Raw genomic sequence first — 51,201 nt, 5'->3', positions numbered from 1 at the left:
CGCCAATGCCCCGGCGGGGGCGGGCGTCCCGTTCGAGACGCCCGCCCCGTTCCGCACGTCGTACGAGGTGCTCACTTCGCACCCAGCGCGTCGATCAGGACCTGCTCCGGCACGGCGCCCGCGGCGAAGCGGCCGTCGTCGGTGATCAGGGCGGTGCCGACGTTCGTGCCGATCACGTGGCCCGAGCCGAACGCCCCGGTGACCGGCTTGCCGAGCCGGTCGAGCAGCGCCTTGGGGTCGGCCTGCCTGCCCCCGTGGCCCTTGCCCTGCTGCGGCGTGAGCGCATCCGCCCGGAACTTGCCGGTGATCACGGTGTCCCAGCCGTCGCCGACCAGCTTGAAGTCTTCGATGGCCTTGTCCCGCTCCGGCGACTGCGGCGTCTGCTCGACGACCTTGGCCCCCTGCGGCGGGGTGAACTGGAACTCGCTCGCCGGCTGCGCGGCGAACTCGATGTCGCTGAAGCCGACCTCCAGCGCCGGGTTCGCGGTCCCGTAGGCCAGCACCGACAGCCGCAGCGGAACCCGCTTTTCGGCGTCCACCGCGATGCGGACCTCCCGCAGCAGGGTGCGTTCCGACGGCTTCGGGGTCAGCACCAGCTCGTAGGCGGCCCGCCCCGCGACCCGGGCGGTGCCGTCCACGGTGACCGTGCTGCTTTCGCGGACCTGCGCCAGCAGCTGGGTGGCGATGGCCGCCGGATCGCTCGGGACGTTCGGTGCCGCTTTCCCCGCCTCGGGGTGCCGCAGGGCCTCCGGCGGCACGGTGATCCTGGTCGCGGTGTTGTCCTTCGAGGTGTACAGCCAGACCGTGTCGCCATTGCGGACCACCGTGGTGTCCGAGTTGCCCTGCTCCAGCGACAGCTTGTCGTTGCCGTTGCCGTCGTTGTAGACGCGGGCGGCGTCGATGTTCAGGCTGGTCCCCCCGGGCAGCGTGGACATCGGCAGGCCCAGGTTGTTGTCGACCTTCACGGTGCCGTCGAGCGCGGGCGTCCGGGTGCTGAGCACCGACTGCACCAGGTCCTCGGCGCTGACCGCGGGCAGCCGGGGCGCCGGGTCCGCGGTGGCGGGCATCGCCAGCCAGGCCAGCCCGGCGATGCCGAGCGCCGAGCCGGTGACGGCGGCGGTGAGGGCCTTCGTCTTCGGTTGCATCGATCTCTCCCTGTTTCCGGCGAGCACCAGTGTGCTCTGTCCCCGCCGAAGACGCTCCCGCATGCGACCTGAGATCGGACTGAGATGCTGAGAAAGCCCTGAGATCAGGTTCGTTTCCGGCGCAGGTGACGGCCCTGCGCAGGCGGAGACGGACGGCCGGGGATTCGACTTGGCCGGGGCGGGCGGGGCAGGCTGGACGCCGTGAAGCCTCGGGTGCTGGTGGTGGACGACGAGCCGGGTGTGCGCAAGGCGCTGGACCGAGGGCTGCGGTCGGAGGGGATGGACGTGGTCACGGCGGCGGACGGCCCCGGCGGGCTGCGGCTGGCCCAGACCGGATCGTTCGACGTGGTGCTGCTGGACATCATGCTGCCCGGCCTGTCCGGCTACCGCGTGCTGCAGCAGCTGCGCGCGGAGGGGATCGGCACACCGGTGCTGCTCATTTCGGCGAAGGACGGCGAGATCGACCAGGCCGACGGGCTCGACCTCGGGGCCGACGGGTACCTGGTGAAGCCCTTCTCGTTCGTGGTGCTGGTGGCGCAGGTGCGGGCGGTGCTGCGTCGCGCGGCGAGCGAAAGCCTGCGTGGTCCGGTGCGCGTCGGCGGGCTGGTGGTCGACCGCGCCACCCGTGAGGTGCGCTGGCACGACGCCCCGGTCGCGCTCAGCCCCCGCGAGTTCGGGCTGCTGGAGGTGCTGGTGGGCCGCGCGGGCACCGTCGTGACCAAGGACGAACTGCTGCGCGCCGTGTGGGGCGACGAGCAGGCCGCCACCCGCAACGTGGTGGAGGTCTACATCGGCTACGTACGCCGGAAACTGGAAGCGGTGGGCGCGGGTGCGCTGGTCCGCACCGTGCGCGGACACGGTTACCTCGCCTCGGACACCCAGCTCGACGAGGTTCTGTCCCGGTGAGGACCCGCTGGCCGATGTGGCTGCGGATCACCGTGCCCGCGGCCGTGGTCACCCTGATCGTCCTGCTCGGACTGGCCGTGGTGGCCGGGCGCGGGCTCGGGCCGCTGCGGCTGCAGACCGTGGACGACGAGTTGCGCGCCGCGCTCGTCCCGGCCGCCGACGCGGTCGGCGCGGGGCGGCCGCCCGCCGAGGCCGACGGGATCACGCTGCGAGTGCTCGACACCGCGGGCAGACCGGTGGACGGGGGCGCCCCGGTGTCCCGGCTCGACCCGTCCGCCCTGCGCGCGCTGAAGGCGGGGGAACCGGTGAGCACGGGGCAGCCGGTCACGCTGCGCTGGCTCGGGGTGATGGTGCCGACGCCCGACGGCACACCCCGCCTGGTGGTCGCGGGCACCGGCCTGGCCGGTCTCGGCGCCTCGGTCCGCGAGGGATCGCACTGGCTGCTGGCCGCGGCGTTGGTCGGCGCGGTGTTCGCCGCCGCCGCGACCTGGCTGGTGGTGCGCCTCGCGCTGCGTCCGGTGGCCCGGATGCGCCGGTCCGTGCGTGCCCTGCCTCAGGGGGAACGGCTGCCTGTGCCGGAGGCGAACGACGAGCTGCGGGCGCTCGCCGAGGAGTTCAACGCGCTGCTCGCACGCCAGGCCGAGGCCAGCGCCCGGTTGCGGCGGTTCACCGGCGACGCCGCGCACGAACTGCGCTCGCCGGTGGCCTCGATCCGGGTGCAGGCCGAGGTCGCCGTCGCCAATCCCGATCCGGAACTCTCACAGGAGACCCTCGCCGACATCCTCGCCGAGGCCGAACGGCTGTCCGCGCTGCTGGACGGCCTGCTCGCGCTGGCGCGCTCGGACGCCGGGGAGCTGCCGCCCGCGGAACCCGTCGAGCTGGTGACGGAGGCCCGCGCCGCGGTGCACCGGCTGCCCCCGGGTTCGCCCGCGGCGAGGGTCGGCGGTGTGGTCGGCTCGGCCTGGGCGCACGCCGCGCACGCCGAGGTCGAGCTGGTGTTGAACAACCTGCTCCGCAACGCCTGCCGGTACGCGCAGTCGCAGATCGTGGTCTCGGTGCTGGCCGGGCGTTCGACCGTGCGGGTCGTGGTGGACGACGACGGGCCCGGTATCCCCCCGGAGCACCGCGACCGCGTGTTCGACCGGTTCTACCGGGTCGAACACGACCGGTCGCGGGCCTCCGGAGGCACCGGGCTGGGCCTGGCGATGGTGGCCGAGACGGTGCGGCGGCGCGGTGGCCGGGTCACGGTGGGCGAGTCGCCCGAGGGTGGTGCCCGCTTCCAGGTGACCTGGCGGCGGGCCGGTAACGTCTCCGTCTCATGAGCGCGCGTGTGATCGTCGGGGCGGCCATCGTGCGGGGCGGCGCCCTGCTCGCACAGCAGCGCGCCTACCCGCCCGACGTGGCCGGCCTGTGGGAACTGCCCGGCGGGCGGGTCGAGACCGGGGAGACCGAGCCCGAGGCGCTGCGCCGCGAATGCGTGGAGGAACTCGGCGTCGAGGTGCTCGTCGGGGACCGGGTCGGGGTGGACGTGCCCCTGCGGGCCAACCTCGTGCTCAGGGTGTACGCCGCCGAACTCGCCGATCCCGCGGCGGAGCCGAAACCCTTGGAACACAAGGGTTTACGCTGGATCAGGCCGGACGCGCTCGACCGGGTCCGCTGGCTGCCCGCCGACCTCGAACTGCTCCCGCACCTGCGGTCCCTGCTCGCCGCCTGACCGCTCAGGCGGCGCCGATCAGCCGCAGCGCCGACTGCAGCCGGTGCTCGCCGCGCTGGGCGGCGCGGCTCGCCCCCGCCTTGCGGATCCGCTCCAGTTCGGCCGGATCGGTCAGCAGTTCCCTGGTCCGCTCCCGGACCGGGCGCAGCGTCTCGATCACCGCGTCCGCGGTCGCCTCCTTCAGCGCGCCGTAGCTCGCGTGCTGCCCGGCCGCTTCCTGCGGGGTCGTGCCGGTGCAGGCGGCGAGGATCTCCAGCAGGTTCGACACGCCGGGACGCTCCTCGGGCTCGTACGCGGGGGTCGACTGCGTGTCGGTGACCGCGCGGCGGATCTTGCGGCGGATCAGGTCCGGCTCGTCGAGGACGAACACCACCCCCACCGCGTCGCGGTTCGACTTCGACATCTTGCGGCTCGGATCGGCCAGGTCGCGCACCCGCGCGCCGGTGATCGGCAGCACCGCGCGAGGCACGGTGAACACCTCGCCGTAGGTGCTGTTGAAGCGCCGCGCCAGCACCCGTGCCAGCTCCACGTGCTGGCTCTGGTCCTCACCGACCGGCACCTCCGAGGCGCCCTGCAGCAAGATGTCGGCGGCCATCAGCACCGGATAGGTGAGCAGGCTCAGCCGCACCCCGGCCTGCCCGGCCGCCTTCTCCTTGAACTGGATCATCCGGGCCGCCTCGCCGTAGCTGCACGTGCATTCCAGGATCCAGGTGAGCGCGCCGAGTTCGCGGGCCAGATCGGACTGGACGAACACGTGCTCCGGCGGGATCCCCGCGGCCACCAGCACGGCCAGCATCTCGGTGGCGCGGGAGCGCAGCCCCGCCGGGTTGTGCGTGGTGGTCATCGCGTGCAGATCGGAGATGAAGTACAGATCCTCGGGACCACCGTCGGTAACCCAGCGGGAGATCGCCCCGAGGTAGTTGCCGAGCTGGGCGTGACCGGACGGGGTGATGCCGGACAACCGGATGGAGGTCATGAACTGCTCCCTTGGGATCGCGGTCGCCCTCCGGGAGCCTTGTGACACAACAAAGGCCGCCCATCGGGCGGCCTGGGGGTTTCGGTGTGTCAGCGCACAGCCTTCCGGGACCGCCGTTGGGGCGGCCACCACAGACCGGGGTAGCTGTGCATGCGGCCAGCCTAGCGTGCGCGGTGGCGAGGCGGAAAGCGGTCGGGCGAAAAGGGTGGTTCGCCCGGGAAGCGCACGGCCATTGCGGTGAACGCGCGGGCGAACGTGTCCGTGAACCGCTGTCGGCTCGGCACGGCGGGGTTACCGTCGAGGTATGTACGTCGTCTTGCTCACCTACACCGCCCCGCTGGTAGAAGTCGACTACCACCTTCCCGACCACGCGAAGTGGCTGGAAAAGCACTTCGCCAGCGGCGAATTCCTCACCGCGGGCCGCCGGAACCCCCGCACGGGCGGCGTGATCATCACGCGGCCGATGGACCGGGCCAAGCTGGACGCCGTGCTGGCCTCCGATCCCTTCGCCCTGCACCATCTGGCGACCTACGAGGTGATCGAGTTCTCGGCGACGAGGACCGCGCCGGAGCTGCGGCTGCTCAACGAGGCGATCGCCCACACCAGCTGAGGCCGGGTCGGCCCGCGCCGACCCTGGCCGAAGGGCTGCCGTGAAGGGTCCCTTCACAGTCATATCGACCGTGAAGGGACCCTTCACGGCCACCTGCGGCCCCCTCCTCGCGGCAAAGGCACAGGGCGCGCGGCCGCACGTGGCACTGGTCACAGGGAGTCGGCGGGTATCCTGGGCTGGACCGCCCATGGCCAGAGTCGGCCCGCGGTCTTCCCTTTTGCCTTTTGAGTGTTCAGGAGCCCTCGCGTGCCCGCAGCAACCGCCGAGAAGATCCGCACGGATCTCCGCAACGTCGCCATCGTGGCACACGTGGACCACGGTAAGACCACCCTGGTCGACGCCATGCTCCGCCAGTCCGGCGCCTTCGCCGAACGGGCCGAGGTGGTGGACCGGGTGATGGACTCCGGCGAGCTCGAGCGCGAAAAGGGCATCACCATCCTCGCCAAGAACACGGCCATCCGGCGCCAGACCGACGACGGTCCGGTCGTCATCAACGTGATCGACACCCCGGGTCACGCCGACTTCGGCGGTGAGGTCGAACGCGGCCTGTCCATGGTCGACGGCGTGGTCCTGCTGGTCGACGCGAGCGAAGGCCCGCTGCCGCAGACGCGCTTCGTGCTGCGCAAGACCCTCGAGGCCGGCCTGCCGGTGGTGCTCGTGGTGAACAAGGTCGACCGGCCGGACGCGCGCATCTCCGAGGTCGTGGAGGAGACCCACGACCTCCTGCTGGACCTCGCGGGCGACATCGAGGACGCCGATCTCGACGCGGTGCTCGACCTGCCGGTGGTGTACGCCTCGGCGCGCGCGGGCCGGGCGAGCCTGGAGCAGCCCGCCGACGGCGCCCTGCCCGACAGCGAGAACCTCGACCCGCTGTTCGAGACCCTGCTGCGGCACGTGCCGCCGCCCAAGGCCGACGTCGACGGCCCGCTGCGCGCGCTGGTGACCAACCTCGACGCCTCGAACTTCCTCGGCCGGATCGCGCTCATCCGCATCCACTCCGGCAAGCTCCGCAAGGGCCAGACCGTGGCCTGGCTGCGGGAGGACGGCTCCACGCAGTCGGTCCGCATCTCGGAGCTGCTGGTCACCGAGGCCCTCGAGCGCATCCCCGCCCAGGAGGCCTCGGCGGGCGAGCTGGTCGCCATCGCGGGCATCCCGGACATCACCATCGGTGACACCCTGGCCGACCTGGAGAACCCCGAGGCGCTGCCGCGGATCACCGTGGACGAGCCGGCGATCTCGATGACCATCGGTGTCAACACCTCGCCGCTGGCGGGCCGCAACGGCGGCGACAAGGTCACCGCCCGCCTGGTGAAGGCCCGCCTGGACGCCGAGCTGATCGGTAACGTCAGCATCCGCGTGCTGCCCACCGAGCGTCCCGACACCTGGGAGGTGCAGGGCCGTGGCGAGCTGGCGCTGGCCATCCTGGTGGAGCAGATGCGGCGGGAGGGCTTCGAGCTGACCGTCGGCAAGCCGCAGGTGGTCACCAAGACCATCGACGGCAAGCTGCACGAGCCGTTCGAGCGGCTGACCATCGACGCGCCCGAGGAGCACCTCGGCGGCATCACGCAGCTGATGGCCGCCCGCAAGGGCCGGATGGAGCACATGGGCGGCAACGGCACCGGCCGGATCCGGCTCGAATACGTGCTGCCCGCGCGCGGCCTGATCGGCTTCCGCACCGACTTCCTCACCGAGACCCGTGGTACCGGCATCGCGAACCACGTGTTCGAGGGCTACTTCCCGTGGGCGGGCGAGATCCGCACCCGGCACAGCGGCTCGCTGGTCGCCGACCGCCCGGGTCCGATCACCGCCTACGCGATGATCCAGCTGGCCGACCGCGGTACCTTCTTCGTGGAGCCGGGCGCCGAGGTGTACGAGGGCATGGTGGTCGGGGAGAACCCGCGCGCCGAGGACCTCGACATCAACATCACCAAGGAGAAGAAGCTCACCAACATGCGCTCCTCCACCGGTGACGAGCTGGAGCGCCTGGCCCGCCCGCGCAAGCTCGGCCTGGAGGAGGCGCTGGAGTTCTGCTCCGCCGACGAATGCGTCGAGGTGGCGCCGGACGTGGTCCGCGTGCGCAAGGTGACGCTCGACATCGCCACCCGTGCGAAGGAGCGCTCGCGCGCCAAGAGCCGCGACCAGAACAGCTGACGCACGCCCGGACGCCGGGGGTCGCACTTTCACGGGAAGTGCGGCCCCCGGCTTCGTTTTCGTACGGAACCGGGCATGGTCCGGATACGTCCACCTGACGGCGGTACCCGAGGCGGTGCGGGACCGTCACGGCCGGTCTGGCACTCTCGGTACCGCCGATCGGCCGACGGCATCATGGGCTGGAGCGCCAGGGGAGGCAGCGTGCGGACAGGCAAAGCGGCGGCACTGATCCTGGTGCTCGTGGCCGTGCTCGCCGCCTGCACCTCCACCCCGCCGCCGCCGGTGGTCACCTCGCCGGTGGCCCAGTCCGCCACCACGCCCACCGCGATCACCCCGTCGCAGATCGTGATCGGCGTGGACGACATCGCGGGCGGTTACAACCCGCACAACCTCGCCGACCAGTCCACCATCACCACGACGCTGGCGCAGCTGCTGCTGCCGTCGGTGTTCCGGCAGTCCGACGACGGGCAGTACAAGCTGGACACCACGCTGATGCGTTCGGCGGAAGTGACCTCGCAGGATCCGTTCACGGTGACCTACGAGATCCGCCAGGACGCGTCCTGGTCGGACGGCGCGCCGATCGCGGTCGAGGACTTCGCCTATCTCGCCGACGCGATGCGCAACCAGACCGGGGTGGCGGAGCCCGCCGGGTACCGGCTGATCTCGCAGATCCAGCCGGGCGAGGGCGGCAAGCGGGTCCAGGTGGTGTTCAGCAAGCCCTACCGGGGCTGGCAGACGTTGTTCTCGGACCTGTTGCCGCAGCACTTGCTGAAGGACGCGCCGGGCGGCTGGCAAGGGGCACTGCAGAGCGGTTTCCCGGCCTACGGCGGCCCGTTCTCCATCAAACAGCTCGACACCGCGCGCGGCGAGATCATCCTCGAACGCAACGAGCGGTACTGGGACAAGCCCGCCGCGGTGGACCAACTCGTGCTGCGTCGCGCCGACAAGCCGGGCCTGGCGGCCGCGTTGCACAGCGGCAACGACCAGTTCGTGATGTCCCGCATGGATTCGACGGGACTGAAGTTGCTGCAGGACCTCGGCGACCTCGTCACCTTGCACACGGTGCCGGGCCCGCGCGTCGCGCAGGTCCTGCTGCGGCCTGCGGGCGGCCCGCTGACCAACGACGGCGTGCGCGCCGGGGTGGCGGCGCTGATCGACCGGAACAAGCTGATCGACAAGGGCACGGCGGGCGGGCCGTCGGCCGGGCTCCGTGCGGACGCCCAGGTGCTGCCGCCCTCGGCGCAGGGCTACGCGGTGACCATTCCCCCCAGCATCGCCTCGGCCAACCCCGGCGAGGCGGAGCGGTTGCTGAAGGCCGCGGGTTACACCAAGGACGCGGGAACCTGGCGCAAGGACGGCAAGGCGCTTTCCCTCGTGATCGCCGCACCCGGACAGCAGGAGCCCTACGCCACCATCGCCAAGGAACTGGCCGCCGAGCTCGTCGCGCAGGGTGTCCAGGTCAGCACGATCAATCCGGCGCCGAGGGATCTGTATTCGGGCCAGCTGGCCATGCCGGTGACCAGATCCGGGCAGAACGTGCCGGACGGGTCGGGAAACGTCGGGGTCGACATCGCGGTGATCCCGATGCCCGTCAACGGTGATCCGGCGACGGTGCTCGCCTCGACGTTCGGTTGCCGTTCCGGCCAGCAGGACGGCACCTCGTCGACCACGCCGGTGGTTCCGGCCAATCCCGCGGCGTTCTGCGACACCTCCCTGCAGCCTGCCATCGACGCGGCCCTCGCCGGGACGAAACCGTTGCCCGAAGCGCTTTCCGAGTTGGAACCGAAGCTGTGGGCCACCCATGTCGTGCTGCCGCTGTTCCAGGCGGCCGACACCCTGGCGGTCGGCTCCGGCATCTCCGGTCTGACGCCGGGACCCGCGATGGTTGGGCCATTTGGGTCAGCCGTAAACTGGACACGTGGCGGGAAGTAACCAACGTATGTCCACACGTTAGCTGGAAGTCACCCTTTGGTCACAATCCTTCCAAGGGTCGTGACTGCGCGTGCCCGCCCTTTCTAGCGTTCTCCGGCAGTGCGCCGGAACGGTGCGTCTGGTGTGACATAAGCTCCGGCCCAACGCCGGAGTGGTGTGGGCTTTGGCCCAGTGCTAGGAGGGCACACGTAAATGAGGAGACTGAAGGCAGCCTCGGCCGTCACCATGGCCGCGGTTGCAGCGCTCGCGCTGAGCGCCTGCGGTGGAGGCAGCGGCAGCAACGGCACCAACAGCGGTACGGACCAGAACGGTTCGAGCAACGATGTCAAGAGCATGGCGGTCGGCAAGGCGGAAAACGCCAGCGCGGGCACCTTCAAGCTCGGTGACGCGCCGGCCTGGGACGGCCCGGTGACCGTCGGCATCGACGACGCTTACTCGGCGTACAACAACCAGACGCCGGACACCAACACGTCGTACAACTACTACGTCATCACCTCGGTCCTCGCCGGTTCCGACGTGCTGGACGGCAACAACAAGGTCCTGCTGAACAACGACGTGCTGGACTCCTGGAACGTGACCTCCACGAGCCCGTACACCGTCACCTACAAGATCAAGCCGGGCGTCAAGTGGTCCGACGGTGCCGCGTGGAACTGCAAGGACTTCTACCTGGGCTGGCTGTCCGGCAGCGGCAAGGTCAAGGACTTCAACGCCGCCTCCACCACCGGCTACAGCCTCATCAACGACGCGAAGTGCGTGGATGACCAGACCTTCGTCACCACCTACTCGCAGCCGTACGTGGACTACAAGGGCCTGTTCGACAGCGCCCAGCTGCTTCCGGCGCACATCCTCGAGCAGCAGACCGGTATCCCGGACATCACGAAGGTCACGCCGACCACTGACCCGGCCATCCTGAAGAAGGCCGGCGACTTCTGGACGAACCAGTGGAAGGGCTTCAAGAAGGAGCTCATGCCGGCGTCCGGCCCGTACATGATCACCGCGTTCGACCAGAACCAGGGTGCGGTCACCCTGGAGAAGAACCCGAACTGGATCGGCGCCAAGGGCGGCCCGAAGAAGATCGTCGTCCGGTCGTTCTCCGACACCAAGGCGATGGCCACCGCGCTGCAGAACGGTGAAATCCAGGTCGCGGCCTCGACCCAGCCGGACGCCACCGCGGCGACCACGATGAAGGGCCTGGCTTCTCAGGGCGTGATCTACGGCTCCGCGCCGCAGCTCACCTACGAGCACCTGGACATGAACTACAAGAACGACATCCTGAAGGACCTGCCCGCGCGCAAGGCGTTCTTCCAGGCGATCAACCGCCAGGAGATCGCGGACAAGCTCCTCAAGGAAGTCCAGTCCGACGTCAAGCCGATGGGCAGCCTGATCTTCCAGGCCAACGACAACGGCTACCAGGACCTGTACGGCTCCAAGGCCGGCCTGGGTGCCGCCGAGGCGAAGAAGACCCTCGAGGCCGACGGCTGGACCCTGGGTTCGGACGGCATCTACCAGAAGAACGGCAAGCGGTTCTCGGTCACGATCTCGCACAACAACAACCCGCGTCGTGACCAGACCGTCGAGCTGGTCATCTCGCAGGCCAAGGCCGCGGGTATCGAGGTCAAGAACGACAACGACCCGACCTTCCTCAGCGGTGGCCGCGTCAGCACGGGTAACTGGGACATCGCGCTGTTCGCTTGGTCGCAGGCTCCGTTCAAGTCGCAGTCGCAGCCGCTCTACGAGACCGCCAACAAGGCGACCGGTGCGGGCAACCAGAACTGGCAGAACCTGAGCGACCCGAAGGTCGACCAGGCTTTCGCGCAGGCCGTGGTGGCCACCGACGAGGCGACCGCGATCAAGCACTACCAGGAAGCCGACGCGGCGCTCGCCGACGACTACGCCTCGCTGCCGCTGTTCTCGCTCCCGTCGATGTGGGCCTTCCAGGGCATCGACAAGGTGTACATGCAGTCGTACAACGGTGCGCTGTGGAACGCCGGTGAGTGGGCGAAGCGCGGTTGATCTTCGGCACTGACTGAATCACCTGGTGGGATCCGGAGGCCGGTCACGAATCCGGCCTCCGGATTTCCTCCGGAAGTAGCTGTCGACCGTTGGGCGACCCCCACTACGGTGGACACCGGGGCACGGCTGCATACTTCCGGCCAGGCCCGGATGAGGAGCATGCTCGTTGAACCTGGTTATCTACATCTTCCGCAGGCTGGCGATTTCGATCCCAGTCCTGTTCGTCGGGACCTTCCTGGTCTACCTGATGGTGGCCGCCGCAGGGGACCCGCTGGCCGAGCTGAGAGGCCGGCCCAACATCGACCCCTTGGCGGTCGCGCAGACCGAAAAGCAACTCGGTCTGGATCTGCCGCTCATTCCGCGTTACTTCCACTGGCTCGGCAACTTCCTGACCGGTGACTGGGGTGTCTCGGTCGCCCAGGGCAACGCCATGCAGCCGGTGTTCCCGAAGGTCATGGGTGCCTTCGACGTCACCGTGAAACTGGTGGTGGGAGCCGAGCTCCTGGCGCTGGTCGTGGGTGTGGCGGTCGGGGTGCTGGCCGCGGTCAAGCAGTACTCGATCCTCGACTACCTGGCGACCACGCTGGCGTTCTTCCTGTTCTCCATGCCGATCTTCTGCGTCGCGGTGATCCTCAAGACCTACGCGATCGAGATCAACGGCTGGGTGCGTGATCTCGGCCTGACCGACTGGCTGGGCAACCCGTGGTTGCGCACGACGAGCCCGGAGAACCTGACCTCCACCGGTTTCGGCGATTTCGTCGCCAAGTACAGCGGGGCCTACCTGCTGCCGACGTTGTCCATCATGGCGATCAGCTTCGCCGCCTACAGCCGTTTCCAGCGCGCCTCGATGCTCGAGACGCTGAACATGGACTACGTGCGCACCGCCCGCGCGAAGGGGCTCTCCTCCTCGCGGGTGATCTTCCGCCACGCGTTCCGCAACGCGCTGATCCCGGTGGCCACGTTGTTCTCGGTGAACTTCGGCCAGGTGCTCACCGGCGCGATCATCACCGAGACCGTGTTCAACTGGCACGGCATGGGCACGCTGCTGGTGCAGGCGGTGGCCCACAACGACCCCAACACCCTGATGGGCTGGCTGGTCGTGGTCGCCGTGATGGTGGTGGCCGCGAACCTGATCGCTGACCTGCTCTACGGCATCATGGACCCGAGGATTCGCGTTGGCTGACATCAATTCCCTGGTTGCCAGCGAGGCGGCTTCGACCGCCGAACGCGAAGGCATCCTGCCCCCGGAAGCGCTGCCCGAACCGGTCAGCCAGGGCAAGCTGGTGCTGCGGAAGTTCCTGCGGCACAAGCTCGCCATGATCAGCACCGTGGTGCTGCTGCTGATCGTCCTGATCGCGGTGATCATGCCGATGTTCTGGACGCACAAGTACGAGGATGCGAGCTTCCCGTCCTTCGCACCGCCGAGTGCGGAATTCCCGCTGGGCACCACCCAGGTCGGCAAGGACATGGTGTCGCAGATCCTGCGCGGCACCCAGTTCTCGATGCTGATCGCGATCGTGGTTTCGGTCGTGGCCACCTTCATCGGGGTGTTCTTCGGCTCGGTGGCCGGGTACCTGCGCGGTTTCGCCGATTCGGCGCTGTCGCGGCTGACCGACCTGTTCCTGATCATCCCGCAGATCGCGGCCGCCGCGATCCTGGCGAAGGTGTTCGGGCACGGCAACTGGTACGTGGTCGCCATCGTGCTGGCCCTGTTCGCCTGGATGCCGATCGCCCGCATCACCCGCGCCGAGGCGCTGGCGCTCTCGCAGCGCGAGTTCGTCGAGGCGGCGCGGGCGGCGGGCGCGGGCACGGGCCGGATCATCTTCCGGCACCTCGTGCCCAACATGGTCGGCAGCATCACGGTGAACGCGACGCTCGCGGTGGCGCAGGCGGTGCTGGTCGAGGCCGCGCTGTCGTTCATCGGTCTGGGCGTGCAGCCGCCGGACACCTCGCTGGGCCGCATCATCCTGGAGAACTACGCCCAGGTGCAGAACCGGCCGTGGCTGTTCTTCGGCCCGTTCGTCGTGCTGGTGCTGATCTCGCTGTCGATCAACTTCATCGGTGACGGCCTGCGTGACGCCTTCGACCCGCGTCAGCGCCGGATGAAGGCCTGACCCACCCCGCAGCACCCGGTGCCCCCGCCTCGTCCCGAGGCGGGGGCACTTTTCTGCGCTTGGGCCGCATGGCCGTGAAGGGTCCCTTCACGGCCAAATCGACTGTGAAGGGACCCTTCACGGCAGCCTCGACCGGGGTGACGGACCCGACTATGCGGGGCCCCTCACAGCACCAGCCCCGAGCCCAGGCAAACAAAAACAGGGCCGTGAGGGGGTGTCCCTCACGGCCCCGTGGGAGCGGCGGGTGGTGGGTCAGTCCGCGACGGGGGCGAGCTTGCCTGCCTCCCAGGCGGCCCGCCGTTCGGCCTGCAGCACCGGGTCGGCGACGGGGGCCGCGGACAGCAGGCGCTTGGTGTACTCCTCCTGCGGCGAGTGCAGCACCTGCTCACGGGTGCCGACCTCGATCAGCTTCCCGCGCTGCATCACCGCGACGCGGTCGGCGAGCAGGTCCACCACGGCCAGGTCGTGGCTGATGAACAGGCACGCGAAACCGAGGGTCTGCTGCAGCCCGAGGAACAGGTCCAGCACACGGGCCTGCACCGACACGTCCAGCGCCGAGGTCGGCTCGTCCGCGATGAGCAGCTGCGGGTCGAGGGAGAGGGCGCGGGCGATCGCGACCCGCTGCCGCTGCCCACCGGAAAGCTCGTGCGGGTACCGGTTGCGGTAGTGGCCCGAAAGCTCGACCTTGTCCAGTAGCGAGGCGACGCGGTCGTTGAGCGACTTGCCGGAGAACATCTTGTGCAGCACCATCGGCTCGGCGATCGACTCACCGATGGTCATCTTCGGGTCCAGGGTGGACGCCGGGTCCTGGAACACGATGGAGAAGTACCGGCGCAGCGGCCGCAGTTCCTTTGTGGACAGCGAGGTGATGTCGCGGCCCGCCACCGAAACGGTGCCCTCGGTGGGCTTGAGCAGCCGGATCGCACAGCGGCCGACGGTGGACTTGCCGGAGCCGGATTCCCCGACCAGGCCGAGGATCTCGCCCTTGTCGATGTGCAGGGACACCCCGTCGACGGCCCGGTTGCGGGCCTGGCCGCGCTTGCCGGGGTACTCCAGGACCAGGTCCTTGATCTCCAGCGCGGGTGCGTCGGTCTTGATCTGGGCCGCCAGTTCGGCGTCGGTGAGGCGGATCTCCTCGGCGATCTTCGCCGCTTCCTCCTCGCTCACCTCGAGCGGGCTGTCCTCCACCACCAGCCGGCGGCCCGGCGGGCGCTGGCCCAGCACCGGCACCGCGGCCAGCAGCCGCCGCGTGTAGTCCTCCTTCGGCGAGGCGAACAGCTCGCGCACCGGCGCCTGCTCGACGATCTCGCCCTGGTACATCACCACGACCCGGTCCGCGAGGTCGGCGACCACGCCCATGTCGTGGGTGATCAGCACGATCGCGGTGTTGAGGGTGTCGCGCAGCTTGCGCAGCAGGCCGAGGATCTCCGCCTGCACGGTCACGTCGAGCGCGGTGGTCGGCTCGTCGGCGATGATCACCTTGGGGTCGCAGGCGATCGCCATGGCGATGACCACGCGCTGCCGCAGGCCACCGGAAAGCTGGTGCGGGTACTGCTTGAACCGTTCCTCCGGGTTGGGAATGCCCACCATGTCGAGGAGTTCGACCGCCCGCTTGTCGGCGGCTTCCTTCGAGATGTCCTGGTGCGCGCGCAGCGATTCACGGAGCTGCCAGCCGATGGTGTAGACCGGGTTCAGCGCGGTCATCGGCTCCTGGAAGATCATCGCGATGTCGTTGCCGCGGACCTTCCGCATCTCCTTGTCCTTGAGCCCGACCAGCTCGCGGTCCTCCAGGCGGAGGTCGCCGGAGATCTCGCTCGTCTTGGGCAGCAGGCCGAGCACCGACATGGAGGTCACGGACTTGCCAGAGCCGGACTCGCCGACGACGGCGACGATCTCGCCGGGATTCACCTCGAACCCGATGCCCTTGACCGCCTCGACGATGCCGTCGTCGGTGGGGAAGGAGATCTTGAGGTCGGAAATGGACAGTACGGATCCCGAGCCGGTCAGTCCAGCCGTCGTCGCTTCAGTGCTCACCAGTGGCCCTTCGTGGGGGAAACGGGCGTCGCCACGTGTTCAGTGGGACTTCCGGCGAGGATATCCGAGGTCAGGGTGACGATGGTGTGGGCAGGGCAATTAATCTCTCTTCGTGATCCGACGGTTGTTGCTGGTCCACGCCCATCCCGATGACGAGAGCATCACCACGGGCGGCACCATGGCGCGCTATTCCGCCGAAGGGGCCGAGGTGGTTCTGGTGACCTGCACCCTCGGCGAGGAAGGCGAGATCATCCCGCCCGGGCTGGCGGAACTCGGCGCGTGGGCGGGTGACCAGCTCGGCGGTTACCGGGCCGGCGAGCTGACCGTGGCCTGCCGGGCACTCGGTGTGACCGCGCAGCGTTTTCTCGGCGGGATCGGCCGGTGGCGGGATTCCGGGATGGCGGGCACCCCGTCGGCGGACCACGCGAGGGCGTTTTCCGCCGGCCCCCTGGGGGAACAGGCCCGGCAGTTGCGCGAGATCGTCGACGAGTTCGGGCCGCAGGTGGTGGTGACGTACAACTCCTTCGGTGGCTACGGCCACCCGGACCACATCCGCGCCCACGACGTGACGATGGCGGCCGTCACGGGCGCCCAGTCGGTGCGCCGGGTCTTCCACATCGCCGCGGGTGGCGGTGCGGTGCTGCCGCCGGAGGCACCGGAGACCGAGATCACCACCGAGATCGACATCCGCGCCACGCTCGGCGCGAAGATCGCCGCGCTGCGCGCGCACGAGACCCAGGTCACGGTGGATCCGCCGCGGTTCGCCCTGTCCAATGGAGTGGCGCAGCCGATCGGCGAAGCCGAGTACTACACCCTGGTGCACGGGCCGGCCGAGGGCGCCGAAACGGACCTGTTCGGAGGCCTGTGATGACCGAGGGGAGCCCCGCGGCGCGGCGTGGTCTGCTGGTGGTGCTGCTGCTCGACACGGTGTTGCTGGCCATTCTGGAACTGTTCTTCCTGCCGCTGCGCCTTGACGGAACACTGCTGCCGAAGCTGGGTTCCATTCCGTTGCCGTTGACCGCGCTGGTGGCCGCGGTCACCACGCCGCTGCTGGTCCGGTGGACCGCGCGGCTGGTGCATCCCCGCGCGGCGTTCGCGCCGCTGGTGGCGTGGGTGCTGACGGTGCTGGTGCTGGGCCTGTTCGGCCCCGGTGGCGACCTGGTGCTGATCCAGGACTGGCGGGCGCTGCTGCTGATCGCGGGAGGCGCACTGCCGTCGGCGATGGCACTCGGGGGCGCACTGGCCGTGCCGGGAAGGAGATCCGGTGAGCGAACCGATCACTGACGAGCACGTCGTCAAGGCGCTGCGGCCGTTCGTGCGCGCCGCGCGCCCGGTGCTGGAAGCGATGCGGACACCGGGCAGGCTGGAGGAACTGGCCGGGATGCGGGTGCCGGGCAGCGCCGCCTGGGCGGCGATGGGTCCTGCCGAGCGCGCCGACTGGTGGATCAACCGCGTGGGGAGGCTGACCGCACTGGTCACCGCGATCCCGGGGCTCGGCGGCGCACTCGCCGACCGCCTGCCGGTGCAGGACGCGGTGGGCGCGGCGGCGCAGGGGCTGCTGCTGTGCGCCATCGCGGGCGAGCATGGGGTGGACGACGTCGGCGACCGGGTCCGGCTGATCGCGTGGGTCCTGTTCGAGCGGCGGATCGACCCGGCACTGGCCCGTGGCGAGGGCATCGCCGACCCGCCGGGAGACAGCGAAGAGGCGCAGACGGCGAAGCTCACCGGCGAGGACTTCGGCGAAGCCGGGAAGGGCGACCGCAAGATCACGCTGAAGGCGTGCGCCGGTGCGCTGTGGCGGATGGGCCGCGCGCTGCGCGGGATCGGCGACGAACTGGAGAAACGCCCGCGAGGACGCTTCTACCATCGCGCGGTCGGGATGCTCCCGGTGGTCGGCATGGCGGGCGACTACCTGGCCGAGCGCTCCGCGCTCAAGCGCGTCGCCCAGCGGGCCGACGGTTTCCTGCGGGACATCCACACCCGGCCGGACGCGTGAGTGCGCGGGGTGGACCGCGGTTCTCGTCTTCCACCGGACTTCCGGGGAATCCGCCGGTAGCTTTGCCGTGTGCAGCGATCAAACCTGGCTGGACCGCAAGCCCTGACCGGGCACGGAGAACCTCGGGGTTGGATGCGCGCCGGAGGGGATCTTCGTACCGGCTTCGCCGCCTGGCGGTTGTGGGGACACCTCGGGTGGCACGACCTCAAGAGCCGGTACCGGCGTTCCTTGCTGGGACCGTTGTGGATGACGGCGACGATGGGGCTGACCACGGTCAGCCTCGGTCTCCTGTTCAGCTTGCTCTGGCACGACCCGGTATCCACCTTCGTTCCCTACATCGGAACCGGGTTGATCGTCTGGTCCTTCATCAGCGGCTGCCTGATCGAGGGGATGGACAGCTTCGTCGCCAGTGACGAACTCATCAAACAAACCTCCGCCCCGCTGACGGTCTACGTCCTCCGGACCGTGTGGCGGAACACGCTGAGCCTGGCGCACAACCTGATCGTCTATGTGATCCTGCTGGTTCTGTTCTTCGGCGCACTCCATCGACCCGGTTACACCATGACCGGCCTGCCCTGCCCCGCCGACGGAACAATCGTCTGCCATCCGGGCCTCGGCTGGAACACGCTCTTGGCGATTCCCGGTTTCCTCGTGCTGGCCGCCGCGGGAATCGCGGCGTCGCTCGCCTTGGGCATCGTCGCCACCCGGTTTCGCGACGCGCCTCAGGTGGTCGCGGCCTTGGTCCAGTTGCTGTTCGTCACGATCCCGATCACCTGGCCGCTGGACGTGCTGGCCCAGAACGCCCCCGGCAAGGTGTGGATGGTCGAACTCAACCCGCTTTTCCATTTCGTGCAGGTCGTGCGCCAGCCGTTGATCGGGCAACGACTCGACTGGTGGAGTTGGCCGGTCGTCGGCGTACTGACCGCGGCCGCCTGGGCGACCGCACTGTTGTTGCTCCGCCGCTACCGCGCCCGAGTCTCCTACTGGATCTAGGTGTAGTGCCTCTCGGCTCAGTGCTGCCAGAACCTGAAGGCGTAGCTGCCGATGTAAGCGGCCCTCTCCGAACCGCCCAGGGAGTCGAACACCCAGCGCGAAGCCTCGGCGAAGGCGGACTGGAGCGGGTCCAGGGCGAACAGCAGCGCGAACAGGGCCAGCGGTGCCCATGGCCGGATCTTCGCGGCCGTCTCGCGGATCTGCGGTGACAGGTAGGGCTCGATCGCGCCGAACCCGTCGAGCCCGGGGACGGGGAGGATGTTGAGCACGAACGCCAGGATCTGCAGGAACGCGAGGTAGGACAGACCGGCGGCGAGGCCCTCGGGCATCGTGATGTTCGCGACGGAGAGGGTGAGCACGAGGCCGAAGGCCAGGTTGCTGAGCGGCCCGGCGAGGGAGACCCACGTGGCACTCGACCGGGACCGCAGCGCCCACCGGTTGATCCACACCGCCCCGCCCGGCAGCGGGATGCCCCCGATGGCCAGGAAGATCAGCGGCAGCACGAGGGACAGCACGGGATCCGTGTAGTGGCGGACGTCCATGTTCAGGTAGCCCTTCTGGACCACCGAGTGATCGCCGCCCTTGTACGCGAGGAAGGCGTGGCCGAACTCGTGGAGAGTGAGCGAGAGCGCCCAGCCCGCGGCGACCAGGATGAAGATCCCGGCCACCAGCCTCGGGTCGCGGTGCGTGGTCGCGAGCGAGTACACATCGCCGAACGCGGCGAGTGCACCGCCGAGTACGGTGAGTGCGAGGATGCCGTAGAAGACGGGGCTGGGGCGGACCGCTGATCTTTGCACGCCCCCAGTTTGTCCTATCCGCCTCCGGGCCAGGTCGGCGTGTCCCCTTGCGCGAGCGGCGCAGGGGTCCCCCGAACTCGGTACTCCGCTTGACCTGGCCGCATGACACAGGTGTAATCACATTGCTGTCATTCGACGCGGCAAGGGGGCGTCGGATGGGGCTTCAACACCGCCAGCCTGGGGAGTGCGTGGAAGCAGAGGAGGCGGAAGTGCGGTTGGAAGCAGATGGAAGGGAATGGGGGCAGGTCGTGGATTGGGGAACGAGCCCGGGTAGTGAACTGGGCGAGTTCGCCGAGCTTTTCGATCCCGCCGAGCCACCGGAATGGCAGGACCGCGCGCTGTGCGCGCAGACCGATCCGGAGGCGTTCTTCCCGGAGAAGGGCGGTTCGACCCGCGAGGCGAAGCGGATCTGCCAGGGTTGTGAAGTGAAGGGCGAGTGCCTCGAGTACGCCCTGGCGCACGACGAACGCTTCGGCATCTGGGGAGGACTGTCCGAACGGGAGCGTCGCAAGCTCAAAAAGCGCGCCGTATAGCGGAGTTCTGTCCGCAAGGCGGCGATGGCAGGGGTACCGTCGGTACCGTCCGTTCCGTTAGGCTCCAGCGACCTCGTGAATACGAGGCCGCGACAGCGCTGACGGGAGATGTCTTGCCAGACAACGAAGAGGCACCGGCCGGTCCGTCCGTCTTCACCGCTTTCGGGCCTCCGGTAAGCCTTTTCGTCGTGCTCGCCGGAATTGGGCTGGCCGTCAACGGGAGCAGGCTCGGACTGGATCTCTCGGGCGGGCAACTGCTGCCGGTCGGCGCGCTCGGCGAGTTGTGGCGAAGCTATCTCGACGGCTGGCATCCGGTCGGAGGAGGCACTGCGAGTGCCGCCCCGACCTCACTGGCCGTGCTCGGAATTCTCGGCGCGATTTTCGTGCCACTGGGCGGGCCGCCCGCACTGGTCGCGTTCCTGTTGCTCGGTGACGCACCGTTGGCCGGGCTGTCGGCGTACGCCGCCACCCGCCGCCTGCCGCTGTCGCGGTGGACAAGGGCGGCGGTCGCGGCGGCCTACGCCCTGCTGCCCGCGGCGACCGCTTCGGTGGCCCAGGGCAGGCTCGACGTGGTCGCGGTGCACATCCTGCTGCCCCTGGTGATCTCCGGCATCGCGGGCCTGCTCGCCGACCCGGGCAGGCGGTGGCTCCACACCTCCTCCTGGGTCGCGGTCGGCATCGCGCTGCTGGGCGCCTTCTCCCCGCTGGCACAGGGGCTGGCGATCCTCGGCCTGCTCGCCGGGTTCGTGGCGCTGCCGCCGGTGGGCGGGCTGCGCAAGCGGGTCGCCTCGGTCGGCATCGCGGTCCTGCTGCCGCTCGTGTTGCTCATCCCGTGGCCCGCCGTGGTGGTCAACGCCCCGGCCCTGGTGTTGCACGGGCCGGGCGGCCCGGCCACCGCCCCGGCCTCGGCCGGGCTGATCGGCCTCGATCCCGGCGGCCCGGGTGGCTGGCCCTCCGGACTCGCCGTGCTGCTCGCCACGGTGCTCGCGGTCGCGCTCCGGCCGCGGGCGCTGTGGAGCGGTGGGCTGAGTGTGGTCGTGCTCGGCGTTGCCGGGCTCGGTGTGGTGCTGCTGGTCCCGGTGACCCCGTTGGAGGGCGGAACGGCCGCCACCGGGTTCACCGGCGTCCCCCTGCTCGTGATCGGTGCCGGGCTGCTGTGGATCGTGCTGCGGGCCCTGCAGGAGCAGGCCCCCGCGCCCGTGTCACGGCTGTCACTGCCCGTGCTCGCCCGGGCCGCGGCGGTCGCGGTGCTGCTCGCGCTCGGAGTCGCCGCGGTCGTCTCGGGCCGTGGCGGCCCCCTGCACAAGGGGCGGGACAGCCTCGTGGACGCCCAGGCGGACGAACTGGCCCGGACCGGGCGCTCGGTGCTCGCCGTAGGGGCGGCCACCGAGCCCGCCCGGCAGACCGCCGGTCGGCTGCCGCGGTTCGGCGACGACCAGTTCGCGCTGACCGCGGCCACTCCCGCCAGGCTGCAGAGCTGGAAGGCGGTGCTGCGGCAGCCTTCGCCCGGTGTCACCCCGGCGGCGCTGTCGGCGGCCGCCGCGTCCGGGGTGCTGTTCGTGGTGCTGCCCGAGGGGCAGAGCGCATCCCCCGTGGTGGCGCTCGCCCCGGAGCTCGCGGTCGCGGCGGAACCCACCGCCGACGGGCGGGCCGTGCTGCGGCTGCTGCCCCCGGCGGGTCAGGTCGTGCTCGTCCCGCCCGGCGTGGCCAAACAGTCCGTCTCGTCCTCGGCGCCCTCGGCGACCCAGGGGGTCACCCCGGTCGACGCCGGGCTGCCGGACGTGCACGTGCGGGTCTCCGACGGAGGGGACGGCAGGCTGCTGGTCCTGGCCGCGGAACTGGAGCCGGGCTGGCGCGCCACCGTGGACGGCAAGGCCGCACCGCTCGTGCCGGCCTGGGGGCACCAGGTGGCGGTGGCGGTGCCCGCCTCGCCCTCGGAGGTCAGCATCACGCGCCCGGCCACCCTGCGCGAGGTGCTGCTGCTGATCGAGGTCGCGGCGTTGCTGTTCGCGGCGCTGACCGCGGTACCCGCCTCTACTCGCCCTCGATGATGTCGGGCTCCACGCCGAGATAGCCGGCGACCTGTTCGACCAGCACGTCGTGGACGAGGTCGGCGAGTTCGGCCGGGTCCTTGGCGCGGGCCTCCAGCGGGCGCCGGTACAGCACGATCCTGGCCCGGGTGGGCAGGCCGGTGCGGTCGACCCCGGCCGGGACCAGCCGGGACAGCGGTACCGAACCGTCGTTCAGCACCCCTTCGGCCTGCACCGCGTGGCCCCGCACGTCGGGCACGTCGTCCACCGCGACGTCGAGCTTGGTCAGCTGGTCGCGCCAGCGCGCCTCGATCGGTTCGAGCGCGTCCAGCACCAGCTGGTCGAACTTCTCCGCCCGGCTCGACGCGGCGGGCAGCGATGCCGGGTAGAGCGGTCCGCGCAGCCCACGCCCGTGGCGGTCGCGGCGGATGCGCCGCTGTTGTCGGGAACTGCGAGCGGTAGACACAAGGGGAAGATTACGCTGCCGGGGCCGCCGGTCCACCCACCCCGCGGCCCGGCAGCCGGTTACGCCGGCGCCGTCCACGAGCCGCGAACCCGAGTCACGTTCACCCGACTCGGTGCGCCTTCACCACGTTGCCGGACGGAGGCGCTATCGTCCCTGTTCGTGTCGAGCGTACGAAAGTGTTCGCGGACGGGCTGTCTGCAGCCTGCAGTCGCCACGCTGACCTACGCCTACAGCGATTCGACCGCGGTGGTCGGTCCCCTCGCGACGGCGTCCGAGCCGCATTCCTATGACCTGTGCGAGGAGCACGCGCTCCGGCTGACCGCCCCCAAGGGCTGGGAGGTCGTCCGGCACGAAGGCTCCTTCGCCGCCCCGGACCGCTCCGACGACGAGCTCACCGCGCTCGCCGAAGCGGTGCGCGAAGCCGGGCGCCCGGACCGTTCACCGCCCCCGCCCGAGCCGGACGGCCCCTCCGGCCGCCGTGGTCATCTCCGCGTGCTGCCGGATCCGATCCCCTGACTTCCCCCGGTAGGCTTTCCGGCATCCGCAGCCGTCGAGGAAAGTCGGGGAGAAGGCACGTGTCAGACCTGTCGGGCATCGTGAAGGCCTATGACATCCGCGGGGTGGTCGGTGAGCAGCTGGACGCGGCCCTCGTTCGCGACTTCGGTGCCGCCTTCGCGCTCTTGATCAAGGCCGATTCGTCCACGGTGGTGATCGGGCACGACATGCGCGAGTCCTCCCCGGAGCTGGCGGAAGCCTTCGCCGAGGGGGTCACCTCCCAGGGGCTCGACGTCATCTCCATCGGCCTGGCCAGCACCGACCAGCTGTACTTCGCCTCCGGTTCGCTCAATCTCCCCGGCGCGATGTTCACCGCAAGCCACAACCCGGCCAAGTACAACGGCATCAAGCTGTGCCGGGCCGGGGCGGCCCCGGTCGGGCAGGAGTCCGGGCTGCGCGAAATCCGCTCGACCGTCGAGGAGGGCGTGCCCGCCTTCGGCGGGCGGCCGGGCACCGTGACGCGGCGTGACGTGCTCGCCGACTATGCGGCCTACCTGCGAGACCTCGTGGACCTGTCGGACATCCGGCCGTTGAAGATCGTGGTCGACGCGGGCAACGGCATGGGCGGGCACACCGTGCCCACCGTGTTCGCCGGGCTGCCGATCGACCTGGTGCCGATGTACTTCGAGCTGGACGGCAGCTTCCCCAACCACGAGGCCAATCCGCTCGACCCGAAGAACCTGGTGGACCTGCAGGCGAAGGTGGTCGAGGTGGGCGCCGACGCGGGCCTGGCCTTCGACGGCGACGCCGACCGCTGCTTCGTGGTCGACGAGAACGGCGAGCCGGTTTCCCCGAGCGCGATCACCGCGCTGGTCGCCACCCGCGAGCTGGCCAAGGAGCCGGGCGCGACGATCATCCACAACCTGATCACCTCGAAGGCCGTGCCCGAGATCGTCACCGAGCGCGGCGGCAAGCCGGTGCGCACCCGCGTCGGGCACTCGTTCATCAAGCAGGAGATGGCTCGCACCGGCGCGATCTTCGGTGGCGAGCACTCGGCCCACTACTACTTCCGCGACTTCTGGCGTGCCGACACCGGCATGCTGGCCGCCCTGCACGTGCTGGCCGCGCTCGGCGAGCAGGACGGACCGCTGTCGGCGCTCACCGCCGAGTTCCGGCGGTACGCCGCCTCCGGCGAGGTCAACTCGACGGTGTCCGACCAGCTCGGCCGCCAGCGGGCGGTCAGGGAAGCGTTCGGCGGCCGTCCGGGCGTGACCATCGACGAACTCGACGGGCTCACCGTGCAGTTGCCGGACGGGTCGTGGTTCAACCTGCGCCCGTCCAACACCGAGCCGCTGCTCCGGCTCAACGTCGAGGCCCCGACCCCGGACGAGGTCCGTGCGCTCACCGACGAAGTGCTCGCGATCGTTCGTGGTTGAGCCAGGACCAGCGTGGTAAGGAGAATTCATGGCTTTGACGCTCGACGCCCAGTTGCTGGAGATCCTGGCCTGCCCGTCACCGGATCACGCCCCGCTGCGGCCCGGCACCCCGGCCGACCCCGAGGCCGACGCGCTGACCTGCACCTCGTGCGGCCGGAGCTACCCGGTGCGGGACGGGATCCCCGTGCTGCTGCTGGACGAGGCGACCGAACCCCACGAGCATGACGCCGATGCCGATGGTGCTTGACGACACCCTGCTCGACGACCCCGCGAGGCTGGCGGAGGCCGATCGCGCGGGCCTGCTCCGGGCCGCCGCGATGGCGGGCGCCCAGGTGCGGTCGACCCAGGAACTCGCCGCCGAACTCGAGCTGGCGGACCGGCTGGACCTGGGGCGGCCGCGCGCGCTGGTCCTCATCGTGCGGCCCGGGGTCGGCCGCGCGCTGACCAGGTTGCTGGCCGCGTTGCTGGCCCCGTCCTGCCCGGTGCCGGTGGTGATCACCGACGCGGTGCCCAGCTGGATCGGGGCGCTGGACGTGGTGTTCGCGCACACCGACGATCCGGGGGACCGGGAGCTCGCGGCCGGGATCGAGCGGGCCTCGCGCTACGGCGCGACCGTCGTGCTGTCCGGTCCGCAGGAGGGGCCCGTGGCCGCCTCGATCGCCGGGAAGGGCCTGCTGCTCGCACCCCGCATACCGGTGCCGCCGGAGCTGACCTTCTCCCGCGGCCTGGCCGCGGGCCTGCTCGCCGCGAACGCCCTCGGCCTGCTGGTGGCCGACGTGCGGGCGTTGGCCGACCAGCTCGACGCCGAGGCCGAACGCGGCCACCTCGGCCGTGACTCCTTCGCCAACCCCGCCAAGGCGCTGGCCCTGCGCCTGGCCGACCGCGTGCCGATGCTGTGGGGGCTGGACCAGGCCGCGGTGGCGGTGGCGGAGCACGCCGCGTACGCGCTCGGTGCGCATGCGGGCGTGGTCTGCGACGCCGCCGGCTACCGCCAGGCGCTGGCCCGGCCGGCACTGCGCCGCGCGGCCATGGCGGGCACCGCCGAGCAGGACATCTTCGCCGATCCGGACTTCGAAGCGGCCGGGCCGAAACCGAGGGTGCTGCTGCTGGCGGTGCACTCCGGCCCCACCGCGGACGCCGTCCGGTACGAGGCCTCACATACGCTTCCCGGGGCGGGAGTGATCGCCCCCGCCGACGAGATTCCCGGCGATGAACCTGTTCGCGCCGGGGTGCTCGCGCTACGGTTCGAGCTGGCCGCGGTCTACCTCGGGCTCGCGGCGGGAAGTATGGGAGGAACCGGCTACTACGCGCCAGCTACCGCGTAATGACCGGCTGACCAGGAAACCGGCCCGGGCGCATCCGGGGTGCCAAGGAGTTGAGAACACAGTGGAGCTGCTCCGCAATGCCGTTCGGCCCTATGCGTGGGGGTCCAGAACGACGATCCCGGAGTTGCTGGGACGCGCCGTGCCCGCACCGCACCCCGAGGCGGAGCTGTGGATGGGTGCCCATCCCGGCGATCCGTCCCGCATCATCACCGCCGCAGGCGAGGAGCGCAGCCTGCTGGAACTGATCGAGTCCGACCCGGTGGGCCAGCTCGGACCGGAGTGCTCCCGGCGCTGGGACAACCGCCTGCCGTTCCTGCTGAAGATCCTCGCGGTGGAAGAGCCGCTTTCGATGCAGGCGCATCCTTCGGCCGAGCAGTCGGCGGAGGGCTACGCCCGCGAAGAGGCGGCCGGTATCCCGCGGGACGCGCCGAACCGCAACTACCCGGATCCGACGGCCAAACCCGAGCTGGTGTGCGCCCTCACCGAGTTCCACGCGCTCGCCGGGTTCCGCACCCCGGACCGCACGATCAAGCTGCTGCGCGCGGTCGAGACCCCGGGGCTGGCCAAGTACACCGAGCTGCTCGCCGCGCAGCCGGATGCCGACGGCATGCGGGCGCTGTTCACCACCTGGATCACGCTGCCGCAGGCCACCCTGGACGAACTGCTGCCCGAGGTGCTGGACGCGTGCGTGCTGCACGTGAAGGACCACGGCGAGTTCGACGCCGAATGCCGCACGGTCCTGGAGCTGGGCGAGACGCATCCGCGGGACGCGGGGGTGCTGGCCGCGCTGCTGCTCAACCGGCTCACCCTCAGCGCGGGCGAGGCGATCTACCTCCCCGCCGGGAACCTGCACCTGTACCTGCACGGCACCGCGGTGGAGATCCTGGCCAACTCGGACAACATCCTGCGCTGCGGCCTGACCCCGAAGCACGTCGACGTGCCGGAACTGCTCCGGGTGGTCGACTTCACCTGCTGTGACATGCCGGTTCTCGCGGGCGAGCCAAGCGAGTGCGGCGCGGTGTACCACACCGGTGCCCCGGAGTTCGAGCTGTCGCGCTGTGACTGGGCCGTGGGGGACCGGGGCGAGGTGAAGGTGCCTTCGGCCCGGCCGCAGATCCTGCTGTGCACCGCGGGCCGGGTGTCCGTCCGGTCCGAGGACGGTCGCGAACTGGAACTGCGGCGCGGTGAGTCGATGTGGCTCGCCGCCGCCGACCCGGCCGTGCAGGTCCGTCCGGCCGGCGACGGCCGGACCCAGCTCTTCCGGGCCACCTCCGGTCATTGAGCCGCGCCGGCGACCACACGGAGCGGTCCGGCGGGACCGCAAAGTGTGTTCTCTCCGTGTAGTGATCTTGGGCAGTCTTCCTACCACCGGGTGATACCCGCCCGGGTGAAGAAGTCCGAGGACACTACAAGGAGAAGACGGACGTGACGTCATATCCCGCGGCCCCGGTCCAACCGACGCCGGCCAAGCCGGTTCGGCCCGGAACGTTGGCGGCCGCGTTGGGGGCTGCCGTCGTCGCAGGCCTGCTCGCCGTCGCCGACGGCATCGTGATGCTGGTCGGGGCCCGCGACATCGCACTGGACATCGCCGCCAAGGCGATCGCCCAGGTGACGGGGCAGTCGGTCGAGGCGGCCAGGGCCGGACTCAACGGGGAGCCGGGCCTGCTGGACGACGTGGTCGACACCCTCCACACCCGGGCTTACGTGCTTGTCGTGTCCGGCGCGGCCCTGGTGCTGTTCGGCCTGCTGATGCGCGGGGCGGCGGTCTGGGCCCGCGTGCTGGTCACGCTGTCGGCCCTGGCTGCCGTGGGGATGGCCCTGCGCGTGGTCACCGACGACGGGACCGGCCTGCTGCGGGGCCTGGCCGGGGTGGCGCTCGCGGTCGGCGTGGTGGCGATCGTGCTCGCCTGGCTTCCCGCCAACGGCCGGTACGCCAAGGAAGTCAAGGCGTCCAAGACGCCCGAGGCGTCCAAGGCGAGCTGACACCGGGACCCGGCTTCTCCCAGGGGGGTGGAGAAGGCGGGAACCTCCGGTGAATCCGGAGCCGGCTTCCCCGCTGGGGGTGGGGAAGCCGGCTACTTCGCGTTCTGAGCCAGTGCGGCGTAACCGGCGCGCAGGTCGGCGTGGTGGCCGTGGCGCCGGAGATGGACGGCGAGGCGGTCCATCAGGGCCCGGGCCTTGTCCGGCCATCCCGCGGCGATGGCACCGACCGCGGTGAGCAGGTTGGTGCGCTCGGTGGCGAACCACGCCTCCGGATCGGCCACGAGCCTGGCCACCACCTCCCGGGGCAGCGGTTGCGGGGGCACCTCCCCGGCCGGTGACGGCCAGCCGTCGCGGTCTCCCAGGCACTGGGCGGCCGTGTCGGCGAGGCCGATCGCGGCGTCGGTGAGCCTTTCGATGGAGGCGATGCGGTCCTCCCGGGAATCGAGGACGGCCCCGAGTTCGTCGGCGAACACGCGCACCATGTCGTGCAGCCGGTAGCGGGACTCGCCCGTGGCGTCCGCGCCGTGGGGGGCCAGCAGTCCGGCCTCCACCAGTTCCTCGATCAGGGTTTCCGCTTCGGGCACGTTGATCAGGGCGGTGACCGCCCAGGCCGGCTGGTCGGTGAGGCGGCAGCGGGTGATCGCGCGCAGGGCGCGCCGCGCTCCGGGTGAGAGCGCCTGGTAGCTGAGGTCGATACTGCCGCGCAACTGGAGGTCGCTGATCGCCAGCTCGTCGAGCCGCCGCAGCCGGTCTTCCAGCCGGTCGGCGAGCACCGAGAGCGCCAGGTGGGGCCGCAGCGCCAGCCGGATCCCCGCGATGCGCAGCGCCAGCGGGAGGTTTCCGCAGGCCGCGGCGATGCGGGCGGCCGCGGTCCGCTCACCCGCCACCCGCTCGGCGCCCGCGATCCGGCCGAGAAGCTCGCCCGCTTCGGCGTCGCTCAGCGGGCCGAGCTGAGTGCGGCGCGCCCCCTCCAGCGCACTGAGGCGCCGCCTGCTGGTGACCAGCACGGCACAGCCCGGGGTCCCGGGCAGCAGGGAGCGCACCTGCGCGGCGTCGGTCGCGTCGTCGAGGACGACGAGCACCCGGCGATCGGTGAGCAGGCCGCGGTAAGCGGCCGCCCTGGCGTGCACGTCGTCGGGAAGAGCCGAACCGCCGACCCCCAGCGCACGCAGCACGTCCCCGAGTACGGCGGCGGTGTCGCGGGGTGCGGCCGAACCGTTGAGCGTGATGAACAGCTGCCCGTCCGGAAACGCCTTCCGCAGCCGGTGCGCCACCCGCACCGCCAGTGTCGACTTGCCGACCCCCGGCTGGCCGGACAGCACGGTCAGCGGCATGCCGGGGCCGGTCAGCAGCCGGGCCAGCTCGCCGGACTCCTCCTCGCGCCCGGCGAAGTCGGGGAGATCGGGTGGGAGCTGGCAGATCGGCCATGGCATCAGGGCGGGGTGTTCGGGGTGTTCGCGGGCTTCCTCGCCGCGGAGCACGGTGGCATGGGCACGGCGCAGCACCGCGCCCGGTTCCACCCCCAGTTCGTCGATCAGAGTGGTGCGCGTGCGGGTGTACACCGCGAGCGCGTCGGCCTGCCTGCCGGACCGCTGGAGGGCGATCATCAGCTGGGCGGCGGTTCGCTCGCGGAGCGGGTTCTCGGCCAGCAGTGCCTCCAGTTCGCCCGCCACCTCCGCGTGGCGCCCGATGGCCAGTTCCGACTCCAGGCAGTCGTCCAGCACGGCGAGGCGTTCGGCCTCCAGCCTGCTCGCCTCGCCGCCCAGCTGGGGCAGGTCCAGATCGGTGAGCGGATGTCCGCGCCACTGGGCCAGCGCCCGCCGCAGGTGCTTGACCGCCCGCTCCGGGTCCCTGGCCTTCGCCGCCCTCCTGCCCTCCTCGGCCTCGGCGCGGAACACCAGCAGGTCGAGGTCGCGCGGATCGATCCGCAGCCGGTAGCCGTGCTGCGTGTGGTCGATCCGGGCGCCGTCGAGGCGCTCCCGCAACCGCGAGACGTAGGTGTGCAGGTTCGAGGTGTACGACTTCGGCGGCACCCCGGTCCACATCGCGTCGACGAGTTGCGCGACCGGCACGTCCTGGTTGGCGCGGAACAGCAGCATCGCCAGCAGGGAGCGCTGCCGCTCACCGCGGAGGCGGATGCTGTCACCTTCGATCCTGAGCGGCCCCAGCACGCCGAATCGCACCATTTGCAGCCTTCTTCTGTCCGGGAGGAGAAAAGGAAGACTAGGACGGCTATCGGACCCGTTTGGTTGCTGTGGCCTCGATCACTCTGCTGCGGATGTGCTCGTACACCACGCTCGTGCGCACGTCGGCGACCTCCGGCCGCTGGGTGAGCCGGTCGATGACGAAGGCGTAGAGGCTGTCGTTGTCCGGAACCGCGACGTGCACCAGGAAGTCCTCGCCACCGGAGACCACGAACACGCCGACGGTCTCCGGCAGCAGCGTCACCCACTCCCGGAAGGCCTCGATCACCGGCCGGGACGGCGGCCGGATGCGCACCGCGATCAGGGCCTGCACGGGGCGGCCGATCTCGGCGAGATCGAGGTCGAGCAGGAAGCCGCGGATGACGCCGCGTTCCCGCATCGAGCGCACGCGTTCCAGCGAGGTCGACGGGGAGACGCCCGTCGCGGCGGCCAGTTCGCGATTGGTCCGCCGTGCGTCGCGCTGCAGTTCCCGCAGGAGCGCCTGATCTAGTTCGTCCAACTCGGCCATAGCCGCCCTTTCGCCGAACAAAATTCGGAGCAGATGGAAACTTCTCCGATCTATGCCTAGCTTCTCGTGCTATGAGCACAGCACATCAGGACATTCTGGCGCTTCTGGCGGAGGACGTTCAGGGGGGAGTGACCACCCGGAGCGCACGGGTGAAGTGGGTGATCGTCGCCGACCAGTCGCTCGGCCCCGGCCTGGTCGCCAACGCCACGGCCTGCCTCGGGGCCGCGGTCGGTGCCGCGCTTCCCGGTCTCCTCGGCGGCGAGGTGGTCGACGGTTCCGGGCAGTCGCACGCCGGGCTGCCGTGGTGCGGCTGCCCCATTCTGGGCGCGGACGCCGAAAAGGTGCGGGCCCTGCACGACAAGGCCGTGACCCGGGAGGGGATCTTCGTCGCCGGGATGTCGAAGCACGCGCAGGCCAGCCGGTCCTACGAGGAGTACGCCGAAACACTCGGTTCGACTCCTGCCGAAGAACTCAGCTACTACGCGATCAGCCTGGTCGGCCCCCGGAACAAGATCGACAAACTGGTGGGAGGCCTCCCGCTGCTACGCTGACCGGCTCCCTCCCCGTAGGCTGCAAACCGACAAATCGGGATAGCCCAAGGGAGTTCAGCGTGTCGGCAAGCGGTGGAACCAAAGCGATCCTCGCGGCGCTGGGCGCCAACGCCGGTATCGCCGTCGCGAAGTTGGTCGGCTTCCTGTTCACCGGATCGTCCTCGATGCTCGCCGAGTCCGTGCACTCGCTGGCCGACACCTCCAACCAGGGCCTGCTGCTCCTCGGCGGCAGGACGTCCCGGCGCGCGGCGACCAAGGTCCACCAGTTCGGCTTCGGCCGCGATCGGTACTTCTACTCGTTCGTCGTGGCGCTCATGCTGTTCACCCTCGGTTCGGCGTTCGCGCTGTACGAGGGCATCCACAAGGTCGAGCACCCGGAGCCGCTGAGCACCCCGCTGGTCGCGGTGCTCATCCTGGTGGTGGCGATCGGCTTGGAGGGCTACAGCTTCTTCACCGCCATGGGCGAGTCCCGCGAGCTCAAGGGCGAGGCGTCGTGGTGGGGTTTCATCCGCCAGTCGCGCACCCCGGAGCTGCCGGTCGTGCTGCTGGAGGACACCGGCGCCCTGGTCGGCCTGGTGTTCGCGCTCCTCGGCGTGGGCTTGTCGGTGCTCACCGGCGACCCGGTCTGGGACGGCATCGGCACCATCATGATCGGCGTCCTGCTCGGGATCATCGCGATCATCCTGATCGTGGAGATGAAGAGCCTGCTGATCGGCGAGGGCGCCACCGAGCAGGAGCTCGCCGCGATCGTCGCCGAACTGACCGGCGGCGGCGTCGAGCGGGTGATCCACATCCGGACTCAGTACCTGGGGCCGGAGGAGATGCTCGTCGCAGCGAAGCTCGCGCTGCGCCCGAACCTCGAACTCGCGGAGATCGCCCGTGCCATCGACGAGGCCGAGGCGCGGGTGCGGGCCAAGGTGCCCGCCGCACGGCTGATCTACCTGGAACCCGACCTGGATCGCCAGCTGGTCTGATGGGGCGGGTTCGGGCCCGCTTCGGGGCCGGGCCCCGGCTGGTGGTCCCCGAAGAGCGGCACCTGCTCGCCGAAGGGCCGCGATGCGCGGCCGGGGAATTCCAGCCCCGCCGCCATCGCCACCGCCCGGTCCCATTCCGGATCGGCCTCGTAGTCGTTGTGCCCCAGCACCCCCGGCACCCAGCGCCGGGTCTCCGGCGGGATCCGCAGTGGATCGGGCAGCCAGTGGTCGCCGCCGAGCACGAGCGCGCCGCTCGGGCTCTGCTCGGCGGCGTCGAGCGGCCCGACCCCGCCGTCGGGCAGGTAGCCGAAGCCGAGCAGCCTGCCCGCCGCGATCTTGTGCCGCCAACTGGTCACGCCACCGCCGAAGATGTCCGTGCCGCGGGCCAGTGCGCGCCACCGGCCGTCCAGCCCGCCGAACAGGGCCGCCAGCGACTGGTGGGGCAGCACGGCGGGGAAGGCGCGCTGGTAACCCCACTGCAGCGGTGAACCGACCGTGAGCAGGCCGACCCGTTCCCGGTCGGCCGGGGACAGGCCGTGCACCAACCGGGCCGTGGCGATCAGGGCGAGCAGGCTGCCCACGTTGTGCCCGCACAGCACGACGCGGGTGTTGCGCTCGGCGAGGTGCTCCTTCGCACGCGCCGCGAGTTCGGGCACCACTTTGAGCGCGTAGCACGGCGGGACCGCCGGATGCGCCGCCCGGGGCCAGAAGCAGACCAGATCGGCGAGGGCACCGAGGTGGCGGTTGCGCCCGGGTTTCGTGGCCGCCGTGTACACCACGCGCAGCAGGCCCGCCGCCATCGTGCCGAGCGCGAACACCCCGGCCGCGGACAGCGGGTCGAGCCAGTGCGGGACGGTGTGCAGCACGAACCGGGCGACGAGCAGCGCGGCCGCCCCCAGCGACATGCCCGCCACCACACCGACCGCGAGGTGGTGCAGATGCCGCCGTTCCCAGGAGGACCGGGCCCAGGCCGCGGCGGCGCGCTTGTGCTCGGCCGGGTTGTCCTGCAGCAGGCGCACGATGTCCGGCACCCCTCGCCGCCGTCGCCGCCACGGCACCGCGATCGCGAACCCGAGCAGGCCGAGCGCCAGTGCGAGCACCAGGCCCGCCCCCCACAGCATGGTCACCGGGCGGTAGCTGTCGGGCAGGCGCAGCGAGGACGCGCCGGACAGGCGGCGCAGCGCGATCGCCAGCCCCGCGCCGAACCCGCCGCCGAGCAGCACCGCCAGCGCCAGCGCGGGGGCGGCGGCCCAGCCGCCCAACCATGGCCGCAACCGGCGGGGCAGGGTGCGCCAGGTGCGGCGCGCGAACAGCGCGGCGGGCACGAGCAGGAGCGAGAACAGCACGGAGACCGCCAGCAGGGCGGCACCGATCGCCTGCACCGTCGCGTCCGAACCGGCGGGCAGGCGGGGTTTGAGCGCGAGCACCGACAGGCCCACCAGCCAGGCGAACCCGAGCAGGCCGTGGCGGGCCCCCTTCGGCACTTCTCGAACGCCGGTAGCCGCGGTGAGCAGCGCCGTCAGCACCAGCGCGAGCGCACAGACCCACAGGCCCAGCCGAGGCGGGTCCTCCGGGGGGCGCAGCGGGCCGCCCAGGGCCAGCAGCGCGACCGTGGCCAGCGCCGCCACCGTGTGCAGGCACCGCAGCACCGGCGAATCGGCCCCGCCGCGCACCGCGTCCCCGGGCAGCGTGTCGCTGTGGGGTGCGACGTCGGCCGAAGTCACCGTCCAGTTGCTGCCCGAGATCCGGTACAGCACGAAGATCACCAGCAGCAGCGGCGCCAGGCCCGCGGCCACGCGCAGCACCGGCGGCTCGCGCAACTTTTCCGGTACCACCGGCAGGCAGTGCGACCCGGGTGCCAGGCACTGCGAGGCGAACAGGTCGAGCGCGATCACCGCGAGCTGCCCGACCAGCAGCATGGTGAGCAGCAGTGCCGCCATCCGCAGCAGGCCCCGGCACGCCCCGCCCAGCGCGGCCGCGAACCGGCTGCCCTCGGGGACCGGGGGCAGCATCCAGTGCGCCACGTTCGCCAGCGAGAAGGGGAACAGCAGCGCCCAGGCCGCCTTCGCCGCCCCGCCCGAGGTCATCCCGCTCCACAGGTACCCTTCGAGGGTGCGCGGCACGGAGCGGCCCAGCGCGCGCAGAACCGGGCCCGGCGCCGGACGGCGCAGCCGGTCGGACGGGCGGATCACCCGGCCGATCCCGTCCCCCGCGACCTCGACCGTGCTGACCGTGTCCAGCAGGGACTCCCCGGTCGTCCCGGTGATGCCCGGCACGCGCAACTCGACGACTCGGGTCTCGGGGCCGGGGATCGGCACGGGGACGCCTCCTCATTTCGCGGTTGTTCGCTGCGGAACGGACAACGGTACTGTTCAGGTGTCGCCGATTCATGGAGGAAATGCCTGATGACCCCCGAAAGCGTTGCCAAGCGGCACGACACTCGTAACGGTGTGGAGTTCGCCGTGGCCGATCTCGAGCTGGCCGACTTCGGCCGCAAGGAGATCCGGCTGGCGGAGCACGAAATGCCGGGGCTGATGGCGTTGCGGCGGGAGTACGCGGAGGTGTACCCCCTGCGGGGGGCGCGCGTGTCGGGCTCGCTGCACATGACGGTGCAGACGGCGGTGCTGATCGAGACCCTCGTCGCCCTCGGTGCCGAGGTCCGGTGGGCGTCCTGCAACATCTTCTCCACCCAGGACCACGCCGCGGCCGCGGTCGTGGTGGGGCCGCACGGGACGGCCGAGGCGCCGGGCGGCGTGCCGGTGTTCGCGTGGAAGGGCGAGTCGCTCGAGGAGTACTGGTGGTGCACCGAGCGGGCGCTGACCTGGGAAGGTGAGGGCCCGAACATGATCCTCGACGACGGTGGCGACGCGACCATGCTGGTGCACCGGGGCACGCAGTACGAGAAGGCCGGCGTGGTGCCCACCCCCGAGGACGACGACTCGGAGGAGTGGAAGGTCTTCCTCGAGCTGCTGCGCGAGTCGCTGGCGGCCTCGCCGGGCAAGTGGACCGCGATCGGCGAGGGCATCCGCGGTGTCACCGAGGAGACCACGACCGGTGTGCTGCGGCTGTACCAGCTCGCGGCCGCGGGCGAGCTGCTGTTCCCGGCCATCAACGTCAACGACGCGGTGACGAAGTCGAAGTTCGACAACCGGTACGGCATCCGGCACTCGCTGATCGACGGCATCAACCGGGGCACCGATGTGCTCATCGGCGGCAAGGTCGCGGTCGTCTGCGGCTACGGCGATGTCGGTAAGGGTGCGGCGGAATCGCTGTCCGGGCAAGGGGCCCGGGTGATCGTGACGGAGATCGACCCCATCTGCGCCCTGCAGGCGACGATGGACGGCTACCAGGTCAAGACGCTGGAATCGGCGCTGCCGGAGGCCGACATCGTGATCACCACGACCGGCAACAAGGACGTGGTGCTGGTCGAGCACATGGCGCGGATGAAGCACCAGACGATCGTGGGCAACATCGGTCACTTCGACAACGAGATCGACATGGCCGGGCTGACCCGCTACCCGGGCATCCGGCGGGTGAACATCAAGCCCCAGGTGGACGAGTGGGTCTTCCCGGACGGGCACTCGATCCTGGTGCTGTCCGAGGGCAGGCTGCTGAACCTGGGCAACGCGACCGGGCACCCGAGCTTCGTGATGTCGAACAGCTTCTCCAACCAGGTGATCGCGCAGATCGAGCTGTTCACCAAGCACGAGGAGTACGACAAGGAGGTCTACCGCCTGCCCAAGAAGCTGGACGAGAAGGTCGCCCGCATCCACCTGCAGGCGCTGGGCGGCGAGCTGACCAAGCTGACCAAGGAGCAGGCCGAGTACATCGACGTCGACGTCGAAGGCCCCTTCAAGCCCGACCACTACCGCTACTGACACCACGCCCCCGGCGCCCGGCCCGCCCGCGATCGCCGCGGGCGGGCCCGTAACCTGTGGGGCCGTGGGTCGACTGGTGGTCATCGAAGGGCTGGACGGGGCTGGCAAGCGCACCCTGTCCGAGGGGCTGACGAAGGCGTTGCACGCGCAGGGTGCGAGCGTCGCGACGCTGGCCTTTCCCCGCTACGGCCGCAGTGTGTACGCGGATCTGGTGCGCGAGGCGCTGCATCGCGGTCACGGTGACCTCGCCGACTCGGTCTACGGCATGGCGATGCTCTACGCCCTCGACCGGCGGGGCGCCCTGGGCGAGATCACGGGCGCCCTCGAACGGCACGACGTGTTGCTGCTCGACCGCTACGTGGCGTCCAACGCCGCCTACGGCGCCGCCCGCCTGCATCAGGACGCGCACGGCGAGTTCATCGCCTGGTTGAAGGAACTGGAGATCGACCGGTTCGGCCTGCCGGTACCGGACCTCCAGCTCCTGCTTCGGGTCACCCCCGAGGTGGCCGCGGCGCGGGCCGAGCACCGAGCGCGGTCCGAAACGGACCGCGCGAAGGACTCCTTCGAATCCGACGACGCGCTCCAGGCCCGGTGCGCCCGCGTGTACGACGAGCTGGCGGGGGAATCCTGGCTGTCGGAGTGGCGGGTCGTGGACGGCACGGCCGCTTTCGACCCCGTCGAACTCAGCCGGAAGCTCGTCCATCCGGGCTAAGGGCCGTCGATCTCGCCTGCCGAAACCGGGCCGGGCGTCACGAACGGTGTCCCAAGTGCGAATATGTGGTCATGAAGGCACGTGTCTTGGTGGTCGACGACGACCCCGCGCTCGCGGAGATGCTCACCATCGTGCTGCGCGGGGAGGGTTTCGATACCGCTGTCGTGGCCGACGGCTCCCGGGCGCTGCCCGCACTGCGGGAGCTCAAACCCGACCTGGTCCTGCTGGACCTGATGCTGCCCGGCATGAACGGGATCGACGTCTGCAAGGCGATCCGGGCCGAATCGGGCGTACCCATCGTGATGCTGACCGCCAAGAGCGACACCGTCGACATCGTGCTCGGCCTCGAGTCCGGGGCGGACGACTACGTCGTCAAGCCCTTCAAGCCGAAGGAACTGGTCGCCAGGGTGCGTGCCCGGTTGCGCCGGACCGAGGCGGAGCCCGCCGAATCCCTGACCATCGGTGATCTCACCATCGACGTACCGGGTCACGAGGTCACACGCGAGGGCAAGGCGATCCCGCTCACGCCGTTGGAGTTCGACCTGCTCGTCGCGCTGGCGCGCAAGCCGAGGCAGGTGTTCACCCGCGAGGTCCTGCTCGAGCAGGTGTGGGGGTACCGGCACGCCGCCGACACCCGCCTGGTGAACGTGCACGTGCAGCGGCTGCGGTCGAAGGTGGAGAAGGATCCCGAGCATCCCGAGGTCGTCCTGACCGTACGCGGCGTCGGATACAAGGCGGGTCCCCCGTAAGAAAGCATGACGTGGACAACGTGACCTTGGTACGCAGGCCGGGTGCGGGACGCGCGGGGGTACCGTTCGTCCCGCCTGTCCGCCTGCGCTCGTTCGCCTGCGCGGTGGCGGTGCGATGAAGCAGCGGCTGAGGGACCTGGTGGTCCGGTGGGTGCGTCTGGCCCGTCGCGTCGGCGGCTACGCCCGTGGCCGGATGGTCGCGGGCGGTGTGCTGTGGCGGCGTTCGCTCCAGTTCCGGGTCACGGTGTCCACGCTCGCGCTGTCCTCGTCGGTGGTGTTCATCCTGGGCATGGTGCTGCAGCACCAGATCACCAGCAGGCTGACCGAGACCAAGCAGCAGGCCGCGATCGCGCAGACGCTGCAGGTGGTGGCGACGGCGCAGAAGGAACTGGTCGGCATCAGCGATCAGGACGCGCTGCCCGACCGCCTGCAGAACGTGGTCAGGAAGATCACGAGCAGCTCCACCGACGACGGGTCGGGCTCCTCGGCCGCGGGCGCCTTCGAACCGGTGCTCACCGCGGGCGGCAGCAATTCCACCGACTCGGCCGGGCCGATCTGGAAGGTGCCCGAGGGGCTGCAGCGCTTCGCCGAGGCGAACCAGCTGGCCCACCAGATCCACACGGTGGACGACAACGGCACACGCACCACGTACCTGATGGTCGGCGCGCCCGTCACCAGCACCGGCCGTCCGATCCAGCTCTACCTGCTGTTCCCGATGACGGCCGAGCAGAACACGCTGACCACGGTGCAGAACACGATGCTGGTCGGGGGGCTGGTGCTGCTGGTGCTGCTGGCGGGCATCAGCAATCTGGTCACCCGCCAGGTGGTGCGGCCGGTGCGGCAGGCGGCCGCCGCGGCGGCCCGGTTCGCGGGCGGGGAGCTGGACGAACGGCTCCCGGTCACCGGCGAGGACGATCTGTCCCGCCTTGCCGTGTCGTACAACGAGATGGCGGCGAGCATCCAGCGGCAGATCCGGCAGCTCGAGGAGTTCGGCACGCTGCAACGGCGGTTCACCTCGGACGTCTCCCACGAGCTGCGGACCCCGCTGACCACGGTGCGGATGGCGGCGGACGTCCTGCACGCCTCGCGCGAGCAGTTCCCGGCCGGGCTGGCCCGCTCCACCGAGTTGCTGGTGGACGAGCTGGACCGGTTCGAAGCGCTGCTCGGGGACCTGCTCGAGATCAGCAGGCTGGACGCCGGGGTCGAGGAGCTGGCGGCGGAGGTGATCGACGTGGCGCCGGTCGCGCGCCGGGCGGTCGAGCAGGTCCGGGTGCTGGCCGGCAACGCGGGCAGCGAGATCGAGCTCGACCTGCCCGAGGAGGAGACGCCTGCCGAGATCGACGCGCGCCGCGTCGAGCGGATCCTGCGGAACCTGCTGGCCAACGCGGTCGACCACAGTGAGGGCCGCCCGGTGCGGGTCACCCTGCGCGCCAACGAGCACGCGGTCGCGATCACCGTGCGCGACTACGGCGTGGGCCTGCGCCCCGGCGAGGCCGATCTCGTGTTCAACCGGTTCTGGCGGGCGGACCCCTCCCGCAACCGGCGCACCGGCGGAACCGGGCTGGGCCTGGCGATCAGCCACGAGGACGCGCGGTTGCACGGCGGGCAGCTGGCGGCCTGGGGTGCGCCCGGCCAGGGAGCCTGCTTCCGGCTGGTCCTGCCCCGGCGGCAGGGGGAGCCGTTCGAGGAGAGCCCGCTGCCGCTGGTCCCGGCCGACGCGGTTTCCTCCGGGGCCGCGAACATCGGTTCCGGTGCCGACTACACGATCACCTTCGCCGAGCTCCGCAAGGAGGACGTCGGGTGAACCTGACACGTCGAACCACCGTGGTTCGCCTGCTGGCGGCACTGGTGGGGGTCCTGCTCGTGGCGGGTTGCGCCACGCTGCCCGATGAGTCGCAGCCCGCCGCCGTGCCGCAGCAGGAACTCGGGCAGATCACCAACCCGGATCTCCAGCAGCCGCCGCATGACCTCGACCCGCTGACCATCGTGCGCGACTTCGTCCGCGCCAGCGCCCAGCCGATCGGCAACAACGCGGCGGCCCGCATGTACCTCGACGACGTCGCGGTCAAGCAGTGGCAGCCGTCGAAGGTCATGAACGTGATCGAGGACCAGTTCAACACCGTGTACGCGACGGGGGGTGACCAGCCCGCGGGCCCGAACGACGTGGTGGTCGTCGTACGGGGGACGGCGCTGGGCACTCTCGACGCGGACAGCTCCTTCATCCCGTCCCGGAGCACCTACGAGCTGAAACTGCTGGTGCGCAAGCAGCCCGACGGCCAGTGGCGCATCGTGAACCCACCCGCGGGCATGGTGGTGCCCTACAGCGATTTCACCGCCAACTACGTGCGCGTGCCGATCTACTTCTTCGCCCCGGACTCCACCACGATCGTGCCGGACCTGCGGTACGTGGCGGGCAAGCCGCAGTCGGGACTGCCCGCGCGCGTGATGTCGCTGCTGCTGGCCGGGCCGTCGGACCAGCTGGTCGGCGCGGTGCGCAGTCCGCTGCCGGAGGACGCCGCGATCGAGGGGAACGTGGTCAACACGCCCGACGGCGCGCTGGTGGTGCCGCTGGCCGGGGTCGGTGACCAGACCCCGGAGGCGAAGAAGCTGATCGCGGCCCAGATCGTGCTGTCGTTGCAGGCGGTGACGACCAACCGCATCCGGCTGTTGTCCGACGGCGTGCCCCTGGTGGGAGGCCATGAGGACTGGCTGTTCACCGACGTGCCGTCCTACACCTCGCTGGCCTCGCCGAGCGCGGACCAGGCGGGGTTGATGACCTCCGGCGGCCGGATCCGGTCCCTGGCCGACGGGGCCCCGATCCCCGGCCCCGCCGGACAGGGCAACTACCAGGTGGCCAGTGCCGCCCAGTCGATCGACGGCAAGCAACTGGCGATCGTGGAGAACCTGGGCGGCAGGCAGCAGCTGCGGATCGGCCCGTTCGGCGGGCAGGCGCAGCCGGTGGACCTGTTCGGCGGCACCCTGACCCGGCCCACGTGGCGGCCCACCACGACCGCGGACGGCACCGCGGGCGAGGTGTGGACGGTGGTGGACGGGCAGTCGGTGGTGCGGGTCGCGAGAACCCCGGACGGCGGGTGGACGGGGCAGGCGGTCAACGCCGAGGAGGTGCTCGCGGTCGGCTCGATCAGCGCGCTGCGCCTGTCCAGGGACGGCGCCCGCGCCGCACTGGTGGTCAACGGGCAGCTACTGGTCGCCTCGGTGGTGCGCACGCAGGATTCGGTGACGCTGCGCAGTCCCCGGATCCTGGGGGCGGGCGCGCTCAGCGGTGTGGTGGACGTGGACTGGCTCAGCCAGGACAGCCTCGTGGCCGCCACGACCATGCCTTCCCAGCCGGTGGTGAAGGTGCCGATCGACGGGCTGCGGCTGGACGCGTTCAACAGTTCGAACCTGACCCCGCCGGTGTACGCGATCACCGCCGCGCCGGGGCGGCCGATCGTGGTCGCCGACTCCGGGGGACTGTGGACGGCCTCGGACGTCGGGGAGGTCTGGCGCCCGCATCCGCACAGCGTCGGCTCCCACGTGGCACCCTTCTACCCCGGCTGACCGGTACTTTCGCGGTGGCGCGGAACTGTCGGTGGGGACCGGCATCATGGCCTCGTGAGCCTGGGGAAACGAGTTCTGGACCTGCTGTTGCCGTCCGTGTGCGCGGGCTGCGGCACTCCGGGAGCCGCCTGCTGCGCGCAGTGCCTGGCCGGGTTTTCCCGCCCGGAGCCGGTCACGCGCGGGCCGACGGCGGGACTGGCGCCGGTGTACGCGCTCGCCCGCTATCGCGATCAGGCCCGCCGTCTTGTGCTCGCCTACAAGGAGCGGGGACGGCGTGATCTGGCTCCGCCGCTCGGCGACGCCCTCGCCGCCGTACTGCCCGAGCTCCCGCCTGCCCGGCCCGATCGTCACGGAACGTGGTGGCTGGTCCCGGTGCCGTCCCGGCGCAGCGCCTCCCGGGTCCGCGGTGGTCCCCACCTGACTCGCCTTGCCCGGGCCTGCGCGACGGCGCTCGCGGCGCGGGGGCACGGCGCGGCCGTGGCGCCGGCGCTCCGTCTGGCGGCCGGGGCCCGTGACGCGGTCGGGCTGGACCGCGCGCGCCGCGCGGCGAACCTCGCCGGGCGGTTGCGGCTCGACCCGCGGGGGCTGCCGCCGCGCTCCACTCCCGTGGTCCTCCTTGACGATGTGGTGACGACGGGGGTGACCGCGGCGGCGTGCGGCCGCGCACTGGTCACATCCGGTTTCCCGGTTGTTCTGGTGCTCACCCTCACGGCCGTCTGACTCAGGCGACTCACCCGAAAAGGTGATTATTTCGGGAACGGCAGTGGCCTCGGGGCCGTTGTCCGGGCATGAGGCCGTCCCCGGAAGAACCACCGCCACCGCACCGCGGGGCCGGAGCGCGGCAGGCTCCGGGCAGGCCCGTCCCGCGGCACCCGATGTCCTGGAAACCGGCCCGATGCGAAGACGCTTTCGTGACCTTGACCAGCCCGCGGTTTCCGCTGCCGCCGGTGGCGGGACGGTCGTCGCGAACACCGATCGTGAAGATCGTCCGGCCCGGTACTCCCCGGGGCGCGGGGACTGGTTTGGCGGGCGTGGCCCCGCTAACGTGCAGCGCTATAGCGATTCCGCGGCAGGGAGGTGAACAGCCGATGACCCTGGGGCCGACGGAACCGTAATTCTCCGTCACGGAGCGGCGTCGGCGCCCCTTTCGATTCTCCGAAGAGCTCGAACTCATCCTTGCAGTGAGGGAGGTCGTGTATGGACATCGTCGTCAAAGGTCGCAACGTGGAGGTGCCCGACCACTACCGGACGCACGTGGGCAGCAAGCTCGAGCGTCTGGAGCGTTACGACAAGAAGGTCTTCCACTACGACGTGGAGCTCTTCCACGAACCGAACCGGCGGCAGGCCAAGAACTGCCAGCGCGTGGAGATCACCGCGCGGGGCCGCGGGCCCGCGGTTCGGGCGGAGGCCACCGCGGGCGACTTCTACGCCGCCCTGGACGTCGCCGTGAGCAAGCTGGAAGGCCGGCTGCGCAAGATGCACGACCGGCGCCGTGTGCACTACGGCCGCCGTTGCCCCGAGTCGGTCGCCGAAGCCACCGGGCAAGTGGCCGCCGGCGCCACCGCGGGCGGCAGGGCCGCCGCGCGCACCGCCGTGCTGGAAGCGCCGGCTCCCGCCGAGGCGGAACTGGCCACCGGGATGACCAGCGCATCCGAACTCGACGTACCCATGCCCCGAGGGGACGAGGCGATCGACTACCAGCCCGGTCGCGTCGTGCGCGAGAAGCACCATCCCGCGAAACCCATGAGCATCGACCAGGCCCTCTACGAGATGGAACTGGTCGGGCACGACTTCTATCTTTTCCATGACGCCGACGCCGACCTGCCGAGCGTCGTCTACCGGCGGAAGGGCTTCGACTACGGGGTGATCAGACTCGGCTGAGCCCTGGTGGAAAAGGCCCGTACGTGGGACACGTACGGGCCTTTTCGTCGTTTAAACACCGACGTGCGTGCACGTCGGGACGCTCCTTCCCTACGATGGGGGCAGCGCGCGATCCGCACGAGGGGTCGTGTTCGGCATGGCCCGGGGCACGCCTGGGCGCTCATCGGAGAAGCTAGTGAGGTCGACCGGATGGTTCTCAACCGCCTGCTCCGCGCGGGCGAGGGCAAGATGCTCAAGCGGCTGCGCAACATCGCCGACCACATCAACTCCCTCGAAGACGAGGTGAAGGACCTCTCCGACGCAGACCTGCGGGCGAAGACCGACGAGTTCCGGCAGCGGCACAACGACGGCGAGTCGCTCGACGACCTGCTGCCCGAGGCCTTCGCGGTGGCCAGGGAGGCGGCCAGGAGGGTGCTCGGCCAGCGGCACTACGACGTCCAGCTGATGGGTGGCGCCGCGCTGCACCTCGGCCAGGTCGCCGAGATGAAGACCGGTGAAGGCAAGACGCTGACCTCGGTGCTGCCCGCCTACCTGAACGCGATCTCGGGCAAGGGCGTGCACCTGGTCACCACGAACGACTACCTGGCCCGCCGCGACGCGGAGTGGATGGGCCGCGTGCACCGCTTCCTCGGGCTCACCGTCGGGGCGATCCTGTCCGAACTGCCGCCCGACCAGCGGCGCGAGGCCTACCACGCCGACATCACCTACGGCACCAACAACGAGTTCGGCTTCGACTACCTGCGCGACAACATGGCCTGGACGCTGGACGACTGCGTGCAGCGCGGGCACAACTTCGCCATCGTCGACGAGGTCGACTCGATCCTGATCGACGAGGCGCGCACCCCGCTGATCATCTCCGGCCCTGCCGAGCAGTCGGCGCGCTGGTACCTGGAGTTCGCGCGCATGTCGCCGCTGATGAAGCGGGACGCGCACTACGAGGTCGACGAGCGCAAGCGCACCGTCGGTGTCACCGAGAAGGGTGTCGCCTTCGTCGAAGACCAGCTCGGCATCGACAACCTGTACGAGGCCGCGAACACCCCGCTGGTCGGTTACCTGAACAACGCGCTGAAGGCCAAGGAGCTGTACAAGCGCGACAAGGACTACATCGTCCGCAACGGTGAAGTGATCATCGTGGACGAGTTCACCGGGCGCATCCTGCACGGCCGCCGCTACAACGAGGGCATGCACCAGGCGATCGAGGCCAAGGAAGGCGTCGAGATCAAGGCGGAGAACCAGACCCTCGCCACGATCACGCTGCAGAACTACTTCCGGCTCTACGAGAAGCTTTCCGGCATGACCGGTACCGCCGAGACCGAGGCTGCCGAGTTCCACCAGACCTACAAACTGGGCGTGGTGCCGATCCCGCCGAACCGGCCGATGGTCCGCAAGGACCAGACCGACCTGATCTACAAGGGCGAAGAGGCCAAGTTCGAGGCCGTCGCCGACGACATCGCCGAGCGCAACGAGGCCGGGCAGCCGGTCCTGGTGGGTACCACCAGCGTCGAGAAGTCCGAGTACCTGTCGAAGCTGCTGGTGAAGCGGGGCGTGCCGCACGAGGTGCTGAACGCGAAGTACCACGATCGTGAGGCGCTGATCGTGGCGCGGGCCGGACGCAAGGGCGCGGTCACGGTGGCCACCAACATGGCGGGCCGCGGTACCGACATCGTGCTCGGCGGGAACCCGGACATCATCGCCGACGAGCGGCTGCGTGAGCGCGGCCTCGACCCGGTGGAGCACTCGGAGGCCTACGAGACGGCGTGGCCGAGCGTGCTCGAAGAGGTCAAGGCCGAGGTGAAGGCCGAGGCCGAGGAGGTGCGCGACGCCGGCGGCCTGTACGTGCTGGGCACCGAGCGGCACGAGTCCCGCCGCATCGACAACCAGTTGCGCGGCCGCGCCGGCCGTCAGGGCGACCCGGGTGAGTCGCGGTTCTACCTGTCGCTGGGCGACGAACTCATGCGCCGGTTCAACGCCACGATGGTCGAGCGCGTGATGACCACCATGCGCCTGCCCGACGACCAGCCGATCGACCACAAGATGGTCTCGCGCGCGATCAAGAGCGCGCAGACCCAGGTCGAGCAGCAGAACATGGAGATCCGCAAGAACGTCCTCAAGTACGACGAGGTCATGAACGAGCAGCGCAAGGTGATCTACGCCGAGCGCCGCCGCGTGCTGGAGGGCGAGGACCTCAGCGAGCAGATGCACAACATGCTGGCCGACGTGGTGACGGCCTACGTCGAAGGCGCGACGGCCGACGGCTACGCCGAGGACTGGGACCACGACAAGCTGTGGACCGCGCTGAAGCAGCTGTACCCGGTGTCGATCACCTGGGAGCAACTGGTCGAGGAGGACGGGGACCTCAGCTCCGAGTTCCTGCTCGACCAACTGCTTGCGGACGCGCAGGAGGCCTACGCGCGCCGTGAGGCGGAAATCGACGCGACGGTCGGCGAGGGCGCGATGCGCCAGCTCGAACGGCAGGTGCTGCTGTCGGTCCTCGACCGGAAGTGGCGCGAGCACCTCTACGAGATGGACTACCTCAAGGAGGGCATCGGCCTGCGGGCGATGGCCCAGCGCGATCCGCTGATCGAGTACCAGCGTGAGGGCTTCGAGATGTTCGCCGCGATGCTCGACTCGCTGAAGGAGGAGGCCGTCGGCTTCCTGTTCAACCTGCAGGTCGAGGCGGCCGTCGCGGAGCCGGCGACGGCCCCGGCCGCGTCCGCGGTGCCCGCCGCTGCCGCCACGCCCGCCGAGGGGCGGCACGCGCAGCCGACGCCGCCGCAGCCTGCGGTGGAAGAGCCGCGCGAGTCGGTCCCGACGGCGCTGCGCGGCAAGGGCCTCGGCAACGGCCACGAGCAGCAGGGCCTGACCTTCTCCGGTCCCGCCGAACAGGGCGGGGTCGCTTCGCGGGGCGAGGCCGCCAAGTCCGCGGCCAGGACCGGCGCCGGCGCCGGCGCCGGTGACGGCACGCGCCGCGAGCGGCGGGCCGCCGCCCGCGCCCAGGCGAAGAAGGGCAAGAAGGGCAACCGCTGACGGTGCCCCGCCGGGGTGCCCTTGTGGTCCCGTGATGTGGAGCAAGGTGGATTTGCTACGGGCCATCCGTAGCAAATCCACCTTGCTGCGTTTTGCCCGGCTGCCGGGCCGGTGCTCAGGTCCGGGAACGGCGTGGCCGCACGAGGTCGAAGAAGGTGCACCGCCATCCGGTTTCGGTGCGCTCGAACCGGGCGGTGACGGCGAAGGCGCGCGAAGGGGTGTGGGCAGTGCCGCACGCCTCGTAGATCCTCGGCGAGAGGCGGCAGCCGCGCAGGCTCCTGAGCGTGAACCGGGCCTCCTTGAGGGGCGGCAGCAGCGCGAGCCTGCGGTACAGCCGCGGATGCGTGAGGCCCTGCAGTTGGCTCACCGGCCGCCTTCCACTGCGCGCGTCGAGGATCGCCTCCAGCGCCGCTCGGATCTGTGCGGGCGCGGAGTGGTCCTGGCCGTCGCGGCCGCGCGGCTGTTCCCGGCGCCCAGAGCCCAGTTCCAGGGCCAGTTGTCCGCCGGGGTCGGCGGAGGCGGCCTTTTGTTCGAGTGGTTCGTACGGTTTGAGCGGCTTCAACGCCCGCATGCGATTCCCCCCGGTGTCCGGATCGTTCCGCCGTTAAGAGCGGACGAGAGGAACTATTCGGGCAAACTGCCCCCGAACCGGTGAAACCCGCTGGCCAGTAGGGTCATGTGGTGGATATGGGGCTGGTGGTCGACTACGCGGGCGTGCTGACCGACCCGGATGCGGGGAAGTTGTTCGAGGCCATCAAGGCGTTGCGGAATCAGGGCGTGCGTACGGCGCTGCTGTCGAACGCTCCCGGCGGTGGCAGCGTGACGACCGTGCTCGCCCGGTACTTCGACGAGCTCGTCTTCTCCGGTGAGGTCGGCGTGGCCAAGCCGGACGCGCGGGTCTACCTGCTGACCGCGGCCCGGCTCGGGGTGCCCGCCGAGGCCTGTGTGTTCATCGACGATTCGCGGCCGAACGTGGCGGGGGCGGTGGCCGCCGGCATGGTTGGGGTGCACCACACCACCGTGCCCGGCACGCTCGCCGAGCTCAGCGTGCTGTTTTCCGCCTGACCACCTCGAAGCACAGCACGGCCGCGGCCGCGGCCACGTTGAGCGACTCGACCTCGCCGGGCATCGGGATGGTGAGCCGCCCGGTCAGCAGGTCGGCGACCTCGGGGGAGATCCCGGCGGTTTCGCCGCCGAGCACGAACGCGGCCCGTTCCGGCAGTTCGGCCTGGAACAGCGGTTCGCCGCCCGCGGCTCCGAGCCCGTAGAGCCGGTAACCGGCGTCGGTGAGCAGACCGGCGGCTTCGGCCGCGGTCGCGCACCGCAGGACCGGGGCCCGGAACGCCACTCCCGCCGAAGCCTTCACGACCAGCGGATCGAGTGCCGCGACCCCGCGCCGGGGGACCACCACCCCGCCGATCCCGGCGGCGGTCGCGGTGCGCAGGATCATTCCCACGTTGGCCGGGGTGGTGATCCCGTCGAGCAGCAGCACCGTGGCGGGCAGCGGCGCCGAGGACAGTGCGGCCGTCAGCGGGCGCATCCGGGGCGCCACCACGTCGGCCAGCACCCCCTGGTCCTGCTTGCCGTTGCCTGCCAGCACCTTCACCCGGTGCGCGCTGGCCCGCTGCACCGGGACCCCGGCGGTCCGCGCGGCGCGCTGGATCGCGGCGGCGCCCTCGCCCCGGGCGGTGTCGGCGAGGATCACCTTGTCCACATGCAGCGCCGGGTCGCCGAGCGCCTCCAGTACCGGCTTGCGGCCGTAGACGGTGAGAAATCGGTCCTTCGGGGACACGGTGTCGTTGGAGTCGTCTCGCACCACACCAGTACAGCAGGGCATCCGTTTCCCGGTTCGGCCGTGGTCTGTCAGGATCGCCTCATGCCCGACCGCCTCTCCGCGCTGGACGCGTCGTTCCTGTCCCAGGAGGACGCCACCACACCCCGGCATGTCGGCGGGGTCGCGGTGTTCGAACGCGCCGGGCGGTTCGACTACGAGCAGCTGCTCTGCCTGATCGGGCAGCGGCTCGGCTACCTGCCCCGGTACCGGCAGCGCGTGCTGGCCGTGCCGGGCCACCTGGCCCGCCCGGTGTGGGTGGACGACGTCGACTTCGATCTCACCTACCACGTGCGCCGGTCGGCCCTGCCGTCGCCGGGCAGCGACGAGCAGCTGTTCGACCTGGTGGCGCGGCTGATGGCGCGGCCGATGGACCACGACCGGCCGCTGTGGGAGGCCTACTTCGTCGAGGGGCTCGCCGGGGACCGGGTCGCATTGATCACCAAGACGCATCAGGCGGTGGTCGACGGTTCCGGCACCGTCGAGCTGGGCCAGCTCATCCTCGACACCGAGCCGCAGCTCTGCGAGCCGTACGAGGACATCTGGACCCCCCGCCGCCTGCCCTCGGCGACCCAGCTGGTGCTCGACGCGCTGGGTGAGACCACCCAACGGCCCGCGGAGCTGGTGGAGAACGCCCGGGCCGCGCTCGGGGACGTCGTGGCGGCCGCCGACCGGCTCGCCGGATCGGTGGGCGGGGTGGCGTCGAAGGTCCGGTCGCTGCTGCGCCCCACCCCGGCCGGGCCGCTGAACGCGCCCCTGTCCGGTGGCCGCGTGTTCGCGGTGGTCCGCAGCGAGCTGGACGACTTCCGGCGCATCCGTGCCGTGCACGGGGGTACGGTGAACGACATCGTGCTCGCCGCCGTCACCGGTGCGCTGCGGGAATGGCTGGTGTCGCGCGGGGTGGCCGTGACCGGGGCCAGCACGGTGCGGGCCATGGTGCCGATGGCCGTGCTCGAACCGGGGACGGCGCGGTTTTCCACGGCGGGCCTGGTGAACAACGAGATCGAGGCGCATGTGGTCGACCTGCCGGTGGGGGAGCCGAACCCGGTGCTGCGCCTGCAGCACCTGAGCCACGCGATGCGCGCCCACACCGATCCGGGCCGTTCGGTGGCCGCCCGTGCCATGCTGAAGGTCGGCGGGTTCGCCCCGGCGACGATGCATTCGCTCGCGGTCCGCGCGGCCGGGACCGATCCCGGGCGCCTGGTCAACCTGGTGATCACGAACTCGCCGGGGCCGCAGGAGTGGCTGTACGCGGGGCAGGCGAGGATGACCGAGATGTACCCGGTCCTCCCGCTGACCCGCAACCAGGCGCTGGCCATCGGGGTGACGTCCTACCACGGGAACGTCTACTTCGGACTCAACGGGGATCGCAAGGCGGTCTGGGACGTGGGCAACCTCGCCACCATGGTCGAGGACTCGCTGGAAGAACTGAAGGGTGCGCACAGGTGAGGGTCTATCTGCCGGCGACGATCGGGATGCTGCGCAAGCTCGTGGCGGAGGGCAAGCTGCACCCGTTGGGCGGTACGGGGTTCGCGCTCACCCCGGCGCTGCGGGAGTCCTACGTCAGCGGCTCCACGGAGGAACTCGAGTACGCGGCGCTGGCCGACGCCGCGCGAGCCAGCCTGAGGCTGCTCGCCGACGACGAGAAGGAGTTGTCGCGCCGCGTGGTCATCGCGGCGGACGTGGACGAGGTCACCATCCGGCCGGATCTGGACGCGGCGGTGGTGAAGGTGGCCGGGCCGGTGGTGTTCGCCGACGTCGCGGCGGTGCACGTGGACGCATCGGAGGCGGAGGAGGCGGTGCGCTCCGCTGCCGCCGTCATCGACGCGGCCGACCTCGGCGACCCGGACGCCGAATTCGCGCTCGGGGACGCGGAGGACCACGAGCTGGCCTGGTACGCCCCGCAGGAGCTGCCGTTCCTCCTCGAGCTGCTCTAGCGTTGAGGGCAGGCCACAAGCCAGCCCTCAGGGAGGAGCCTCCGATGGATGCCGTCACCCTCGTCCCCACCCCGGCGAACGAGCCCGTCCGCAGCTACGCCCCGGGCGACGCCGAGCGGGAGTCGCTGAGCCGGCGGCTCGCCGAGCTCGAAGGCGAGAAACACGAGCTGCCGATGACCATCGGCGGGCGGTCGCGGCTCGCCGGCGGCGAGACCTTCGAAGTGGTGCAGCCCCACGACCACGGGCATGTGCTGGGCGTATCGGCGCAGGCCACCCCGGAAGACGTGGCCGAGGCGGTCGCCGCGGCCCAGCAGGCGGCCCCGGCCTGGCGCGAGCTGCCCTTCGACGAGCGAGCCGCGGTCTTCCTGCGCGCCGCCGACCTGATCGCCGGGCCGCACCGGGACACGCTCAACGCCGCGACCATGCTCGGACAGTCGAAGTCGGTGCAGCAGGCCGAGATCGACGCGGCCTGCGAGCTGATCGACTTCCTGCGGTTCAACGTGCACTACGCACGCCGGATACTGGCCGAGCAGCCGAACTCGGCGCCGGGCAGCTGGAACCGGATGGACTACCGGCCGCTGGACGGGTTCGTCGTCGCGATCACACCGTTCAACTTCACCGCGATCGCGGGGAACCTGCCCACCGCGCCCGCGCTGCTGGGCAACACCGTGCTGTGGAAGCCGACGCCGACGCAGCAACTGGCCGCGCACTACACGATGCGGGTGCTGGAGGAGGCGGGCCTGCCGCCCGGCGTGATCAACCTGGTGACCGGGGACGGGCAGGCGGTCAGCGAGGTCGCGCTCGCCGACCCCGGTTTCGCCGGCCTGCACTTCACCGGCTCGACCAGGACGTTCAAACTGCTCTGGCGGCGGATCGCGGAGAACCTGGACCGCTACCGCGGCTACCCGCGGATCGTCGGCGAGACCGGCGGGAAGGACTTCGTGGTGGCGCACCCGTCGGCGCGGCGGGACAAGCTGGTCCCCGCGCTGGTGCGGGGTGCCTTCGAGTACCAGGGGCAGAAGTGCTCGGCCGCGTCGCGGGCCTACCTGCCGCGCTCACTGTGGGAGAGCGGGCTTCGGGAGGAGCTCGCCGACGTCACGCGCACGGTCGCCTACGGCGACATCACCGACTTCTCGCTGTTCGGCGGCGCGGTGATCGACGCCCGCGCGTTCGCAAGGCACCGGGCCCTGCTGTGCGGTGTGGACGGAGACGGTGAGCTGAGCGTGCTGGTGGGCGGGCATTGTGACGACGCCGTCGGGTATTTCGTCGAACCGACCGTGCTGCTGTCGGACAATCCGCGGCACGAAATCTTCGCCACCGAGTACTTCGGCCCGATCCTCGCCGTGCACGTCTACGAGGACGGCGAGTACGAGCGGATCCTCGAACTCGTCGACAGCACGTCGCCGTATGCCCTCACCGGTGCGGTGTTCGCGGACGACCGCGCGGCGGTGCAGCAGGCGCACCGGGCGTTGCGGTTCGCCGCCGGGAACTTCTACGTCAACGACAAACCCACCGGGTCGATCGTGAGCCAGCAGCCCTTCGGCGGTTCGCGGGCCTCCGGGACGAACGACAAGGCGGGCTCGATGTTCAACCTGCTGCGGTGGGCCAGCCCGCGGTCGCTCAAGGAGACCTTCGACGCCCCCACCGACTACCGCTACCCGCACATGGGCTGAGCAGGGCTGGGCGTGCCGTGAAGGGTCCCTTCACAGTCGATTCGACTGTGAAGGGACCCTTCACGG

Annotated in this window: 45 protein-coding genes; 35 read left to right on the top strand and 10 right to left on the bottom strand. The window is 70.7% G+C overall.

All coding sequences use genetic code 11. The features are described from left to right. Positions 1–71: 71 nt before the first annotated feature. A complete protein-coding gene (locus FNH05_RS01300) occupies positions 72–1,145 on the bottom strand; it encodes a LolA family protein (protein WP_144585012.1) in 1,074 nt (357 codons plus the stop codon). Between the two features lie 201 nt (positions 1,146–1,346). On the opposite strand from FNH05_RS01300, the gene FNH05_RS01295 reads away from it, so the two are divergent. Genes FNH05_RS01295 through FNH05_RS01285 form a run of 3 tightly spaced genes read left to right on the top strand, consistent with a single transcriptional unit; the run spans position 1,347 to position 3,765 of the window. Continuing rightward, positions 1,347–2,051 (top strand): response regulator transcription factor, encoded by a 705-nt coding sequence (locus tag FNH05_RS01295; RefSeq protein ID WP_186382310.1) that lies wholly within the window; start codon positions 1,347–1,349, stop codon positions 2,049–2,051. Between the two features lie 14 nt (positions 2,052–2,065). Then, complete coding sequence (locus FNH05_RS01290) at positions 2,066–3,373, top strand: ATP-binding protein (RefSeq protein ID WP_144585029.1); 1,308 nt, start codon at positions 2,066–2,068, stop codon at positions 3,371–3,373. Next, entirely contained in the window at positions 3,370–3,765 is a 396-nt protein-coding gene (locus tag FNH05_RS01285) for a (deoxy)nucleoside triphosphate pyrophosphohydrolase (protein WP_144585010.1), read from the top strand. Before FNH05_RS01290 ends, FNH05_RS01285 begins: the two co-directional genes overlap by 4 nt. A 4-nt stretch (positions 3,766–3,769) precedes the next feature. On the opposite strand, the gene trpS is transcribed toward FNH05_RS01285, so the two are convergent. After that, on the bottom strand, positions 3,770–4,741 hold the full coding sequence (gene trpS / locus FNH05_RS01280; RefSeq protein ID WP_144585008.1) for a tryptophan--tRNA ligase: 972 nt from the start codon (positions 4,739–4,741) through the stop codon (positions 3,770–3,772). A 304-nt stretch (positions 4,742–5,045) separates the two neighbouring features. Here trpS and FNH05_RS01275 point away from each other — a divergent pair, with 304 nt between their 5' ends. The 6 genes from FNH05_RS01275 (at position 5,046) to FNH05_RS01250 (ending at position 13,561) form a co-directional block, all read left to right on the top strand. After that, on the top strand, positions 5,046–5,351 hold the full coding sequence (locus FNH05_RS01275; protein ID WP_144585006.1) for a YciI family protein: 306 nt from the start codon (positions 5,046–5,048) through the stop codon (positions 5,349–5,351). A 246-nt stretch (positions 5,352–5,597) separates the two neighbouring features. Further along, the gene (gene typA / locus FNH05_RS01270) at positions 5,598–7,502 is read left to right on the top strand and encodes a translational GTPase TypA (RefSeq protein WP_144585004.1); all 1,905 of its coding nucleotides are present in this window, start codon (positions 5,598–5,600) and stop codon (positions 7,500–7,502) included. A 174-nt stretch (positions 7,503–7,676) separates the two neighbouring features. After that, a complete protein-coding gene (locus tag FNH05_RS01265; RefSeq protein WP_144585002.1) occupies positions 7,677–9,434 on the top strand; it encodes an ABC transporter family substrate-binding protein in 1,758 nt (585 codons plus the stop codon). Positions 9,435–9,626: 192 nt separating this feature from the next. Beyond that, a complete protein-coding gene (locus tag FNH05_RS01260) occupies positions 9,627–11,447 on the top strand; it encodes an ABC transporter family substrate-binding protein (protein ID WP_144585000.1) in 1,821 nt (606 codons plus the stop codon). Between the two features lie 166 nt (positions 11,448–11,613). Then, positions 11,614–12,630, top strand: coding sequence for an ABC transporter permease (locus FNH05_RS01255; RefSeq protein ID WP_144584998.1), 1,017 nt, complete (start codon positions 11,614–11,616; stop codon positions 12,628–12,630). 1 nt (position 12,631) lies between these two features. Next, positions 12,632–13,561 carry an ABC transporter permease gene (locus tag FNH05_RS01250; RefSeq protein WP_425458405.1) on the top strand — a complete coding sequence of 310 codons (930 nt, stop codon included), beginning with the start codon at positions 12,632–12,634 and terminating at the stop codon, positions 13,559–13,561. Between the two features lie 252 nt (positions 13,562–13,813). Here FNH05_RS01250 and FNH05_RS01245 read toward each other — a convergent pair whose 3' ends face one another. Continuing rightward, positions 13,814–15,595 (bottom strand): ABC transporter ATP-binding protein, encoded by a 1,782-nt coding sequence (locus FNH05_RS01245; RefSeq protein ID WP_144584994.1) that lies wholly within the window; start codon positions 15,593–15,595, stop codon positions 13,814–13,816. A 112-nt stretch (positions 15,596–15,707) separates the two neighbouring features. Here FNH05_RS01245 and mshB point away from each other — a divergent pair, with 112 nt between their 5' ends. From mshB to FNH05_RS01225, 4 genes are all read left to right on the top strand, one after another. Continuing rightward, entirely contained in the window at positions 15,708–16,463 is a 756-nt protein-coding gene (gene mshB / locus FNH05_RS01240) for an N-acetyl-1-D-myo-inositol-2-amino-2-deoxy-alpha-D-glucopyranoside deacetylase (RefSeq protein ID WP_281287586.1), read from the top strand. Further along, a complete protein-coding gene (locus FNH05_RS01235; RefSeq protein ID WP_144584992.1) occupies positions 16,463–16,879 on the top strand; it encodes a hypothetical protein in 417 nt (138 codons plus the stop codon). The genes mshB and FNH05_RS01235 overlap by 1 nt, the downstream gene beginning before the upstream one ends. Then, a complete protein-coding gene (locus tag FNH05_RS01230; protein ID WP_144584990.1) occupies positions 16,860–17,591 on the top strand; it encodes a hypothetical protein in 732 nt (243 codons plus the stop codon). The genes FNH05_RS01235 and FNH05_RS01230 overlap by 20 nt, the downstream gene beginning before the upstream one ends. Positions 17,592–17,723: 132 nt before the next feature. Continuing rightward, the gene (locus FNH05_RS01225) at positions 17,724–18,584 is read left to right on the top strand and encodes an ABC transporter permease (protein ID WP_144584988.1); all 861 of its coding nucleotides are present in this window, start codon (positions 17,724–17,726) and stop codon (positions 18,582–18,584) included. A gap of 17 nt (positions 18,585–18,601) precedes the next feature. Here the strand turns inward: FNH05_RS01225 and FNH05_RS01220 are convergent, their stop codons facing one another. Continuing rightward, positions 18,602–19,381 (bottom strand): site-2 protease family protein, encoded by a 780-nt coding sequence (locus FNH05_RS01220; protein WP_144584986.1) that lies wholly within the window; start codon positions 19,379–19,381, stop codon positions 18,602–18,604. A gap of 209 nt (positions 19,382–19,590) precedes the next feature. On the opposite strand from FNH05_RS01220, the gene FNH05_RS01215 reads away from it, so the two are divergent. Together FNH05_RS01215 and FNH05_RS01210 are read left to right on the top strand one after the other, a co-directional pair. Then, positions 19,591–19,914, top strand: coding sequence for a WhiB family transcriptional regulator (locus tag FNH05_RS01215; protein ID WP_144584984.1), 324 nt, complete (start codon positions 19,591–19,593; stop codon positions 19,912–19,914). 113 nt (positions 19,915–20,027) lie between these two features. Next, positions 20,028–21,965, top strand: coding sequence for a hypothetical protein (locus FNH05_RS01210; protein ID WP_144584982.1), 1,938 nt, complete (start codon positions 20,028–20,030; stop codon positions 21,963–21,965). Here the strand turns inward: FNH05_RS01210 and FNH05_RS01205 are convergent. Continuing rightward, positions 21,949–22,410, bottom strand: a complete 462-nt coding sequence (locus FNH05_RS01205; protein ID WP_144584980.1) for a metallopeptidase family protein — start codon at positions 22,408–22,410, stop codon at positions 21,949–21,951. The genes FNH05_RS01210 and FNH05_RS01205 overlap by 17 nt on opposite strands. A gap of 159 nt (positions 22,411–22,569) precedes the next feature. Here FNH05_RS01205 and FNH05_RS01200 point away from each other — a divergent pair, with 159 nt between their 5' ends. The 6 genes from FNH05_RS01200 (at position 22,570) to FNH05_RS01175 (ending at position 27,649) form a co-directional block, all read left to right on the top strand. Further along, entirely contained in the window at positions 22,570–22,926 is a 357-nt protein-coding gene (locus FNH05_RS01200) for a DUF3499 domain-containing protein (protein WP_144584978.1), read from the top strand. Between the two features lie 59 nt (positions 22,927–22,985). Then, on the top strand, positions 22,986–24,341 hold the full coding sequence (locus FNH05_RS01195; RefSeq protein WP_144584976.1) for a phosphomannomutase/phosphoglucomutase: 1,356 nt from the start codon (positions 22,986–22,988) through the stop codon (positions 24,339–24,341). Positions 24,342–24,369: 28 nt separating this feature from the next. Beyond that, entirely contained in the window at positions 24,370–24,588 is a 219-nt protein-coding gene (locus tag FNH05_RS01190; protein WP_144584974.1) for a Trm112 family protein, read from the top strand. Beyond that, complete coding sequence (locus FNH05_RS01185) at positions 24,572–25,666, top strand: hypothetical protein (RefSeq protein WP_186382309.1); 1,095 nt, start codon at positions 24,572–24,574, stop codon at positions 25,664–25,666. The genes FNH05_RS01190 and FNH05_RS01185 overlap by 17 nt, the downstream gene beginning before the upstream one ends. Positions 25,667–25,727: 61 nt before the next feature. Then, on the top strand, positions 25,728–26,948 hold the full coding sequence (manA, locus tag FNH05_RS01180; RefSeq protein WP_186382308.1) for a mannose-6-phosphate isomerase, class I: 1,221 nt from the start codon (positions 25,728–25,730) through the stop codon (positions 26,946–26,948). Between the two features lie 143 nt (positions 26,949–27,091). Then, the gene (locus FNH05_RS01175) at positions 27,092–27,649 is read left to right on the top strand and encodes a hypothetical protein (RefSeq protein WP_144584970.1); all 558 of its coding nucleotides are present in this window, start codon (positions 27,092–27,094) and stop codon (positions 27,647–27,649) included. 92 nt (positions 27,650–27,741) lie between these two features. Here FNH05_RS01175 and FNH05_RS01170 read toward each other — a convergent pair whose 3' ends face one another. After that, positions 27,742–29,835, bottom strand: coding sequence for an AfsR/SARP family transcriptional regulator (locus FNH05_RS01170; RefSeq protein ID WP_144584968.1), 2,094 nt, complete (start codon positions 29,833–29,835; stop codon positions 27,742–27,744). A gap of 46 nt (positions 29,836–29,881) precedes the next feature. Then, positions 29,882–30,361 (bottom strand): Lrp/AsnC family transcriptional regulator, encoded by a 480-nt coding sequence (locus FNH05_RS01165; RefSeq protein ID WP_186382307.1) that lies wholly within the window; start codon positions 30,359–30,361, stop codon positions 29,882–29,884. A 71-nt stretch (positions 30,362–30,432) separates the two neighbouring features. On the opposite strand from FNH05_RS01165, the gene FNH05_RS01160 reads away from it, so the two are divergent. Then, on the top strand, positions 30,433–30,912 hold the full coding sequence (locus FNH05_RS01160) for a DUF2000 domain-containing protein (protein WP_144584966.1): 480 nt from the start codon (positions 30,433–30,435) through the stop codon (positions 30,910–30,912). A gap of 59 nt (positions 30,913–30,971) precedes the next feature. Then, positions 30,972–31,886, top strand: coding sequence for a cation diffusion facilitator family transporter (locus tag FNH05_RS01155; protein ID WP_144584964.1), 915 nt, complete (start codon positions 30,972–30,974; stop codon positions 31,884–31,886). Here FNH05_RS01155 and FNH05_RS01150 read toward each other — a convergent pair. Further along, positions 31,850–34,198, bottom strand: coding sequence for a hypothetical protein (locus tag FNH05_RS01150; protein WP_246127413.1), 2,349 nt, complete (start codon positions 34,196–34,198; stop codon positions 31,850–31,852). The two genes, FNH05_RS01155 and FNH05_RS01150, sit on opposite strands and share 37 nt — an antisense overlap. A gap of 93 nt (positions 34,199–34,291) precedes the next feature. On the opposite strand from FNH05_RS01150, the gene ahcY reads away from it, so the two are divergent. The 8 genes from ahcY (at position 34,292) to secA (ending at position 45,694) form a co-directional block, all read left to right on the top strand. Continuing rightward, positions 34,292–35,764, top strand: coding sequence for an adenosylhomocysteinase (gene ahcY, locus FNH05_RS01145; protein WP_144584962.1), 1,473 nt, complete (start codon positions 34,292–34,294; stop codon positions 35,762–35,764). Positions 35,765–35,828: 64 nt separating this feature from the next. Continuing rightward, entirely contained in the window at positions 35,829–36,476 is a 648-nt protein-coding gene (locus tag FNH05_RS01140) for a dTMP kinase (protein ID WP_246127410.1), read from the top strand. A 71-nt stretch (positions 36,477–36,547) separates the two neighbouring features. Further along, on the top strand, positions 36,548–37,225 hold the full coding sequence (gene mtrA, locus FNH05_RS01135) for an MtrAB system response regulator MtrA (RefSeq protein ID WP_144584960.1): 678 nt from the start codon (positions 36,548–36,550) through the stop codon (positions 37,223–37,225). A gap of 115 nt (positions 37,226–37,340) precedes the next feature. After that, complete coding sequence (mtrB, locus tag FNH05_RS01130; protein ID WP_144584958.1) at positions 37,341–39,029, top strand: MtrAB system histidine kinase MtrB; 1,689 nt, start codon at positions 37,341–37,343, stop codon at positions 39,027–39,029. Beyond that, positions 39,026–40,786: an LpqB family beta-propeller domain-containing protein gene (locus FNH05_RS01125; protein ID WP_246127409.1), complete on the top strand. Its 1,761-nt coding sequence runs from the start codon at positions 39,026–39,028 to the stop codon at positions 40,784–40,786. Before mtrB ends, FNH05_RS01125 begins: the two co-directional genes overlap by 4 nt. A gap of 60 nt (positions 40,787–40,846) precedes the next feature. Continuing rightward, complete coding sequence (locus FNH05_RS01120) at positions 40,847–41,506, top strand: ComF family protein (RefSeq protein ID WP_144585016.1); 660 nt, start codon at positions 40,847–40,849, stop codon at positions 41,504–41,506. Positions 41,507–41,983: 477 nt separating this feature from the next. Beyond that, a complete protein-coding gene (gene hpf, locus FNH05_RS01115; protein ID WP_144584956.1) occupies positions 41,984–42,667 on the top strand; it encodes a ribosome hibernation-promoting factor, HPF/YfiA family in 684 nt (227 codons plus the stop codon). A gap of 189 nt (positions 42,668–42,856) precedes the next feature. Next, positions 42,857–45,694, top strand: coding sequence for a preprotein translocase subunit SecA (gene secA / locus FNH05_RS01110; RefSeq protein ID WP_144584954.1), 2,838 nt, complete (start codon positions 42,857–42,859; stop codon positions 45,692–45,694). Between the two features lie 115 nt (positions 45,695–45,809). On the opposite strand, the gene FNH05_RS01105 is transcribed toward secA, so the two are convergent. Next, the gene (locus FNH05_RS01105; RefSeq protein ID WP_144584952.1) at positions 45,810–46,265 is read right to left on the bottom strand and encodes an Rv3235 family protein; all 456 of its coding nucleotides are present in this window, start codon (positions 46,263–46,265) and stop codon (positions 45,810–45,812) included. A gap of 116 nt (positions 46,266–46,381) precedes the next feature. On the opposite strand from FNH05_RS01105, the gene FNH05_RS01100 reads away from it, so the two are divergent. Then, positions 46,382–46,759, top strand: a complete 378-nt coding sequence (locus FNH05_RS01100) for an HAD-IA family hydrolase (RefSeq protein ID WP_144585014.1) — start codon at positions 46,382–46,384, stop codon at positions 46,757–46,759. Here FNH05_RS01100 and FNH05_RS01095 read toward each other — a convergent pair. Then, positions 46,737–47,531, bottom strand: a complete 795-nt coding sequence (locus FNH05_RS01095; protein ID WP_186382305.1) for a TrmH family RNA methyltransferase — start codon at positions 47,529–47,531, stop codon at positions 46,737–46,739. The genes FNH05_RS01100 and FNH05_RS01095 overlap by 23 nt on opposite strands. Before the next feature lie 39 nt (positions 47,532–47,570). On the opposite strand from FNH05_RS01095, the gene FNH05_RS01090 reads away from it, so the two are divergent. Genes FNH05_RS01090 through pruA form a run of 3 tightly spaced genes read left to right on the top strand, consistent with a single transcriptional unit; the run spans position 47,571 to position 51,135 of the window. Next, on the top strand, positions 47,571–48,974 hold the full coding sequence (locus tag FNH05_RS01090; RefSeq protein ID WP_144584948.1) for a WS/DGAT/MGAT family O-acyltransferase: 1,404 nt from the start codon (positions 47,571–47,573) through the stop codon (positions 48,972–48,974). Continuing rightward, positions 48,971–49,462: a DUF6912 family protein gene (locus tag FNH05_RS01085; RefSeq protein ID WP_144584946.1), complete on the top strand. Its 492-nt coding sequence runs from the start codon at positions 48,971–48,973 to the stop codon at positions 49,460–49,462. The genes FNH05_RS01090 and FNH05_RS01085 overlap by 4 nt, the downstream gene beginning before the upstream one ends. Positions 49,463–49,506: 44 nt before the next feature. Further along, positions 49,507–51,135: an L-glutamate gamma-semialdehyde dehydrogenase gene (gene pruA / locus FNH05_RS01080; RefSeq protein ID WP_144584944.1), complete on the top strand. Its 1,629-nt coding sequence runs from the start codon at positions 49,507–49,509 to the stop codon at positions 51,133–51,135. The last annotated feature ends 66 nt before the right edge of the window (positions 51,136–51,201 follow it).

It is taken from the genome of Amycolatopsis rhizosphaerae (assembly GCF_007713715.1).
GTDB lineage: Bacteria > Actinomycetota > Actinomycetes > Mycobacteriales > Pseudonocardiaceae > Amycolatopsis_E > Amycolatopsis_E rhizosphaerae.
The sequence above is the reverse complement of the archived record's forward strand: the minus strand, read 5'-3'. Positions and strand labels throughout refer to the sequence as shown.

What these genes read in the sequence shown, in the direction of transcription:
- FNH05_RS01275 (WP_144585006.1), top strand. Translation starts at nt 5,046, where the DNA reads ATGTACGTCGTCTTGCTCACCTACACCGCCCCGCTGGTAGAAGTCGAC.
- FNH05_RS01235 (WP_144584992.1), top strand. Translation starts at nt 16,463, where the DNA reads ATGACCGAGGGGAGCCCCGCGGCGCGGCGTGGTCTGCTGGTGGTGCTG.
- trpS (WP_144585008.1), bottom strand. Translation starts at nt 4,741, where the DNA reads ATGACCTCCATCCGGTTGTCCGGCATCACCCCGTCCGGTCACGCCCAG.
- FNH05_RS01090 (WP_144584948.1), top strand. Translation starts at nt 47,571, where the DNA reads ATGCCCGACCGCCTCTCCGCGCTGGACGCGTCGTTCCTGTCCCAGGAG.
- FNH05_RS01300 (WP_144585012.1), bottom strand. Translation starts at nt 1,145, where the DNA reads ATGCAACCGAAGACGAAGGCCCTCACCGCCGCCGTCACCGGCTCGGCG.
- FNH05_RS01260 (WP_144585000.1), top strand. Translation starts at nt 9,627, where the DNA reads ATGAGGAGACTGAAGGCAGCCTCGGCCGTCACCATGGCCGCGGTTGCA.
- FNH05_RS01290 (WP_144585029.1), top strand. Translation starts at nt 2,066, where the DNA reads ATGTGGCTGCGGATCACCGTGCCCGCGGCCGTGGTCACCCTGATCGTC.
- FNH05_RS01095 (WP_186382305.1), bottom strand. Translation starts at nt 47,531, where the DNA reads ATGCCCTGCTGTACTGGTGTGGTGCGAGACGACTCCAACGACACCGTG.
- FNH05_RS01100 (WP_144585014.1), top strand. Translation starts at nt 46,382, where the DNA reads ATGGGGCTGGTGGTCGACTACGCGGGCGTGCTGACCGACCCGGATGCG.
- secA (WP_144584954.1), top strand. Translation starts at nt 42,857, where the DNA reads ATGGTTCTCAACCGCCTGCTCCGCGCGGGCGAGGGCAAGATGCTCAAG.
- pruA (WP_144584944.1), top strand. Translation starts at nt 49,507, where the DNA reads ATGGATGCCGTCACCCTCGTCCCCACCCCGGCGAACGAGCCCGTCCGC.
- hpf (WP_144584956.1), top strand. Translation starts at nt 41,984, where the DNA reads ATGGACATCGTCGTCAAAGGTCGCAACGTGGAGGTGCCCGACCACTAC.
- FNH05_RS01190 (WP_144584974.1), top strand. Translation starts at nt 24,370, where the DNA reads ATGGCTTTGACGCTCGACGCCCAGTTGCTGGAGATCCTGGCCTGCCCG.
- FNH05_RS01285 (WP_144585010.1), top strand. Translation starts at nt 3,370, where the DNA reads ATGAGCGCGCGTGTGATCGTCGGGGCGGCCATCGTGCGGGGCGGCGCC.
- ahcY (WP_144584962.1), top strand. Translation starts at nt 34,292, where the DNA reads ATGACCCCCGAAAGCGTTGCCAAGCGGCACGACACTCGTAACGGTGTG.
- mtrA (WP_144584960.1), top strand. Translation starts at nt 36,548, where the DNA reads ATGAAGGCACGTGTCTTGGTGGTCGACGACGACCCCGCGCTCGCGGAG.
- FNH05_RS01265 (WP_144585002.1), top strand. Translation starts at nt 7,677, where the DNA reads ATGGGCTGGAGCGCCAGGGGAGGCAGCGTGCGGACAGGCAAAGCGGCG.
- FNH05_RS01185 (WP_186382309.1), top strand. Translation starts at nt 24,572, where the DNA reads ATGCCGATGGTGCTTGACGACACCCTGCTCGACGACCCCGCGAGGCTG.
- FNH05_RS01105 (WP_144584952.1), bottom strand. Translation starts at nt 46,265, where the DNA reads ATGCGGGCGTTGAAGCCGCTCAAACCGTACGAACCACTCGAACAAAAG.
- FNH05_RS01170 (WP_144584968.1), bottom strand. Translation starts at nt 29,835, where the DNA reads ATGGTGCGATTCGGCGTGCTGGGGCCGCTCAGGATCGAAGGTGACAGC.
- FNH05_RS01160 (WP_144584966.1), top strand. Translation starts at nt 30,433, where the DNA reads ATGAGCACAGCACATCAGGACATTCTGGCGCTTCTGGCGGAGGACGTT.
- mtrB (WP_144584958.1), top strand. Translation starts at nt 37,341, where the DNA reads ATGAAGCAGCGGCTGAGGGACCTGGTGGTCCGGTGGGTGCGTCTGGCC.
- FNH05_RS01225 (WP_144584988.1), top strand. Translation starts at nt 17,724, where the DNA reads ATGCGCGCCGGAGGGGATCTTCGTACCGGCTTCGCCGCCTGGCGGTTG.
- FNH05_RS01165 (WP_186382307.1), bottom strand. Translation starts at nt 30,361, where the DNA reads ATGGCCGAGTTGGACGAACTAGATCAGGCGCTCCTGCGGGAACTGCAG.